The organism is Flavilitoribacter nigricans DSM 23189 = NBRC 102662, assembly GCF_002646595.1.
GTDB classification, from domain to species: Bacteria; Bacteroidota; Bacteroidia; order Chitinophagales; family Saprospiraceae; genus Flavilitoribacter; species Flavilitoribacter nigricans.
On record NZ_PDUD01000046.1, the window covers coordinates 57,672 to 105,719 of the forward strand.

Consider the following 48,048-nt stretch of genomic DNA (forward strand, 5'->3'; position numbering starts at 1 on the left):
TTTCCTCATTTTTGAAGAACGCATCACAGATTTGCGTCTCGGCCTGGACATCGATGCCAGCGGGAACGGAGAAAATGATCTGAGCTGGCTGCATTTTGAGGACCTGCATGCCGGCGACTATCTCAATGGTCGACGACCAGCTAATGAGTTGGCCAGCCGATGGGACAATGCCGCTTTTATCGGTAAGGTGATGTATCAAAAGCAGGTAAGGGTAGCTATTGAACTATCACGAATGGTACCGGAGCGCCTTTTTAAAAATTTTTAGTAATCACATAAAGTAACAAAAAATCATAGCTGATGGAATTTAGTGAACTGAAAATACCAGCCGAAAAAGAAGGACCTCTAAAGACAGCTCAATGGAATGATCTGGTGCAAAAAGTAGAGCGCTTATACTTCAACATCAGTGCTAATGATCTGAAAGTCGGGCTCGGAACTAATGATCCAAAAGAGGCACTCCAGATCGGGGATAATTGGGCTTTCCACAGTGGTGGGCATAAGGTGATCATGTACAACAGTTACTGGAACGGAACGAACCAGCTGAGGATCACGGACGGTGTTTCTTCTGAATTGCGGTTTCATTCCAACGGTCATCTGTATATCAGGACGGGACCTTCCGGTGCTGCCGGTACGGCAGTGGATTTTGAGCGAACTTTCAGTTTTGGCCCCTCCACCAATTTGATGGTTCATAACAAAAGTAATTGGATGAGAATCGGAGCTAGTGATGATGGCCTGGCACGGATTGAAACTAACCGTCCGCATTTCTATTTCAATAGAGAAATACGAGTAGATTCCGGCAAAATAGGGAGCCACACAGATCATCTCCGCCTCTGTATTGACGGAAAGCCGAGAATCACGATTGTAAGAAATAAGAAGGATATCATTTTCGATGGGGATCTCACTTGCAGTGGGGATCTCACTTTCAAGGGTAAGTCCGTCCTCACACTGGGAGCTACCTCCTCCATGCGTTTAGGCCCCTGGGAATTTCGTCAGACCGGCGGCGGAAAGGTTACTTCCTACTTCTATCTAGATCGCTATACCACCGGCGGGAAAAATACTATGGTGAAAATAGACTGGAGCGGCAATTTGAAAGCCAGGGGCTATGTCAAAGGATCTGACGAGCGCACCAAAAAGGATATCCGATCTTTTACCGATGGCTTGAACATAATTGAAAAAATGCGACCGGTTACGTATAAATACAATGGTTTAGGCGACACTATCGCTGAGCAGAGAGATCTGGGACTTATTGCCCAGGAGGTAGAAAAGGTCGCGCCCTATCTGGTATCCAGATACAAAGATAAATTACGACCTACTGATAAAGACAAGACAGAACTGCTGAATATTAAACCCCTACAACTTACTTATCTACTCATTAATGCCGTCAAAGAACTGAACCGGAAGTTGGAAACGCTTATGCAAACGGCAGCTTTAAAAGTTGATACGGAAATAAAGGAAAAAATATAATCACTATGCCCACTATAGCTGACATCGACCAATTGATCCTATGCGGCCCCATCGTACGCCGAGTTGAACCTAAGCAAGCCGCCATTTGGCTGGCACTAAAATCGGCGGCCGCCGTAGAGCTTGTCATCTGGGAAGGTCTGATCAAACACGATGACATCGATGACACACCAGTAGTGGGTAAAAGCGAGCGCAGGACCACCTCCATCGGCAAGCATCTTCATCTGGTGACGGTCAATCTCGAACTGGAAGCAGGCAAACTTTTGGAGTGGGGAAAAATCTATTCTTATAATCTCAGTATCACCCCGGACGGAGGCAGCAAACAAGATCTGAAGGACTTGAAATTATTGGATGCATTGGCGGAAAAGGAGGAGGGTAAGACAGTCACTGCACTAAGCTATGAAGTAGGTCAGCTTCCCAGTTTTGCCTTGCCGTCGGATCGCATCGAAAGCCTCCGTTTACTTCACGGCTCTTGCCGCAATAATGATGCTCCTTACGAAGACGCGCTATCCTGGGTAAACGATTTCATTAAAGCAGACCTGGAAGATATTAACAAACGCCCTCAGCAGCTGTTTCTTTCCGGAGATCAGATCTATGCCGATTCGGTGGTCGGTGAATTGCTACACGAGTTGACCCAATGGGGAAACAGTCTGCTGGACGATCAGGAAACGCTACCCACGGAATGGCGGGAAAATGCCGATACCGCCCCAATAAAACGCTGGAAGGCAGATACGATGCATTTCCCGGCCTATTTTAGGGCTAACCTCATTCTTTCCGAGGCCCGCTTCACTACCACCGATAAAAATAATCATCTCATCGCTTTCGGAGAGTTTGCCGCCATGTACATGTCGGTCTGGTCGAACGTCCTCTGGACCGTTGATCTGCAGGAAGGAGCCGAACAAAATGCGCCCCAACACTTCGAAAATATTTTTGATCAGATAACCGACCGGCCGGAGAATTACGGCGCTATTTTCCGAAGAAACCTCACCGATGAGCGCAACAATATTGTAGTAGAAGAAGCGGTGGAAGCCGGCGAGCAGCCGGTTAAAGCCCGGGAGGTGTTTAGCGATGACATTGTCAAAAAGAGCATAGATTTCCTGCTGGCAGCGAGAAAGGCCGACAAAGCAGGCTTTCGGGAAGCCATGTTGCAGAAAAAGGATAACAAGTTGAACGAGTTGCTCGCCGACTTTTTCAAGCAGGAAGTGGTGACCAGACGCGATAAGATACGCTTCAGAAAATACTTCGAATTCTTTAAAGGGTGGATGAAAGAACTACATTCGGGAGAGCAGGAAAAAGCAAATAAAGAAAGAGGCGATAAGCTCCGAACTTTACATCGAACCCTGACAAAGGTGCGGCGGGCCCTAGCCAACATTTCTACTTTCATGATCTTTGATGACCACGAGGTAACCGATGACTGGAACCTGAATCCTACCTGGCGCGATCAGGTCTATTCTTCCTATTTGGGGCGAGCTATCGTACGTAACGCACTTACTTCCTACGCACTGTTTCAGGATTGGGGCAATCGCGCAAAATCTTATAATCGGGAAAACAGCGGATTATTTGAAATAGAAGAAAACGTTGGGGAGTTGGTCCGGGAGCTCGACGGCGAGCAGTTTAGCGATACTTTGAAAGCAGCCTTTGAAAAAGCCGGGCTCACCCTGGAAGGAAGTAACACGACCGTACAGATCATCCGTAAGGAAGACTGGAAATTACTGGATGGCGCGAAGGAAGATGAATACATTGTTCGCAAATACCAGATCAAGGAAGGAACCGGGGAAGCGGCAAAGGAAAAAGAAGTAATCCGAATTATCCAGAACCCGCACGCCCTCCTGCTGAAACTGGTCAGTCAGCTATACCAGGAGAACAATACCAAACGAGAAGAACAGGAGGAACAGCTTGATTTTCTGCTGGGCCTGGATCACCACCATCGCGTTGTCAAATCAGAGAAGAGCGAACGCTACCAGCTCCGTGATAATCGAAGTCCGATCGTAAAATGGCATTACAGCTATGAGGGTATGACTCATAAGGTGCTGGTAATCGACAACCGGACCCGACGCAGCTATGTCTCCTTTGCCGGCGCTCCCGGGAATATTTCTGTAAATGGCATGCAGGATCTTATTCCCGAGGATCCGCAGCCCAAGGAAAACGAAGTATTGTTTGTAGTCGCTCCGTTGCCGGTACTCGGCCCGTCTATGCTCGATGAACTGATCGCCCCGACAGCCTATCGGGTATATGATCTCATAGCGGCGTTTGACGGGGATGAAACCATCAAAACGGGAATGAAAGGCACTAATCCCGACGCGATCGAAGCCTGGGTATTTGATCCGGTCGGCCAAGAGGAATTGTTCAAACGGCTAGCTCCCTTCCAACGGATCATATTCCTGTCCGGAGACGTTCACTACGGATCGACCCAGCGCATGCATTACTGGAAAAAAGGAGCGGATCAGCCTGCTTGTTTCGCTCAATTAACATCCAGCGGGTTGCGCAATATTATGCCGGGGTTCATTCAGTATATCAGCCAGCACTTTGGTATTGGACAGAAACTGATCCGGGGTGAGATCCGGGCGGAACGATTGGGGTGGCATGACAACGACCCCAAACCCCTCAAGTTTCCAGATGAAAAGAAGGTCAATGCATTCCTGAAATACAAACTTAAAAATAAACCTGTCCTGATCACGCCGCTCGGCTGGCCGGAAGGCACTACCTATGGTGAAGATAATGAACCTGATTGGTCCTGGCGGGTACATAACGTAATAGACGAACGCCGGGAGGAGGAACGCCCGGGTATCACCCAACTTGTTAAAATCGAAGAGACTGTAGAAAGCCGGACGGTGGATGCCTTCCGCAAAACCGCCGCTCGCCACAGTCGCCAGATTAAACAAGTCAATTTTACCCGACAGATCCTGTTCAAAGCTAATATCGGCCTGGTGACCTTTGAAAAGGAGGAGAAAAAGGATGGAGTAGAAAAGGAACCACCCATTCATCTGATCCACAATCTTTACGCTGTGCCTTTTCAAGCTGATGCCAAAGCAGCGCAGCAGCAGGAATTGTTCGCCGTTCATCGCATCGTTCTGGCAGCATCCGAAGCAGATCAACCGCCTTCCCTGAATCCAAAAAAGTAAGCATAACATGGCTGAAAATACTGACAATGGACTAGTGCAAAATGCTATGGGCGAGATGGGAGACCTTTTCTCCTGGATACAAAAAGCCCTACAGGATGAACAGGTAAGACGAACTACCCTGCTGAGTCTGGGGCTCGATCCTGATGCAGATAAGGAAGACGACGGTACAGCGGCCGAGCCGCCCAATCTCAACCTGGACAACATTCAGCGGTACCGTAAATCGGTCAATCCAGATGAAGTAGCCCACCAAAGTGCCGTAGCGGAGGCCAAGAAATTCGTGCAATTCCTGAAAGATTATCTCAAAGCTTTCAAGGCCGATCCCCTGGACCTGGATGAGCACCTTTACCGACTCTTCGAGATCATGGCCTCAAATTATATCCGATTGCGTTATCCAAAAGCCTATTATCTCTTCCAGGTGTTAGGTTTTTTAACGGAATTCAATACGGCACCCGTCAAGGTAGAATCATCTGCGGGTACTAATCTGGTGATGGGCGTAGTTAATACCGTACCGTACGGCTTGTTGAAAGTGCCCAGAATTGCGTTGCAAAACATCTGGGAATTCATTACCCATCCAATTCACTATCTGGAGAGTAAGGCCAGAGACCTGGCCGCGAACCTCCCTTTGGATACTAAAGAAGATGCAGAGGATTATTCGCTTTTATTTTTGTTACTGCCCCTGATCGTTGGAATATCAGATAATGACATCGATCTGGAATATTTGTACGGATGGGATGCTTCCGTGCGAAAGTGGTCAGATGATGAACCGGAAGCGCTCCGGGTATCCTCCCATGGGGCTCTGTTGCTGGCTGATATACGGCGGAATTACCAAGAAAAATTCCCCTTGCCGGAGGAAGATATTGCCGCTTGGGTAAAGGTGGAAAAAGCTGTAGCTGAACCTGCAGACGATATCCAGAAAGAAATAGCTGCCGCCTACCGACGGGCCACTCTGAATTGGGAAAGAGGAGAATGGGTCGATTACATTTCGGAAACTTTTTTCTCCTTCTCCATTAAATTGCCGGAAGAAGAAGGTAGTGAAGATTCCAAACAGCTGGGAGCGACTATGTTCTTTATCTCTAAGGAAGACGAGCCGGCCGAACTATTGGAATCGGAAGGTATTTTGCGGACGCCTTCCGGGGGCTTATTCGTTTCCCTGCACGGCTCCGGTAAGATGCAATACAAGATCACAGATAACTGGAAGCTGGGATTCGAACTCAGCTCCGGTAATTTACTGGATTTCTACCTCAGCAGCAACGCCGATCTAAATGTGATGGGCGACATCCGGATGGATCTTAGTATAATGCGGGAGAAAGACCCTGAGACTGGAGCGTCCTATAATCTGCCGAATGGATCAGGTACCCGTTTGGCGATCGGGGATATTGAATTGACCGGTTTCCTGAGTAAAGAAGACTTCGGTATCGAGCTGGGTTTAAAAGAAAACGCCCTAATCATTTCCAGCGGCAAAGCCGACGGTTTTTTGAAAGAGATTATGCCGGGCGGTGATACCCCCCTGAAGTTTTCTTTGGCAACGGGTGTTTCAAAAACGAAAAGCTACTATTTCAATCACAATATCGGTTTCCTCAATAAATTGCTGGGAACCGAAGAAGAAGAGAAGAAGACGGAGGCAGTGGATAATACCCGGAGCCGGAGCCGGAGCCTAGCGCGTAGCGCGGAAAAACCGGCGGTAAAGGAAGAGCAGGCCAAGCCATTGGATACCGTCATTCCCATTCACAAAGATATGGGAATTGCTAAGTTTGAAAAGATAGACTGGTCGTACGGACCCGTCGTGGACAGCGAAAAGCTGGGTGGAAAGATAGGGGTAACCTGTACTTTCTCCTCAAAAATAGGTCCTGTTTTTGTCCGGGTAGAGGGGATTGGGATGAAGCTGGAGGCAAGTATGCCGCCCGCAGGAGTGGACCTAAATAATATGGAATTGGGCTACGACTTTGTAACGCCCAGTAGAGTTGGACTTCGCATCGATGCGGAGATTATTTCCGGTGGCGGCTACCTGGACTTCGATCCGGAAAATCACCGCTATGCCGGAGTACTGGCCCTGAACTTTATGGATATCGAATTGGCAGCTATCGGCCTGATCAATACCCGACTCCCCAATAAACAGAAGGGATTCTCGATGCTACTCAGCATCAACGTCATTTTCAATCCCGCCTATCAGTTGGCCTATGGCTTTACCCTGAACGGAGTTGGTGGCCTGATCGGTATTCACCGTACCACCAAAGTGCGCATATTACAAGATCGCATCCGCAGTGGAGCGATTACTTCGATCATGTTTCCCCAAAACGTCATCGAAAATGCGCCTAAGATCATTAGTGACTTGCGGGCCGTCTTCCCGCCCAAGAAAAAGCACTATATCGTTGCGCCCTTTCTAAAGATCGGTTGGGGTACGCCCACGATCGTGGAGATCGATCTGGGAATACTGGTAGAGATCCCTTTTAAGAAACGCTTGATCCTGCTGGGCAGCGTCGGCATGTACCTCCCCAACAAGGCCATTGAAAAGCGTTTGGTGGAGCTGCACATTGACGTTTTCGGCGATTTCAATTTTGCCGAATCGTATGTCCTCATCGAAGGTCGGTTACGCAATTCGCATGTAGTAGGGATTAAGTTGACGGGGGGATTTGCCTTTGTCCTCGATTGGGGCCGCGAACCGCAGTTCCTAATGTCTGTAGGTGGATATCATCCAAGGTATAAAAAGCCGGATCGCTTCCCGGACATCCCGCGCCTAACAGCTTCCATCAAGGTGGGTAGCAGCGTTAATCTCACCTGCAAATACTACCAGGCGATCACCTCCAATTCATTCCAGTTGGGTATTCGGGCCGATCTGCTGGTACGTGTGGGCAGTGCCAGAGCAACCGGTTTACTGGACTTTAATGCCCTCCTGCAATTCGATCCTTTCCGCTTCATGGTCGATATCCGGATCAGCGTGGGCATCAGCTATCGGGGAAGAACTTTTGCCGGGGTGGATCTCTATTTTGAATTTTCCGGCCCCAAACCCTGGCGCGCCAAAGGATATGCCAAGATCAAGATTTTGTTCTTTTCCCTTAAAGTACGCTTTAACATTAGTTGGGGTGGCAAACAGGAAAAAGCCCTGGTTTCGATCAAAACCGAAAGGCTGCTTGATCAGTTGCACGAACAGGTGGCAGCTCCCAACAACTGGTCAGCTAAGTTAGCTCCTGGCTTCAGTAGCGGTGCAGCACTGAAAAAACTGGAGGCTGAAGCGCAAAAGGAACGCATATTTGTTCATCCGAGCGGATATTTGGAAGTCAGACAGATGCTCCTACCGCTGAATAAAACCCTGGAAAAATTAGGGCATAAGCAAGTTGACAAGGCCGATTTCAAGATCACAGGCTACCAGATTGGGAAACTCATGGTAAAACCTGCTAAGCCGGCCCATTTACGAGAATACTTTTCCCGGGGCCAGTTTGAGAACTTGTCCGATGAGGCCCAATTGTCGAGTGCTGATTTCGAACTGATGAACGCCGGGGTGGCCATCAAGGCGGATAAGGCGTTTGACTTTCCTCAGGAATTCGAAAAAGTTGCGAGTGATTTCGAGGACATTCTACTTTTTCCGCCGGAAAGGCCGGCACCAAGTACTACCGCCCGCTCCTTTGGGGTGGAGGAGTCAAGCGGATTCAACTGGCAACAGGATCGAAGAAAGAATATACTGGCGGCACGGCAATTCCGGCGCTCCGATCGGGCAGTGGATGTTTTCGGCCTGACCGAAGAGCTACCAGACTACGGTGCTAAACAATACCGAATAGCCCGAAGGGACACCTTAGAAACCCCACCGGAGTGGGAAAAGCAATATTTCGACACGTATTCCGCAGCTAAAGATTTTCTGGACTACGATTTTCAGGGGGATGCCTCCAAGTGGCAGATACTGGAAGCAGAGGTCGTCCTGTAATTGTGATGAATTTAAATAAGGAATAATCCGGGCAGTTTGCCTGGCGACGGCCATTAGCCTTTGAAGGTTAGTAGCAGATAATTTCCGCATAATAACAGCAGCTTTTTAGGTGTCTTCCTGATTTTTCTGTTCTTTTATTAAAAAAAGAAATGGCAGCGGAAAGCATCACCGGCATGGATGCAAAGAATTGGGATCATTTATTGGATAGCCTGGAGGAGAACAAATGCATTCTTTGTCTAGGTCCGGAAGTCTATTCTTCTACGGATAAAGGAAGACTAGAGACCCAATTGGCCAATTTTTTGCAAAAAGAGTCCGAAGCAATTCGTATCCGGGTTTATGAGGATGGATGGTTCCACTACTTGCCAAATGCCAGTGAAATTGATGCCTGGCAGCGAGTAAAGGAGTTTTACCGGCAATCTAATGATCGTTCGGAGAAAATGTTGCAGAAAATTGCTCAGATCCCTTGTCACTTTATCCTCAATTTTACGCCTGACTATAAGCTTAAAGTAGCGTTTGAGCAACAGGATTTTGCCTTCAACTTCTTAAGTTATCTGAAAAAGCAGCCCTTTGATCCCCAGGAAGAAGCTAACCGATATACACCTACCAAGCTCAAGCCGCTCATTTACAATATGGTGGGGGAGATCAGAAAACGGAACTCCCTGGTGATGACTTACAATGATTTCTACGCTTATCTCGAATCCATTTTTGAGGGAAATAGCATGGCGCCCGTCCTTAAGGAAAATATTTGGGAGGCTGATTATTTCATTTTCCTGGGAATGCCTTTCGACCGTTGGTATGTGCATATGTTCATGCGCATCCTGCAACAACACGAGCGGAACCGGGCCTCAAAAAAATACGCCGCTAATATTTATCTGAGTGACGAGATCACCACCCATTGTGCGGAGCAGTATACGATGACCTTCGTACCGAACGGGATTGAAAACTTTGTGGATACTTTTTACGAAAAATGCAAGACCCGAGGTTTTCTCCGTACTGCAGCCCAGGCGGCAAAATTACAACTCCCGATCGATCAGTTAAAATCTTGGGTAGCGGAAAACCAGTTCCAGGAGATCTTTGATCAATTGATCGTTCAGTTATCAGAGATCGGGCCTGCCGGAGAAGAATGGAAAAATCAGGTGTTTCAGCTGGAAGGGCGTTACAATGATCTGCGGCGAAATATACGAATGGGAACGATTGATGAGCGCGACCGAATGGTCGAAACTAATCGCTTAAGAGCAGTGATCATGGATTTAATCCAGGATTTGCAAAATCAGTTCAACTGATCACGGATGAACAGACAAAGATATCCGGGAGCACAACCTTTTGAAAAGGAGCAGCAAGAAGTCTTTTTCGGTCGGGAAGAAGACCTGGATCATCTGCGTCGTAAGATAAAATTGTCTCAGCTTACCGTACTGTACGGAAAATCCGGGCTTGGAAAAAGTTCGCTGATCAATGCGGGATTACTGCCCGAATTAGAAAAAGAAGGTGACTTCGTACCCGTACGGGTAAGGTTTAATGCCTGGCAGGAGCAATTGTCTAATGAACCGGTTGCAACTACCCGGGCTGCTATTTCCGGAAATCCTGAGAAAAAAACTTTTCTTCACAAAATAATTGCGGACGATCCCTCGCTGTGGCGTAATGTTAAAGATCAATTCATCACAGAAAAGGGCGAAAAAGGGCTTCTCCTGGTGTTTGACCAGTTTGAAGAATTGTTCACCTATCCGCAAGCCAGCATTCAGCTTTTTAAGCAGCAATTAGCGGAAGCGTTGTACACTCCTGCCCCTCAACGGTATTGGGATCTGCTGGAAGATAGCTATGATCGGGACGAATCAATTCTGGAACGGGAAGAGCTTCAGCTGTTCCAGATGAACATCAATCTGAAAGTAGTGATCGTTGTTCGTTCCGATAGGATGCATTTATTGGAAAAATTAAGTGATTACCTGCCGTCGATTCTACGAACCTGCCAGGAACTGGAACCGTTGAGCCGAAATCGGGCCAAACAGGCTATAACTGAACCGGCAATTCGCAAGGGCGATTTTGTTTCTCCTCGTTTTACTTACTCCTTCGAGGCAATGGAAAGGATCCTCAGTTTCCTTACCCAGGATGGGACCGATCCGATCGAAACGACTCAGTTACAGATCATCTGTCATCATTTGGAGGAAAAAATAAAACGTACGGATGCTTTGGAAGTGGAAGTATCCGATGTGGAAAACCTGGATGGGGTGATCGAGGATTATTACGATGAACGGATTAGTATAATTCTGGATGTGGAGCAGGAACTGGCTGCCCGGCGACTGGTGGAAGAGGGATTAGTTTTCGAAGAAGAGGAAAGGAGATTGAGCTTGTACGAAGGACAAATACTGCGATCCTTTGGATTAAAAGCGGAAACGCTTCGCATTCTTGTGGATAGTCATTTGTTAAGGGCCGAACCGAGCCTGCGGGGAGGTTATACCTATGAACTCAGCCATGATACCCTGGTGGGGCCGGTGCTTAAGGCAAAAAATATTCGCACCGCCGGAGAAAGGGCAGCGGCGGCCGAAAAACAGCGCCTGGAACAGGAAGCGGCGTTGGCGATCGAGCGTCGCAAGCGGAGGCGCGCCTATCTGCTTGCAATAATCATGGTACTCTTAGCAGCAGCGGCGGTGCTAACTACCATAATAGCCCTTAAACAAAAAAAGCAATTGGCCGCAGGGCAGGAGGCGCTGCTCCAATCCAACTTCAATTTGCAGAAAAGCAGAGTGATCAACTATAAAACTACCGGAGCCTATTCCAATGCGCTAAACTTATTGGATACGATCCGGCAACAATGGTCTGTCGGGCCTTATCATGCCGGAGAATTTTCGGAGAGCGTCTTGCAGGAGGTGGATAGCCTGTCGGTAAAATATTCACATATTCAGGCACTGGTTACGGGAAGTAGGGAAAATATGGAAAGCGCAGACTATAGAGCTGCGGTAGATAGCCTGGCGCTGGCAAATTCAATTAGTTCGGATAGCTACCTGTTATCATTGCAGGAAAATGCTGTGGAGAGGCTGGAAAAGGCTTTTAATGACTATGTGGTGCGCGGAGAACTGCTTAAAGGGACCTTTGATTATCAGGGGGCAATCGAGCAGTTCGAACTGGCTCTGGAATTGAGAGAAGATGCTCGGGTGCGCAAACTGCTGGAAGAGGTGCAAAGTCTGCAGTGATATTTGAATATTTGCTAATGGATTTGTAAATTGTCTGACAATAAGTATACAATATTACAAAACCCTACACCTCTAACCGTAATGTATCGATTAACCCAGTTATTATTTGCGCTTAGCATTCTGCTAACTAATGTTGGTTTGGCACAAGACCCGATAGTAGATTTTCTTTCCTATCCCAATACTATCAATGATTCCAATTTTAACAATTACAATAGTCCGGAGGAGAATGTTGAATTCGTCCTGCCGACCAGCGATGAAGGTTATTTGCTGGTTGGCCACCGTTTTTACAGTGGAGAAGATTATGATGGTAGGATCGTAAAGATCGATAAAAACGGGCAGAAGGTCTGGGAGCGGGCTTTCGGTGGACAGTATAGAGAATTTTTCTATTCAGCAATTGAATTGGATGGATCTTATTATGTAGTAGGAACTCAGGAATGGGAGCCGGGGAGGTTCGTGGCGGTTGTCTTAGAATATTCAGGAACTGGTGGACTGGAAGGTGGTATACGTTATGAAGATACCGATGAACGTATCAACGGTGCATCATCTCATGTGTTCACCACCATTGAAAAAACTTATGGTGGCAATCTTTTAGTGGGTGGAATCTTGTTTAACGGGGATCCGGACCACGAGCCTGCTTTTAATGATGCAGAAACGACCGGCTTTTTCATGGCTATTGAGCCCAGTTTTGATTCGCCATTTATATCTGGAAGCTTATCCTTATTTGGCACTGCAGTACTTAAAGTAGAAAGAGCGATCAGCGATGACGTTAATCACTACTATGTTTTTGGAGAGGAATATAAGAGTACGGATACTTACTGTTTAAACAGTCCCAAGCCTATTCCTTCCGGCAAAAAGCTTAGAGAAATTTATCAAAGCCCTCCTAGCGATATTTTTGTCCTTAGATTAAATTCAGGATTAAATGTGGTAGCTCCCTTTCCCAAATTGCTGGGAGGAACTACCGTAGATAACTATATTGATGCGGTAGCCACTCCGGATGGGGGATTTGGAATATTGGGAAGAACATTTGGCGATTGTACCACCTTGGTAGGGCCCGAAAACATTGGTAAGTCTTCCGGTGAATTTCAAACGTATTGGCTCTACAAAGGCGATGCTAATGGAAATACGGATCTGCTTGAGCTGGTAGAAGGCTATAATTATCTCGATGCAACATTAGAACCTTTTGGATTAATCAATGGCTGTGAGTACGGATCTTTTATCCTGGCACATAATTCTGGTGGCCAGGTGGGGTCATCCGTGAGGATAAGTGCTGATGGTGGCTTTTCTTTTTTCCAATTTGGAGATTTTTATTCAGGATCCGATATCAAGAGAGGGTCGGATAACGAAATCGTGATTGCCGGTAACAGTGCCGAAAATGTGCCTGATGAGTCCTTTAATTCCGATTTCGCTCTTTTCCGCTTTTCCCCCGAACAGGCATGTAATAATTGCCCGGATCCCCTATTTGCCTCCGATTGTGGTCGAACCGTTGATTATTACTACGACGGTCCAGGTTTAGCGTACACTTTTTCCGTCGAACCTTTCCCCGAGTATGCCAGCGATGCCCCATGGAATATCGATGGTAATTTAGTTAGTGCTGCCAACTATCAGAGTAGTTATACTTTCCCGAATGCTGGGACCTATAACGTATGCTACCCTTACCTGATTGATGAAGAGGGTTGTTACGACTATTGCTGCCAGACCTTTTGCATCGAGAACAAACCCGAATGCCTGGAAGGGCTGATTGATGACTGCCTGAGTTCCTGTAGCTGTGTAGAAGATAATTTTGGAGAAGATTTGCCACCGCCATTCCAATGCGAAAATTTTGAAAAATACGATGGCGGCTCCTTAGTTGCCCAGACAGATACCTGGGCATTGTGGCCGGGAACATCAGCGGAACCGCAAATAATAAGTGGTTTCAACAATAATCTGTCGCTTCATTTTTCGGAGAACGATCCCGGTAATGTACTTTACTATCTACAGAATGGCAAAAAAGATGATCTGCAATGTGGCCGCTACCGCCTGTCGTGGCGCATGAAGGTGGAAACAGGTGCCACGGGATATTACAGCGTATTGTATAGTAAAAACACAGGAGACTCCGGCGGGTCAAAAGCTTATGAATTTTCCTTCGGTTCCGATAATCAGGGAACTATAAATATCTTGGGGGGAGAATTGTCCTATTCCTTCTTCTACACATCAGGGATCTGGATGGAAATCATGCATATCGTAGATCTGGAGGCAAACCTCATCGAATTTTGGATCAATGGCAATTTTATACGATCTCTTACTTATGATCTTTCCGGTGACGGGCCGGAGTTCCCGGCGACTCTGGGGGCCGTGAATTTTGATACACCCACTGACGGTGATTTTTGGATTGATGATCTGTGTGTCAGAACAAGAAATAATTTCAGCTGTCCAACCGGTTTCGAAGTCTGTGTTGAGAACGGCGAACAATACAGTAGCGCCTGTACAGCTGCCAATAGCGGCTTGTACACGTTAAGGGAATTTGGTTCCTGTGCATCGATTTGTGATTATGGTGGTGAGCTTGTACATCGCGCTGATCAAAATGGGGCCACTTATCAACGCACTTTGAACCTGGCGGATCTCGCACCTGAATTGTTATATACGGAAGATATTATAAATGAATTTTATGAAGGCGTTTTTCCGCTATATACTGATATTTTTATTTTCGAAAATGAAGCTTTTGGAGAAATAAGCGTAGTCGGCAACTTTAACGCACTGGGTAATAGCCAGCAATTTGTTTTCCGCTGTGTTTGTGATGGTGAGGTATGTATGCAAGAATATATCCCCGAGGAGGATCTTGCAAGTCTAGAACCTGGCTTGTATTATATTGTAGTCGTTGGAACGCAGCCGGGAGATTACGATTTTCAGGTATTTCCTACCGGAAACTGTGCCGTCGAGCAGTTGTTGACTTGTAGCAATAATACGGTGAATGGCAATTTCCCGGAAGCTAACGCAGATTTTGAGCGTTTTTCGGTTACTGATACCTACGGGAACTGTTACAATGGAAACCGAACCTATGAACTGTCTGACTTAGAATACCGGTTAGAGCTAACCGAGCCCAGTATAGTTAATTTTGAATTTACTGCCTTTGGAGGCGCGGCCGGCATTTTCCTTTTCTCCAATATTTGCGGTGGAGACTGTTTTGAGTATACCGAAACGCCTTTAGCGGGAGGAACGGCCCGGCTGGATTCGGTGCGCTTGGGTGCCGGAAACTACTATTTAATCATAGATCAGGACACACCGGTATCCTCTTTTTCCTTATCCATAAACTGTGAACTGGATGCCGATAATTATGGATACGGCGGTTTTTTTGTAACCGATTTTGATGATGGTGACTGTAAGTTAGAGGAAGACTCTGCTTCTTTACATCGGGTAACGGTCGCTTTTGATCCACAAAAGCATTCACTGGGAGATGAATTCCAACTCTATCCGGGCCAGAATTTGCAAAGTTCAAATAACTCCCTGAATTTAAGTTACAATGGCCAGGATAAAATGACCTTCTGGTTACCCGAGGATCTGTCTGATCTACCCAATCAGTGCTCTTTTGAGGCCGGAGACGTGATCAAGGCCAAGTTGCGGGATAGTAACGGGTCGGCACCCGGCAACCCCGTCCTGCTAAATCTTCATTTTGCCACGCCGGACGGGGCAGAAATTAATGCAGCGGAAAAGTTTACCCAAGGTGGACGGAGTATTGTTAGTTCATTTGACCGAGTTGGTAACGCTATCAGTTTTGATATTCCCGGTAACCGGATCATGCGTTTTGCCAATACGAACCCCCAATCCGAAATATTTAAGGTAGTTGCATCGAGCGGTTTAACTTGGCAAGTGATCAATACCACTCCGTGGATTACCGTACAGAATGATTCCGGAGGAAGTGGTGTGCATCAGGTAGAAGTGTCGGTAACTGGAGATAATCCCTCATATACAGAAAGGAGCGCGCAGTTGATCGTACAAGTAGCTGATCCACCCCTTCAGCTCTTTGTAGACGTAAAGCAGGCACCCCAATGTACTACTCCTACAGTATCAATAGAAAGCTCGTCACCATCGGTTTGCGAGGGTGAACCGGTTACCCTTACCGTAACAGCCGGACCGAAGGGGGCAGATCAATATCAGTACGAATGGAAATCGGGTAAAACGGGCAACGTTATTGTGGAGCACCCGACCCAAACTACCGAATATCGGGTTAAGGTAAAGGAAACAGGTACCTGCTTCAACGAAAAAACTGAATCTGTTAAAGTCATTGTACATCCCAAACCCTTCTTTCAGTACATTACGGTTCCGGCTTGTGATGCAAGTCTCACTACTTACCACTTTACCTTTGAATCCAATTACGAACCGAGTGTTTCGGGTGGGGGGACAGTAGAAAAAATAGGGGACAATACCTATGAATATCGTGATATACCGGCCGGGCAGAGTGTAAAAGTGAACCTGGGGCCCGGAACCTGCTCCATTACGGAAGATATTGAGGCGCCAACCTGCTTGTGTCCATCCGTGCCTGTGCCAACAGCGGGAGATGATGTCTTCGTATGTTATGATAATACTGCTCCGCAAACACTGAGTGTTGAGATAGACGAGACATTGTACACCGTTAACTGGTACAACGAGGCTGGGGAATTGCTTCTGGAAGGCAACCGTGAATATACGACCAATAAGCCGGATACCTATTATGCTGAAGCCCGAAGTCTTATCGCTTCAATCTGTGCAAGTGAACGCCTCGCGGTCCGACTGATCAAACGTCCGGAGATAAGTCTAACGGTGGTGGCTGATACCATTGCCTGTTCCGGACAGACCCTTAGCCTAGCAGCATTGGCCGAAGGCGGTAGCGGCAATCTCATCTATGAATGGAGTGATAACCTGGGCATTGGACCTAATGTAAATTATTCTGCTTTGACTCCAGGAAGGCAAACCGTTAGCGTTATTGTTAAAGATCAGGAATATGGCTGTGAAGTGATGGGGGAAATAAATATTCGAACCGGAACCACACCACAACTGGAAAAGGTAACTGATCCGCAGTGTGCAGCGGATAATCAATCCTACGAGATCACTATTCGATCCGATGCAGAGACAATTTTATTTTCACCGGAAATGGTCACGGTTAATCAGCAGGGCGAAAACTATACAATATCCGGTATACCCGTGGATTCCAGTTTATTGATCCAGGCAAGGAATGCAAATGGTACCGTTTCCTGCCCGGCTGAGGAACTGACTGTTCCTGCACCGGACAACTGCAACTGTGGTAATGTCAACTTTCCTACTGCAATTGCGATCAATCAGTTCATCTCTATCTGTGAAGGAGAAGATATGCCGGAGCTATCAGTACAGTCTCTCGGCGAGGGGTTCACAGTAGAATGGTACGCCCAAAGTAATCCGGATGGCAGTACGCCTGTCCTGGCAACGGGAATTAGTATCGTACCGGAAGCTGCCGGCACTTATTATGCCTATGTACGGCATTCGGATAGCGACTGCCTCAGCTCCTCCCCCACTACGGTTGAATTGGTGATCCATCAATTGCCGACCGTTCATGCCGGGGAAGATCAGATAATCTGTGAGAATTCCGTTTATGCACTGGATGCACTAGCAGGTAGCTCAGGAGTAGGTCCGCTTTCTTTTAGCTGGACGCCGGCTAATATACTGAGCGACTTCAATAGTCCAAATCCAAGTTTTACCGTAAGCCAAGATCAAACTTTTGTATTGACATTGGAAGATGGAAACGGCTGCACTGATTCCGATGAAGTCTTTATTGAAGCGGCTCCTCTTCCTTCAGTAGCAATTAGCACGGTGCAGGAAATTAGCTGTTTCGAGGGGACCGAAGGGGAACTGATGGCTTCTGTCAGCGATGGGACTGGACCCTACAGCTTGATATGGCCGGGTCAAGAAAGTATATTACCGGCGATTAAAAATCTTCCAGCCGGTGAATATACAGTGATCGTGAGCGATGTAAATAACTGCCGGGATACAGCATCCGTCAACCTAATGACTCCCGAATTAATTAGTCTGACGAGTGTCAAAGTGGATACTGTTTTTGTGAATGAGGATGAGGTTGTTGTGCAAAATGGTGGCGTACAAATAGAAGTTTCTGGTGGTATAGGTCCATTTCAATACGAATGGACTAACAATGCCCAGATTATTGTTGGTAACGAAAGTATCCTGGTTATTGATGTACCCGGTGAATACCAACTCAGGCTGATCGATGCAAATGGATGTGTTTTCGAAGAAAGTTTCACCATTCCGGTCGAGACTACTGATGTGACAAATGTGTTGGATCCGCGATTGTTCGATGCGTATATTCAACTGTATCCTAATCCCTCTAGTGGTTTAATAAGTATAGACCTTGATCTCACTGAGCCGACTGAATTTCAGATTACCTTATTAGATGGATTAGGCAGGATGATTAGGCGGATTCCTCCTCGGGTGATCCAAAAGGAAACAATCATGATGGATCTGAAGGATTTGGCAACTGGACACTACTGGATAAAATTCCAGTTGAGTGAAGGTTATTTCCTAAAGACTGTCATTCGAAACTGATAGCAATGTATAGAAATTTATATATCGGGTTAATACTGCTATTAATTTTAGCTTGTCGGAAAATGGCTATTGAAGCATACAACTTTTTTGAAGTGGCCACGATTCCTTATGAAATTGTGGATGATGGTACGTTTAGCCGAATTCTGCTTAAAGGTAGGATAGTCAGCACTTCCACGCCGGCCGGTAATATCTCTGATCATGGCTTTTTATGGTCAACCAATCTGGATGATCTATTTGAATCCGCTATCCCGGTTGAGAAACGCATATCGTTAGGTCCGTACGCTGGTAACAGTATTGATTTTGATACGGTACGTCAGGTCTTATCCCAAGCCCAGACGTATTACTTTTGTGCATATGCAATTGGGACAGAAACAAAAAGAGTATTGAAAGGAGCGGTAGACAGCATTACTCTTAATATTCGAATGCATGTAGATTCTATTGCAAGGCTCAATGACAAGTTGAATATTGAAATTTCGGTCCAAAATTTGGATATCTGGAAGAGAAACGGCATTGCTTTGCAGGCTGGCACCTTAACCATGAGAGTTGCTACTAAACAAGACTTCATCGATGCAAAAAGTATAGAATTTTTCGAATTAAGATCTGATACCACATTTAGGGATAGTTTAGTTAATCTTAACCTCAACACCACCTACTATACCCAACTATATTTTAATACGCCGGAAGGAGAATATTCTGGTGAGGTGAATAAATTTTTCATTGGGGACGGCTGGAAGCGGATCCAGGATAACCGGGAAGAATTATTTGGTGCTACCGGCGCTATTTACGGCCAATCTGCTTATATAATGGGCGGATACGAGTCGGCGGTTAGCTTAAGTACCAACAGGGCCATCTACAGATTTACGCCTGATGCAGCTATTCAGACAAGCCAGTGGGAATATGTTGATGATCTGGCTCCATACGAAACCTTTGCATATGGGATCGCAAGTCCTTTTGCGGGAGGAATTTATTTCGGTCTGGGACTCTACGAGCATTTTAGTAACAATACTTTTTCTAAAGTGCTCCCAAGTCGGGATAATGTGTTGATCCATCCCGGCGGCAACGCAGTTCCTGCTTTAGAAAAGGCCGTAGTCTTCCGCCATGAGGATAAGCTATATTTTGGAACGGGTTGCAAATACCGGGACGATGGCACCTGTGAAACTACCGGCGAGTTTTGGGAATTAACCAAAGGAATATCCAGGGATACCATTCGGCCGATTGCCGGCTTGCCGGGTTTTTCCGGTGGAGATAACAAATTCGGTATAGGCCGGGACGGCGCAGTGGTCTTTGAGTTAGACGGTATGATCTATGTAGGCGGTGGAGATTCCGATCTGGGACCCAGAAATGATTTTTATCGTTTTATTCCTCCTCTATCTCCTACGGATACTGGTAGTTGGGAATTTGCTACGCTATTCCCTGGTCCGGCTCGTTACGATGCCGTTGCTATTTCCGCCGGCGATCGCGCCTTTTATGGTTTAGGATATTCCGATCAGATCATTGGTGGCTACCCTACTGATTGGTGGGAATTTAATCCTAATGCAGCCAACGGTGAGGAATGGACCCAGCGGGAAAGATTTCCCGGTATTGGAAGACAGGATGCCGTTGCCTATTTTTTAAATGATTTAGGTATCGTTACAACAGGACGCAGCATTGGGCCCGCCGAAACCGGTGGCGGGATCAAAACCCAATTGCTAGGTGATACTTGGCTATATTTTCCACCTGAAAAATAATCACTAAATGATCCGAAAAGGACTAATATTTCAGATTCTTTTATGCGGTGTTATACTGACCAATGCTCAGTCTTTAGAAAACCTGGCCAGTCTGCGAACGGAAAGGGACCGTATCCCTTTTTCAGTAATTGATGGAGAAATAGGTCTGGACATTCAATTAGGGGAATGGTCTTCGGAAGGTTTCGTAAAGATTTTATCGGTAGTCTTGCGGGATGCAGATCTGGTCATCAGTTTTCAGATAGATAGATCTATCAATGAGCATTATGATGTGCAAATGATATTGGAAGTGAATGATCGGGTCATTCGGCCTGGGCCTTTTGACCTATCCAATATCACGTCCTCTTTAGAAGATGAAGATATTTTTACCAGGATATGGGAAGATATAGCGGAGTATCATCTGCGCTTGGGGCAGCAATATACCCTGATCGTAGAAAAGCGATTGCTTTGTCAGGTTGATTGCTCTGTACTACCACCCGAATTCGATATAAAATACAAGTGGCCACATTATACCGGCGTGGCTGTGGGCGTCGGACTTATAGGTGCAGCGCAATTTTTCCGGCAGCGTAAAAAAGATCATTATGACTTATATATAGAACGCTGGGAGGATGGACTGGAAAATGGAGGCCAACATCTGCAAGATGCCAGGCAGGCCGAAAAAAACCAAAATTTGCTTACTTACACCGGTTTGGGAATCAGTGCCGCGAGTGCCCTATGGTATGTGCTGCGCGAAAAAAAATTTAATAAAAGAAAGCAGAATTATGAAAGATGTTGTGGAGGTAGGGAAGAAGATCTGTCGATCAATCCATGGTTGCCTTCATCCCACGGTTTTGCGGTAGTGGGTATACAATTGAGTATTCCGCTTTCTCGTCCTTTGGAATAAAAAACGATTATAACATGCGTAGTTACATATCGGTAATTTGTGTAATCATTTTGAACTTAGTGACGGTTAATCCGGTCCTGGCGCAGGAGGGATGTTATCAGGAGCGGAAAGAGCAGGGTAGGCAGTTGATGGAAAATGGCCAATATGTCTCCGCTGTAGTACAATTCAGTATCGCTCTTACCTGCCCGGATAGACAGCAAAATCAGGAAATTATCACACTTATCCAGGAAACGCAAAAGCGGCAGCAAGCCCATTACGAGCGTCTGGTTCAGGCCGCCGAAAAAGAAGCAGCATCTGCTCGAAGTGCGCGTGCAGATGAAGCAGAAGCAAGAGCGCTCGCTGAACAAAAAGCTGAAGAAGCCAGGATCAGCGGTCGGCAGGCAGAAGCACTGCGATTGTCATTATTGGCAGACATTAACCGGCAGCAAAGAAATTTTGGAGACGCGCTTTTTCTAGCTTACGCTGCTTTACAACTGAGTGACAGTATAACTTTTGCCGCCGCCCGGAAAGCTTTTGTGGAGGTTGTGAAGGATTCTTTCTCCCAAGTTGTTCCGACGGTAGGGAATATACAACATATGCATCTATCGGAAGGCCCCCTCCCCTATCTGAGTTTTTTGGATGAAGCTGGTATAAAGGTTTACGATTTGAAAAGCGGTCGGTTAGAAAAAGTTGGGCCGGTTCATAGCGAGCTACTTACAATTGGAGCATCAACTGTTGTTACAGCAAGAACTGATGGAGGAAATGAGGGACAATTAGTATCACTGCGTAACGAGACTGATCATACACTAACTGCCCACCTAGAACGACTTACTGCAGCCGCAGTTGCTTCCGATGATTCCTTTTTTGTGACTGGGGCTAGAGATCATCAAGCCATTATTTGGAATAAAGATGGTTCGATAAAGAGTCGACTGGTAGGTCATGAGGGTAATATTTACCAGATTCACATTAGTCCGGATGGGCAAATGATTGTTACCCGATCCTCGGATGGAACTGCACGCGTTTGGTCTGTGGAAGGCCGGCAGGTAGCAATAATTGGTCAAGATGAGGGCTATATTCGAAACATTCAAGTGATGAAAGGCACTCCGGTTTCAATCATTACAAATTCCGACAAAGGCGGCGTTAAGATCTGGGAACAGGGAGGGGCATTGCGGGCTGTGCTACCTTTGGATAACAGTGGTTCCATCCAGGTGGTTTTGCAAGGGGATCGCCTCATCACTTTGACGGCTAATGGATCGATGAGCGCCTGGGATATTCAGGGAAATGCCACTACCTCATTTTCATACGATGAAAAACTCCTGGGTGCGGTACCCTACGGCGATGGGCAATTGCTGAGTTGGTCGGAAGACCAGCGTATTCAGCTTTGGCAACAGAATGGGACGCTGGCACAGGTGTTTGTTGGCCACCAGGATATTTTATCCGGCCTGTCCGGTGCACCCAGTGCCGGATTGATACTATCCACAGGCCGGGATGGCTCCACCAAGCTTTGGGATAGTTCCGGACAGCTTCTGACGGAATGGGATCTCCAGACCCGAAGAGTAATGATGGGTCACATCGCCCAGCAGACCAATCAGATCGTGATCGCAGATCAGGGTAACCAACGTTTGTTGATCATGCCGTTTCCAGATATTATCCTGGAACAATTGATGAATAATCATGAACAGTTCCTATCCGTTAACCAAACTTTACTAGCAACCTATAACATTCAATTTTGGCCCTGAAACTAATCATTGTGCAGCCGGCACATATTCCCAAATATCCGTTGAATTATAGGCATTATTCGTACCTACCATATAGACTCGACCATTGATTTCGAAAACAAAATCTGCTGCCGTCGGGAATACCGGATCATTAGGTAGAGATTGTCGCTGTTCAAAACCAAAGGAATCGTTGGCAGTTGCGGGTATACTTAATTCATACCACGCATCGCTGGATAGATCTTCACTTAAGCCCAGGAATACACTAGATCCGATGGGAACGGTTACAATGCCTTGCCCTGAATCTTGCACATCAAAAGAACCACGACGGGCCCAGTTCTCCTGATTCGGGTCAAATTCCCATAAATCATTCAGGTCGAGTCCGGTATATCCGAATCCGGCAAATAAGCGGTCGTTGACCACAAAGGCCACCGCGTTGGTTCTTCCCCGGTTGATAGATTGATTGTTAGCATAAAGAGGTAACACGCCGATAGAATCCCAGGCACCCGCAATGGGGTCATAAGACCAGACATCATCCAGCCATCCATCAATGCATTCGCGGGTCAGATCCCGGCAACCGGTACCGATGTAGCCTTTCCCGTCGAGACTCACTCCGAAAGCATCCTTTCGTAAAATTCCGGGAAAGGGTTGCTCTCGCATCCACATACCGTTTCCCGGATCATAGGACCAAAAATCGGCCTGCATCTGATCTTCGATCTGACCTAAGCCGAAATAGAACTTTCCATTCAATTTAAATGATACGCTCCCCACTCTCGCTAAGGGAGCCATCATTGGTACGGATGATGGCAAGATGGTAGCTCCCTGATCTGTGCCGGGATTAAAAGTCCAGATAGTTTTAAAATCTGCGGCTTCGACAAAGCTGCAGGCCGTTAATCCGCAACCCATCAAAATAATGGCTTCCGCTCCAAAGCTCTCCCCTACCGGATCTTTGAACTCCTGATTATCGATAATGGCAAACTTTCGCCAACCACCGATCGTGGAGAAAATAATGGGCTCGCTGATGATCACCTCTCCGTTTAATACGGCATAAGCCCAAAGGTGATAATCTGTATTAAAATCGAGGCTATCCAGCGTAGCGCTGAACTCACCGTCGCGATCGGTCTGGCCTTTGGATTTGACTTTATCGGGGTCGGTCAATCCCGGAAAGGTTTCGGAAGGACAAAAAACAAAACCGTGATCCTCCAGTGTATCCTCACGATTAATGATCAAGACCGCACTTACTTCGGCCTGATCGTTAGTAATTGCCACTCGATCCGGCAAGAGCTTTATCTGAAAGTCTTCGCCAAAAGATAGGGTTCTGGTTTCACTGTAGACTTCCCGCGAACCAACTTTTACAAATGCGCGGCAGTAGTAGGAAGCAGTAATGAGTAGATCTGTCAGATCAACACTATAGTCCACACCATTTGCTAACGGCATATTTATGGTTTCCTTATTATCCGCCAGCGTCGGTTCCAGATTATCGGTCGACCAGACTAATCCAAATTCGGTCGGCAAATTTTCCGGCGCCAACACGCCATCAATACCGGTTATACCAATTTGAAAGCGTGCAGCATTAATGCCGGTTTTTTCGATAGCTAATAGCTCGGCATTAACAAAATCCAGTTCAGCGAATTCCTGTTCACAAGAAAACAGGAGTTGACCGAGTATCCATATTAACGCGACTCTGTTTATTAGAAAGCAGTTGACCAACGATTTTCTCACTATTCAATAATGATTTTGCGTGCGATGTAATGATTTTGATCCCGAATGAAAAGAACGTAAATACCGGCGGATTGGTTTTCCAAATTAATCCACGTTTTTCGGTTAGCCATTGGGATGGTGAATTCGACGATGGTTGCTCCAACAACATTGATTACCCGGGCCTCCAGCTCTTTCGGCAACACCTCCTGCCATTCCAGTTGGAATATACCTTTTCCCGGATTGGGATATACTGTCAAATTTTGCTCTAGGATATGGAGAGCAGCAGTGGGTACCGCCTGATCAATCCTGACGTCGACTACTTCCACCGTACAGCCGTTAGCATCCTCTACCCGTATAGTATAACTGCCGGCGGCCAGCGCTCCCGAATTGGGCATATTAGTTTGCCGGAAGCCTCCCGGCCAGGACCAGTAGAAGGTATAGGGCGGTACCCCTCCGGTAATTGACACGCTAATGAAACCCAGAGAATCCGTGGTTTCGTGTCGAATAGAATCAATGGCGAAATCCAGGGCGGGCGGTTCCTTCACTTCCCAGGTATCACTGATGAAGCAATTGTTTTCATCGGTGACCGTCAGGTTATATACACCCGGTCCCAGGTTGGAGGGATTCGGCAAATCACCGAGATCAGGCTCCCATTGATACGACAGTGTTCCTGTGCCTCCGCTTGCCTCAACGAGCAGTTTGCCATCAGCGGCTCCAAAACAACTAATCTCGTTCACTTCCGGCCGCAGACTGATTTGCGGGTTCACAAAAACGATTATTTCGTCTTCACCTCGGCAGCCTTTTTCGTCGGTAACGCTGACCCGATAAGTACCGCTGGTGCGGACCTCTATAGTTGATCCGGTGGTGTTATCACTCCAAAAGTAAGTGGTAAAGTCATCAGCTACGGATAAAGGAGAAGATTCCCCAAAGCACAACTCCGTATCGCCAATGATGGAAGGCAGGGGAAGTGGAGAGGCCGTAACGGAAAAGTCCGCTTTCCCGGTACAGCCTTGCTGGTCCGTTACCGTTACCCGGTATGTCCCCGAAGCAGTCACCGGGATCGTCCTGTTTATTGATCCGGTCGACCACTGGTAGCCGGCAAATGCTCCAGCATCCAGCGTAGTGACTCCACCTTCACAAATTTCCTGATCTCCGCTGATTTGGGGTTGCAGTTCTTCATTTTCAACGATGTTGACGGCAGCCGTGCCCACACAACCATCAGCATTGGTAACGGTTACTGAAACTGGTCCCGGAACAGCTCGTTGTATGAAAGGGCCAGTTTCACCCGTAGACCACTGATAGGAGCTGTACTCATCCACACTCAGTACAGTAGAACCGCCCGGACAGATACTGAGCGAGCCGGTAATCATCGGTTCCGGTTTTTCGTACATCGTCACGTGCGCCGAAGCTTCTATTTCGCATCCGTTCTGGTCGACGACAACGACAGAGTAGGTCCCGGAAGTTTTCACGGAAATAGAATTTGTAGTCGTCCCGTTATTCCAAAGGTAAGACTGAAAACCATCTAGGGACAGCTCCGTGCTGTCTCCGGCGCAAATGCTTCGGTTGCCGTCGATGGCTACCGATTGTAAGGGTAGCTGATCAACCTCGAACGTTTGAACTGTCGTACAACTTTCACTATCCGTTACAGTAAAACGATAATTCCCTGCTACGAGACTAGTCCTGATAGAACCGGTGGCACCGTCGTTCCACTTGATAACATATTCGGGTGTGCCGCCGGTAACGGTCACTAAAGCAGCCGTTACTTCATCAGCACATAGTGAAAAGTCCTGCACATCCAGATCGACTAGTAATGGTGTCGATGGTTCGGATAAAGAAAAGGTCTGGATGGATTCACAGCCTGATTGATCAGAGACCGTTACGGTGTAAATCCCGGCAGGAAGATTCGTTCTTTCAGGTCCTTGAATTCCATCACCCCAACTGAAGCTTAGCGCCTCAACATCTTCAGGAGAGAAGAATATGGCACCGGTAGCGTCTCCATTACAAGCAATATTAGTGACTTCCGGGGCAAGATCTACACCTGAAGACAAACAGAGATTGGGAACTTGTCTGATTAATACCCGACGGGCAAGTCCAAATTCCGATACGATCTCAAACACTACCTGCCGGCTCTCGGCTTCGGGATTTTCGGCAATGGTTACTAGTACTTTCCTGGGCCCTTTCCCCTGAATTAGTGGTGCCCCCCCGAGGCCTGTCTGCGCATCGAAAACCTGTAACCAGTCATTTGGTGGAAGGTTAGCGATCTCCCAGCTACCATTTACATCAATATGCGCCTCGAAGGAACCAGCGGTGTAGGGAATAGCCAGCGGATTTATGCTGAATGGTTCGAAGTCTACTTTTACCAAGCTTTCTGGGTTACTGATCTCAAACCCTTCTACCAGACTCACTCCGCCGGCGGTAAAGTTTTTTGGTGATGCAAATATTGAAGTCGTATCATAGATAGGACGAAGCGTATAAATCAAACCATTCTCCTTCAAGAGTCTGAAAGATATTGCTTCCCCTTCCTTGAAACCACATTTTTGGGGAAAGATATCAGGATTCGGGAGAATGGAATCTGGAGAGATAATCTCCTGCTCAAGCAGATCTAATGAAAGCAAATCATATTCACCGGATTGATCTCGGCTCACCGAATAGGGTTGGTACATTACTTCTCCAACATATTGCTTATCAATATAGTCAATATACAATCTATCTTCCGGCTTAATAATTTCCTGATTGAATAATATATTATTTTGGAAAGCAATAGTGTGTTTCTTGGAATCATCGGGATCGCAAAATATAAACAGGTCTTGAAATTCCCAAGATAAAGTAAAGGCCGCACTACCTTCTGATTCTGCCTTATCCAGCACCATGTAGTACGTACCTGGTTTATTGATCAATTCATCGATAAAAAGGCTGTCTTTTCCTCCGCCTGCCGGTAACTCCAAGCGCGCTAGGCAATTTTTTTGTCCACACTGGTAATTGAATAAGAACAGACCCATTGCTGATGCCGATTCCAGATGGATAATATTCGTACCATCGTTAAAAATTATTTCATCTTCTATATTTGAAGCAATTATATTTTCCGGTGAGGATGGAAAATCTAGCTGAAATAATCGATCCTCTCCATCATAGTCAAAATCGTATTTAGAGCAGTGCTGAAAAAAGTCCGATTGATTGACATCAAAATCATTTCCCGCTCCGTCTAATAACCCGTTTATCACTTGTTCTCGCTGAAACAATTCCGGCGTGTCACTACTGCAAGGACCATCCGGAACAGGGATCGTCAGAGTAAAGCTTTCATCGCCACTCGGCGGAGTGAGAATCAATAATTGAAAATATGTGTCACTATGTGCGGCGAAGGTGATTTTCTTTTCTTCTGCATTAGTACTTGCTATACAAGCTTGGTTTCGGTCATTAATACTACAATTATAGACATAGAGATTGGTTCTATTATCGTCACTGATCAACTCTATTGTAGTAGGGGATTCAGTCTCACTGTAATAGGTGAAGATATGGCCCTTGACGCCGGAGGAAAGATCATAATCATCAGCAATACAGTCAATCCCAGCCAGAGAGACTGTAGTTATTTCGGCCGTGCGTTTACTTAATACCGTATTACCGTTAGTGATGAATTCTCCGTTTAGATCACAAGGAGAGGGAAATGCTTTACAGTTCAGACCAAGTCTGAACACTCCCTCATTCGGCGGAAGAGCTCCGATCCAGAATCCCACTATGCCACCATCAATGGCAATCCAGTAAGTGCCGGCTTCCAGTTCTATGAACAACGATCGCTCACTGATGCTTTTGTATTCTCCTTTGGCCAGGCATGATCCCACAATTGGGGTATTGGGTAGAGCCGGTATGTAAGTACTTTCCAGCAATAGTAAATCCAGGCTGGAACCTTCTGAAAGTATGTCGAGCTCAATTTCTACAAATTGCGGTTCCGATAGATCCAGGCGATATAAAGCATCGTTGTATTCGTAGGCCTCGCCCAAAGAAAATTCTATGCATTCCTCATAGTCTTCAATGGTTAGATCATTGGAAAAGCCAACGGTACTCCCTTCCACCGTTTGTCCGCATTGAATAGGAATTGGACCGGTTTCGGCATTTTCCCGGCAATTCCAGTCTATCGAGAGGTCAAAAGTCCCGGAGGTCCCGTCTTTCCCCTCTACCATTACGTAGTAACGGCCTGCTTCGAGCGTTCTTTTGATTTGTTCCCCTACACCTACCGGGTTGGTACTGGCGGCTATCCCAATTGTTTCATCACAGTCCCGCAACAGAATTAACTCGAAATTCTTGGAAGCAGCGAAGTTATCCAGGGTTATCGTCACTTCCTCCGTGTAATAGATATCGAAGTAGTATAGGAGCTCCGGCCCGGTATTATCGCCCCATACCTGATCACCTATCTTAAAGGTGGTGCTATTATTACTACTGAAGGTATTATCCTGCTGGACTAATTTACTGTCACATTCGAGATACTCAACTGAAAAGCAGTCTAATAAATCGTCGGCATTATCAGAATTTGATTTAGCAATGCCAGCCACACTACGGTTTTCAATGATCGGCTGATTTCCAACGGACGAAAATACAGTGGGTAAGAGCGGGTGTGCAGTGGGTAGAAAGACGAGTAAGAATAGGACGAGGTTTAAGCTTATATGCCAGTTCATGATAGTCAGCTATTTAGGCATTAGGGTTTATGTAACTATTTCCAAGATAGTAAAAAATCCTCTGTTACAAGAAATGATTTGGCTGATGCTGTCTGGTCTTAGCTGGAGGGTAGATACAAATTCAAGTATTATTAAGGAGGAAACCCTTTAAAGGAAATCGGGAAACTAACTTCGGAAGTGAATAGTATAGATCATCAAATAATCTAGGTTGAATTTTGAAACTATTTCTTTTATTCAGCGTAATATAATTTCGTTATTAGAGCCTTAAGATTCGATTTAATTAATAAGAATCATTAAAAAACCACAGGAATTCCCAATTCCAGTAATTTAAATGGCTAAAATCCATCGCTCGCCTTCACGCTAGGTTGAATAGATAAAAAGATAAATTTTTATTATCCGGTATTATTGTTGCTAAAGGATATATTTCCCATTAGGAGTTTGAGAACACCAAATGGATATATTTCCCTCTAGTTGCCATAGCCGGATATTGCTAAGAGATGCTTGTCTAAAATTTGGTCTTTGAAGCGAAAAGCGTCAATAATTCGATTAGACGATCGGGTAGGTTAGGAGCTTAGTCTAAGCTAAGTGACCATTCTCACCGTGAAGTATAAGCGAATAAGTAGCCTTGCCCGAAACGGGACCGTACGCTTAGGCTGAATACTAAAACTTAGACAGGCTAAAACTATCCACCAGATAATTTATAGTACTATGAGTATTAAACCCCTTTTGTACTTTGCCTATGCAAATCCTGATGGTGATTTGCAAAATCTATCAATTGAAGCGGAAGCCCATCGTCGCATCGTTAATGAATGTGGAAATAACCCACCTTTTATATTTCGCTCAGAACCTACGTTCAAAAAGGGACATGCCGAAGATATAGTGCAGAAATACGGTCGCACCTTTTCCATATTTCACTTCAGTGGACACGCTGATAAAGATCGACTGAAGCTGGAAGATATCACTTCTTACGTCGAGGGATTTGCCAAGCGACTGAAAGAGGAGCTTACGCATTCTCATCGTATGGTGTGCTGTTTTTTGAATGGTTGTTGTACGGAGTATCATCAGCATGCCCTGTTAAGTGCCGGCGTTCCTATCGTCATTGGAACGCATTATCCGGTCGATGATAAAATAGCATCGGAATTCTCGCAAAAATTTTATGAGCATTTTTTATTCGAACGTACCTCTATCATGGAGGCATTCGAAGCAGCTAAAAATTATCTGTATCAGTATCAGCCCGGAATTCAGATATATCGGGGGATGAAGCCCGCCAAGGAGGATAATATGCCTTGTTGGGGCATATTTTACCAACCGGAGCACGAACCTTTTATCCATTGGAATTTAGACTACAGGCCAAGCCTGAGATCACGTATGCCAAATGATCATGAGATCAATGAATATTTAATGCGTCAGCTGTACCGCAAATTACTAAACCTGGGTATTAAGGGAGTAAAAGAAATCCATAATAGGGTACTGGAAGGTGATGACGAAGACATTGAGCAACTTAATACCGCCATCACCCAGGCCTTTCCGACCATGATTGAAAATGAATTGAGGCGATTACTGGCACCGAGTCGATACGTACGCTCGGAAGAAAGGCTTTTTGATACGATCAGTCAGGAACGCCTGTACCAGATCATGGAGATCTATCAGGTATTCAACGAATTGATGTTTTTTATTATCCTGTCACAATTATGGGAAAGTTGTGAACGGGAAGATAACGAACTGGTATTACCGATTGATAGGAAAGCATCTTCTTCTAATTTGGATTTGATCCAAAAATTTTTTCACACCAAACGAAAAGACCGAAAGTATACCGACTTTATACCGTTGATCCGGGCGGTACGGCAGATTATTGATCAAGTTAGTGTTCCCTACTTTATTCATGAATTACAAAACTTGGTTAGTTTGGTTAACACCGAAAATAACTTCTCCGCTGCATACCGGTTTTTCAGAGACCTACAGGAAAAGCTAGCACAAAGAACGATCAATCTATCGGATGCTCAGCAGGTAGAATATTGGTGTAAAGAAAGCGAAGTCCATCTGGCTCATTATTTATCGGATCTGGCTTTTTGCGCGCAATATGATCTAATCACGGTCAAAGTGATCGAACTGATCATGTACCGCCATATGGATATGCCGATCTTTGACCATAACTACTACAAGAATGCCAACAGCCGGAACAAAGGTCGACGACAGTGGGCTGATTATACCTGTTCCAAGTCAGTATTATTGGTCAATCTCGCCAACTCTCCGAATAATAAAGGCACTAAGGAAGTGATTGAGGACGACAAAAAACGAAAGGTGAACTCGGTGCTTTCGTTGAGTTTTTTCGATCACATCAACCTCAGCCCATTTATTTTGGATATGAATGCTTTTGGTGAAGAAACCAAAGAAAACCTGCTGATCTTCTCTCACTATGATAGTAGTGGGACTTTTCACTATCAGCTTGCTTTTGACCCGTCACGCATCGTATCCTTTGCTCCGGGAAATGAATTATATGATACCATAAACTGCTCTCTGAAACCTTTTCTGGGACTTTTCCTAGATGCCTAATCTTCCACAGTTATGAAAATTAGTCCATTCAAATTTCTGGAGTCCTACCGACCGGAAGATCAGCATCTCTATTTTGGCCGGGAAAAAGAAACAGAAGCGCTTTACCAGCTGGTGCTAAAATCTGATCTAGTGGTACTCTTTGGTAAATCCGGTGTTGGTAAAACCAGCCTGATCCAGTGTGGTCTGGCTAATAAATTTCGACCGGGAGATTGGCTGCCGATCAGTATTCGCAGAGGGGAGGATTACAATCAGGCATTGGATCGAAAACTAAGCGAAATACTAGAAAAGCAGGATCAAAAAGTTGCCGGATCCAGCTTAATGAAAAATATGGCTAAATGGATTCAGGAGGCTGATTTTGCTGATTCATCCACGGTTACGGCTAAAATAGATCATTCAGCTGTCTTAGAGGATGCATTTGAAAAAAATAAGGCTACCAATTTAGTGGTAAGGATCTACAATCGTTATTTGAGGCCGGTGTACCTGGTTTTTGATCAGTTTGAAGAGCTCTTTATCAAAGGAAGCGAAGCAGAGAAGCAAACGTTTATCACTACTCTTGCCGCTCTCGATCGTCTGGAGATCCCCTGTACCATGTTGTTCTCCCTGAGGGAGGAGTATCTCGCATGTTTAACTGATTGTGAAGAGCAGTTACCGCATTTTTTCGATAACCGTTTGAAGATCGAACCCTTACGTCAATCGGAAGTTGTCACTTTGGTAACAGATATGTTTCGCTCCATTCAGGATAAGTGGGCCATGGATTCCCGTAGTACTGTAAATATGGATAACGGAGCATTGCAATTTACCTACGAGTCAAAAACTCCTGAGCGCATTGTAGAAGAAATGACCGCAGATTGGTCCGATACATCGCGCGGAAGCGGCCAGATCGGTCGGACGTTGTACGTAGATCTACCCTCGCTTCAGATCTATCTGGAGAAACTTTACCGACAGGCTGCTTTGCAATTTGATTCCAAAATTGATTTTACTACGGAGCTCGTTACCCAAACATTGCCGTTTCAGAAAGCACTTTCTTTCTTCCTGGATGAAGTTTTGAGCCAAATTGCTGAACATGAAATATTTGATCAGCTACGAGCCTCGGTCGATGTCCGTAAATTGTGGGGAAAGGAAGAGCATCCACAGCGACTCATCCTACACTTTCTAAAGCATTTATTCGTCTCGCCTCGTAACACCAAGCAGCCGGTATCCCGATCGGAAATTATCCGGTTCTCCCATAAAAGCAAATTGTCCCTGGAACAACTTGAATACTGCTTGAAAGCGCTCAAGGATTCTTGGCTGATACGTCCTTTGGAAGAGGAAAGATTTGAGTTGATGCACGATATTCTGGCTGCTAAAATTGCCGGAAAGCGCGCTCGTTCACTGAATCAGACCGCTCGGATCGACGGCAACCCTTATTTGGGTTTGGTGGCTTTTCAAGAAAGAAACGCGCACTTATTTTTCGGTCGAGACCGGGTGATCTTTAGTATAATGGATGTATTGGATCAGCATCCTTTATTGGTCGTGATCGGCGCTTCCGGCAGTGGAAAATCCTCCTTGATCAAAGCTGGTCTTTTCCCCCGGCTTCGGCAAAGTGGTTTTGGGATGATTGAGATCCTGAGACCGGGTCAATACCCTATGCGAGCCCTGAGCCAGGCGGTGCAATCTATGGCAGCACAATCAGAAGATACCATCGGTATGGTTTTACTGATCGATCAGTTTGAAGAATTGGTCACCCGGGCCGTAGATCAGGAGGATATAAACAGCTTTGTGCGCACGCTGCTTGCTTTAATTGAAAACCCCGGCAACATCATCCCGAACTGGCGGGAAGACTTGACCTTCAAATTGATCATTACGGTTCGATCTGACTTTGAACCGCAGTTCCTGCGGACGGATCTGGAAAAATACTGGCAGGCCGGACGGTATGTGGTACCTACGCTTCGTCACAACGAATTATTGGAAATCATCGAAGAACCGGCTCATTTGGGTGCGTTTATTTTTGAACCCGAGGATCTGCCGGACCTCATTGCGGCTGAAGTGGCCGATCGCTCGGCTGCCCTGCCGTTATTATCTCTGGCCCTGCACGTAATGAGTGAACGGGCATTAGCTCAGTATGAGCGCGTCATCAGTAAGGAGATCTACCAGGAAGTTGGTGGCATCTTCGGTGCTTTGCATACGATGGCTGACGAGATCTATCAACAACTCCCGGATCATGCCCATCGCCGCACCATGCGTCAGGTAAGTTTACGGATGGTCTCCATGGAAGGATCCGAATTGGCCAGCCGGCGGGTGCTGCTCCAGGAATTGCATTATCCGTCTGCGGAAGAGAATGAACGGATCCAGTCCGTTTTGTCAGCTTTGGTCAGTGCCCGGCTGATCGTCAGAAACACTGATGCGGATCAGGAGCCTTACATAGAACCGGCACACGATGCTCTGCTCTGGAGTTGGACAACGCTATGGGAGTGGATCCGGAATTTTGGAAAAGAAAATATATTGTTGCGAGAGCGCCTGGCGGTCTCCCTGCTAGAGTGGGAAAACTCTAAGTCAAACGAACTGCTCTGGGAAGGTCACCGCTTACTAAGACTTCAGGAGATATTAGAGCACAAAGATAATTGGCTCAATCAACGGGAGAGTGATTTTGCAAGGACAGCAATTGAGGAGCATAAAGTAGCAGAAAAACGTATCAAGGCAAAGCGGAATTATATATTGATTGGAAGTACAACAATGAGTTTAGTGCTGCTGTTAAGTACCTTTTTTGCGATTGACCAGGCGAATAAAGCAAAAACCAGCGAAATCTCAGCTATCTATAATGCAGAACGGGCTGTCCTTGTTCAAATTCAAGCCGACTCTTTGCGTCTAATGGCTGAGTCGGCGGCTGCAGAAGCAATCCTGCAAAGGGATATAGCCAATGCTTCCAATTTATTAGCTCAGACTTTAGCGGATAGTGCACGACTATTACAAAGAATAGCTCAAATCAACGCAAAACAGGCGTACATATCCGCTGAAGAAGCACAAAAACAAGCGTTGAGAGCTGAAAGAAACGCAACAGAAGCCCTCCTACAAAAAGGAAGTGCACAAGCACAGGCAGATTCCCTAGCGAGGGTGCGGGACTCTTTATATCTCGTTTTCCAGCAACTTTCAGAATCGGAAGAATTAAATATGAATTTGGCAAATTTTGCTATGAACAGATCTGACAGTCTGATTAGTGTAGCTCGACGGATCGATAACCTCAATAGTCATTTACTCAATGTTACCGGTGCCATACTGGTACCGTACGAAACTAAAGGAAGTATTTTTTCTCATCCTCCGGCTAGACAATATCATAAGCAACTGAAACAGATGGAACCAGGGCGTACGTTCTCCGCTACCTGGCCGCCCTCCCGACAAATTACCATTGGCGCAGTTGGTAGATTTTACCAAGGTAAATTTCAACGGGATACTACTTTACAGGAACTGGGTATCCCTTTTAACGTAACCATCGATAGTGTAGAAAGTATCAGCTATACTTCCAATTGTAACGTTTTAACCAAACTGCCGGGAATTCAGGATAAAAAATTCAAAGCAGTGCCTAACGGTCAATCCGGCTTAAAATTAGAATTGAAAAGCCGCGGTATCTATATGGACTTCCAGGAAATGACCCGTTACCGCATCGAGGATCTGCATATCGTAGCTGCTTATGTCTTACAGTTGTACGATCAAGGAATATGGCGCCCCAACTGGCTGATCGTTCACGATGTATATCATACTTCCGACGGCACCATCGTGGTCGGCTATAGCTGGAATAGAGGTTTTGTCGAATTTGGAATTGAAGAAAATTACGACGTGGACTCTACTCTTACGAGATCTCTCGTGCCATTAGATTCGGCTAAAACCCACATAATCCTGTCTAACCAAACACTAACTCCCTTCTTCCAAGCAGTCGGTTTACGGCAGGATTTTAAGAAGAAATAAATATCAGTCATTTATTAACCTACAAATTATAGTACTATGACAAGTGCAATGAAAACTTACCTCCATCACATGAACAAGAAGTTCGGTTACCGCGCCACCTGGGAACCCAGTCGCCCCATGATCGTCGGCCGCTACGGAAAAATCCGTAGGGGAGTATTTGATGTTCACGGATCATTGGAAGATTTTGATATCAGACTGGAGATTTCTGAAAAGCGAACAAGCAATGATTTAGAGTACGTCAGCGAAGGTAGTACCCAGATTTCTACCAAACTGGGCGGGTCGGCTGGTGAGGCTTTCGACGCACTAACCGATGCGGAGGCCGGTATTGCTGTGGATTTCTCTGGCGAGAACGCTATTGTCTTCAAAGCGAACGGTATTACGCACCACATCGTCACGAACAAAGGAGAAATTGAGCGCCGCGTAATGGAACTATTTCAGCAGGGGAGGTGGCAAAAAGATTATGTTATTGTTTCGGAAGTATTAGCCGCAGATGCTGCAACTATTCTGATTACTAATAGCAAGGATGCCAAAATTGAATTAAAGGCAAAAAGTGATGTTAAGGCTGGAGAATTGGATATTGCTAATGCAGGCCTGAATTTGGAAGTAGTGCGCAATAGAGGGGTTGGAATGAAACTTATCGCTCAAAGTGGGATCACTCCACTGTACAAATTAGTGAAGCTGAAAAGTAAGCTTTTTGGTGGAATGGGGCTCGATACCAAGACTATTGATCTTGGGAATGGAAATGGGAATAGTATTGAATGGGCAGAAGTTCCCTACGAGGAAGAAGAACTGGTGACCGATTAATGTAACGGATCACCGCTAAACCTGAGCGTTGAAGTCGGCCGAGCTTATCTCCGTCTAGCTTCAACGCTCATATCAGAGACACTAAATCTTTTTAGCTATTCATTTTCAACATCTTATTATGGCTACGCTATACGCTCTACTGGTCAGTATCGATAAATATCCGATACCCCGGCATCGACTCAGGGGCTGCTCGAATGACCGGGCAGAAATGAATGGATTCCTGAAAAGATATGCCAAGGCTCAGGGGATGAGCTATAAAGGAAAAATGCTCAGCAACAAAACGGCAAAACGGCAGGATATTATCGACGGATTTCAGCACTTCAAAGCCGCTACATCCGGTGACTGTTGCTTGTTTTACTATTCCGGGCATGGCTCTCAGGCCAAAGCCCCTCAGGAATTTTGGAATAATCCAACCGGTTTGAATGAAAGTATTGTGTGTTATGATAGCCGGTTGGCTGACGGTAGAGACCTCATGGACAAAGAATTGGCCTATCTGATCTGGGAAGCCACCCAAAATAAGGGTATCCACTTTGTATCCATCATGGATTGCTGTCATTCCGGGTCCGCAACCCGAACCTTAGTCAAAGAACGCTACCGGTCGGTGGAAGCCAATAACAAGTCCGTTGAGCTGGAAGACTATTATGGCTATTCGACCTATTTCAAAGATCATTTGACGCCCCCTGGTGGCCGACATGTGCATTTGGCTGCATCTGCTGATTACGAACTGGCCAAAGAAAAATACCTGGACCATTCCGACCGCGGGGTATTCACTTATTGCCTGTTACAGGTATTGCAACAGGGAGGTACTTTTCAATCTTACGAGGAATTGATGCACCGAACGCGAATTAAAGTCACCGGAACTACTACCCAGCAACATCCTCAACTGGAACTGGTAGGAACGAATGGGAGTACCGGCTTCCTGGGAAGGAAAACCACAAAAGGACTCTCTTATTTGATTAGTTATGACCGACCAACGAACCGCTGGCTGTTACAAGCCGGGGCCGTCCAGAATATCGTTCCTTCTCAACCTGATTTTTCTACTACACTTGCGCTGGAAGACGGCACTGTCGTTACGGTGGTGCGCGTACATGCTCATCAGTCCGAAGTAAGCGGGATGGAAGGTAAAGATCCTGATCAACAGTATGCGGCTCAACTTCAGCGCAATGCTACTCCCCCCCTATCTATTGGGATTGATCCAAATCTACCCCAGAATTTAAAAGATGTTTTGACCCAAAATCTGGAAGACTATCCTACCATAATGGTCCACGAAGATCTACTATCACCCAAATACCTGGTGCAGTACTGGAAAGATGCATTGGTATTAGTGAGGCCGGGAGAAAAAATACCTGTTTTTAAACGGGTACCGGTCAGGAAAACTGATCAGGAAGATACAGATGTTTTTTTGCAACGTGTAGCAGCGGTAGCCCAGTGGGAAGGTTTACTGCTCCATTATAATCCAAATTCGGCCATTCATCAAGATGATATTCGTATCGAGATCAGCTTGGAGAGTTGTGATGGACAGTCCAAAGCGGAAGTTGTAACAGATCCCACTGTGCCGGTAATCCTACCCTATTGCCGCCAAACGGGTGAATGGCAAAAACCTAAATTCCGGTTGCGTATCGTCAATGAAAATCCATATGCTAACTATTGGGTAAGCGCAGTATACCTGTCCAGCACCTTCGGTATAGATAACCAGTATTTGCGGAAACAGCGCTTGCCTGCCAGACAAGAGGTTTGGATGACCTATTTGGAAAATGGACAATTTAAAATGCAATTTGAAGCCTTTGTCAATTCTGCTTACCTAAAATGGGGAATTAACCGGATTTCGGATTATATCAAAATATTCGTCAGTACAGATGAGGCGCTTGATACAGACTCCTTTTTACAAGAAGATTTAGATCTGGATTTTGGACCAGCTAGGGGGATACATAAAGCTATTGGTAAACCTTCGCAAGCAAACGATACCTCAGGCTGGATGGTCCGGGATGTCGAACTTGCAATTCAGGGACCGGATTGGGAAGTCCCCGTTACGGATCATCAATTCAATCATTTACCGGGATTATCCATTAAAGGATCTGAAAAATTAATAGCCAAAGCCAGTCTGACTGACTACCGATCCGCAGAGACGGCTTTTCAACAGGCAATCCCTAATTGCTTGACCGAGCATAAAGACCGGCCGGTACCGATCTCACCCGGTCTGATCCAATCCAATGGATTGCATGTCCTCGAGTTGTATCACTTGAATGATCGAAATCTTGTCAATACCGAAAATCCCATCCAGGTAAAACTCAATCGGGCAGATGAACAATCTGTGATATTGCCATTTGGTTATGATCGGGCAAATGGAGCGTTTTACAGAGTAGGATATTCCAACGGTAGTGGAATGGTACTACTGGAAAGTCTTCCTACAGCAACGCCTACAGAAAAAAGAAAAAGTAAGGACGGCTCCATCAAAGTGTTTTTTCAGCAAATAGATAAGGAGCTGGATTTAAGGAGTCGCACTTCGCTGGCTGATGCTAAGCTTGTTTAACTTTTCAAGTTTAAATAACTTGCAGAAGGCGTCGTTTCGGTCTTTGAAAAGGTTGTTTTCTAACAATAAAGTGTGAAGATTTGTCAGATTGGTCATTTCATCCGAAATGCCGCTCAGGTTATTGTAAGTCAAATCCAGGGTTTGGAGTTGTTCAAGCTGGTAGATGCTTTCCGGCACTTCCCTGAATTCATTGAAACCTAAAAACAAATGCTTTAGATCATCCAGTTCTTCTATCGCTCCCGGTAGCTGATCTAGGCTGTTGTCGCTCAGGTCTAAAGTTTGTAAAGCCTTCAGTTGACCAATGGCTTCCGATATGGCATTGGCTTCCAGCAGATTGTGGTGAAGGATCAAAGTTTCCAATTTTTGGAGCTTAGCGATGGCTTCCGGTAATTTTTTTAGTTCATTATTGCTCAGGTCTAATACTTCAAGTTCTTTCAATTGACTGATCGTTTCGGGAATAACAGTTAAGCCTATTCCTGACAATAACAATATTTTTAGTGATTTATAATCCAATACCTTATTGATATCTAGGTCTTTGTCCGCTCCTCTCAAATCCAAAGCTATCGTATTGGTATCTAGAGCGGCCATGTTATTGACTATTTTATAACGGCGTTCCGGATTATCCAAAAAATAGATACTGTCGGCGTTGGCTGTCAAAGCTACTCCCATGGACGGACTGAGTTCATGGGATACCTTCAACTGGTTTAATTCTGATGCTTTAGTTGCAATCGTTTTTTGCGCTTGCTCATACTTTTTTTCAGTAACGTTTAACTTTTTTTGCATCTGCTTTACTGCCTTATCCTTGCTGTTTCGTACACTATCCATAATTTCACCCGTCTCCCGGATCAATAAATCAACAGTTTCCAGTTTTTTTGTTTTCTCCTCCCTTTGAGCTTCATTTCCTGCAGTTCTATTTTCGTATACCTTCCTAGCTTTTAAATAGTTGTCTAAAGCTTTGTTGTATTTTCCATTTTTCCTGGAATCATTGGCCTCTTCTATATAATTTTTATAAGAACTACTCTGGGCCACCAGGTCAATTTGAACGAGCAGCGCAAACAAAATCAGGGGGTAAAATTTGAAAGGCATAGTTGATAGCTTAAATGGATTGTAAATTGTTGAGCAAGTGAGCCTTAACTGGACTCCTAACTGCTTCCACCTGAAGAAGCGGACTAATCTATTGTGACCGAGCTTAGACTCAGTCATTATCAAGACCTACTTTTTTATTGGAAATCAGAGGGGATGACGGGAAATTTTACAGGCAGTAATTGAGGCTAAAGCATAATTCCAACGCTCTAACTAAATAGTTTATTCAAATATAAGGAATTTTACCAATAATTTCCACCATGGGAATATGGCGTAGGAAAGATCAGTGGTTCCCAATCTAACTTTTATGGAGCAGTTATTTAGAAAGCCAATCTTATATTACCATTTTTATTTATTCTTTTCTTGCTTTAAATTTACAATCTTTAGGTAGCTGTTGGTACTCAGCCTTTTCCGGAGCCAGCGTTTTAGCTACCTTCCATCGGTCATCTATTACTACACTGTCATGAATCCCTTCCAGGCAATAATCAACGACAAATTGGTAGGCAGTCTCCGCTTCTATAGCGTTCTTGCGGGCCTGCTTCTCGTATAGTGTTTTCAAATTTATATTATCCGGAGCTTTCGCAGCAGCTTTTCCGATCAGTTTAAGTGCCTTATCCCACCCTAGCTTATCGCTTTCTTCCCAATTCCTGGCTGATAAACTATCCGCTTCTAAAATCCATTCATTAATTTCTTGGTAATCGTGCAGTAGCTCATTTAAACGCTTCTTTTGAATGGTATTCAGGTTTTTGGCAGTATTTACCTTAAGATCTTCTAACGTTTTTACCGCAGCACCAAACTCAAGGTTAAGCGCATAGCTTTCTGCCGACTTTATTTGATATTGAAAATTGGTACTGGTAAGGTCTGTATTGAGATTGAAAGCATATACCATAAAGGAAAAAGCCATAAGGCCCAATAGGCCGGCCAGAATTGATAAATTTCTTCGCCGTCGACTGGTTTTGCGTTCAATTTCCAGTTTAATATCTAATTCCCGTTGCCGCTTTCTTTCTTCCTGAATCCTGCGTTGCTCTTCTTGTTTCTTTACTTCTGCTAATTTGCTTTTCTCTACGAAATCTGCCAATTCTGGCTTCAGTTCCATTTTGGATAAATCATCTTCGTATTCTCTGAGAAACTTAGCATTTAGGAAATGATCGGTTTTATGTAGAGTTTCGATTTCCTGTCGAATAAGATTAAATCGCTTTTCTTCTTTCGAACGATTATCGTCAATAAGCTTGGCCAAACTGTCGTGCGCTAATTCAAAGCTTTGATCCCGCCTGCGTAAGATCCGGTCTTCTTCTAGTAGCAGGATACATGTTTGCAATATTTGGGGCGCAATCTCCGGATCGCTGATAAGTTTAAGGACCAACTGCTGGCCTCCCTGCTCGAAATAAACCGGTTGCTTCGTGCCTTCCTTTGTTACAAATTTATCTAATATTCGACGGACTATATCCTCTTTTAAGTTAGCTTCCGGATATTGTTGATCTAAATACTGATAAATCTCTTTTTCCTTGGCCAGTAGAAATCGCTGTAATACCCCGTCGATGTTACCCAACATTTCGATTTGTTGTTGGGTGAAAGTCAATTTTGGAAGCTCCTTGGCGGTCACGGCCACATCGTCTTTCTGTTGTTCATAAGCGTCGCTCCATAGCATATCCATATAGACCTGGAGGTAGGTCAGCTGAATGGTTTTCTGCTTTCCTTTGAGATTACCGATCATTTCTTCGATCCGATCCTCCGAAGGAGACTCTAAGGTAATTTTGAAAGTATCAAAAGAAGATTTTAGGATTTGATGGATACGCAGGTAATTCATTACCTCTACCCTAAACTTAAAATCAAAAAGGTGAGGTAGGTATTGTTCCAATTCGTAAAGCTCACCCAAAAACTCCTCCCGGATGATGAAGATAACTTTACAGGGTAAATCCTGAGTGAGTAACAGCTGTATGTCTTGGGCAAACTGTTGCTGTTCTGTCTGATCACCTAGAATAAACAACTCTTCAAACTGATCAAAGATCAAATAGATTGGACTCAAATATTCATCGTAAATCTCTTCGACTAGTGTTTCTAAGGGCAATCGAGGTTCCAGTGTAGCATCCATTACCTGCTCCAACTCTTGGCGTAGGCTGAGGTTTATATTTTCTCCCCGTCGGATATGGAAAGGAAACCACTGCGGCCCGTCAAACTGACTGGCTAATCCACATTTAATCAGACTGGTTTTACCGGTTCCGCTAAAACCGTAAACCAGCAATAAATTGGATTGATGGGCCAGCTGATAGAGTGCGCTGATCTCCTTGTCAAATCCGAAGAATACCGCTCTATCTTTTAATTCGAAGGAATCGAGAAACTTGAATGGGCTTTTCATGAGGCAGCAGATTGGATGAGGGTTCTGAATTTATTGAATTGTAAGCGCACAGCTTCTACCGCAAAGGGCTCTTCCCGCTCAAGTTCAAATTCGGTTACCGACAATAACTGTCCGTCGAGATCATAGATATGCTTGTACGTATACGTTTTTCCGCTTGACTCAAAGTGGTCGAAGCAATGCAACTTCACCCGGTCCTTCTTTGATAAGTAAGCATTTTCATCAATAACAAAAGGTGCCAGATTCAGATAATTGTCCAGGATATCGGATTTCTGCTTTCTTTCTAATAAGACGGACTCTCTGGGGAAAAAATGTTCTAGAGTTTTATCATCACTGGCTATACCTTCCCTATTCCGGAAAGTTAGTTTACTAATGTTATGTAGGTATTTCGCGGGATTGGCATGACGGTTATACAGCACACTGATATTGCGCACGTAAAACATGCTGTAGTTCGCTAAAAAACTGAGATGATTCAATACACATGCCAACATGGCTTCGGCTTCTCCACAGGATTGAGCTGTTTCCAGACTATCGAGTTCGTGTAAATCTCGTTGCCTCATTTTTTCTAAACCTTCAAAAGCATCTTGAAAGTCCGCCTGATTATAAAGGATAAATTCAGCTAACTCCGGAATGAAAAGAGGCATGTCATGCTGCTCTAATATTTCCCCGACCATCTGTAAGGTAGGAAAGTAGATATCCAGTAAACTGCTCTTATTGGGTTTGGATAGGAATCGATTTACCGTTTCATATTGTCCTTTGTGGATCTGGATCTTGGATTCAGTTTGGATAAGCAGATCAAAAAGTTGGGCCAGCATGGTGAAAGCGGGTAGCTCCATAGCCGTTTGGTAAGTCAGTAGCAACTGCCTTAAACGATTGGTAGAAGGTTTGTCGTAGAAAACCTGATGAATATCTCTGTTTTCGCTTTTACAAAATAATTTTTCTACTTGTACACTAATGGGGGCCGGAAGACATTTAATAATGATATTCCTCCGTGTTATTTTCTTCTTTTTTTCTGAATATTCAATGAAGTTACTGTTCCGAAAATCGTTAATCTTTTTTAACTTTTTGTAAGATTTATGATCAAAAGCTGCGAAAGCTTCCGGCAATTTTTCCAACAATAGTTCGTTGGGTGCAAGCTGATTTTCAATCTCTATGCGGGTACTGGGCAATTTCCATCTGGAACGACTCTTTTTTTCGGCAGGAAAAAATAGTGCCCAGAAATTTTCACTCTGGATTTCATCTTTGGCAGGTGATATGCCCCTTACCTCACCCTTATCCGATTGATTTGCTGCAATCATTCCCCATTTGAAGGCTTCTTCCAATGGACAATACTGCCGGCTCAATGCACGCCAGAATGCTATGGCGAAATCTTTGGCAGAAGAATCGTCAATGGCGACATTAGTAGCAATAACTGCCGGTTTACTGGGTAATTGCAGTAATCGGTCAACTTGCCCGGCAGTTGAACAACCATTTAAGATCACTAACTGCAGATTGGGGCATTTCCCTAATAGATCTGCAATACTCTCACCGTGAATAGTTTTCTCGTCAATTAACAGGGTATTCTGATCGGCATGGCCGCTGTAATGGAAAACCAGTAACTCTTCCCTAAAATTCGCGATGCGTTTTACTATTTTACTGTAAGCGACTGAACTGGCTAGTTGCACCTCATAGTGCTTCCTCTTTACACCTTCCGAAAGCAGATCTTCTATTTCTTCGTGCTCCTCCTTGAGGTTCGGTAATGGGCGGCTTTCATCATTGGCTGAAGCTAGTAATATAAGCGGCATGGTTCAGGGTTTATCTACGGTTATTAATAGTGGATATTAAATTGTAATATTTAACTAGCAAAAGGGGAGCACAAAGACTTAGATAGAACGTATAAAAATCAAGTCTCTGTCCGACAAATTATCAGACAGTAGTTGTCAATGCTAGATTTAGCAGGCGTAGGAATTAAGATGAGTGCTCTATCTTTTATTGAAGCGCAGCACCCAGTACAACTCCTCCAAATATTGAATGAAAAAGGAGATAAAGGAAGAAATCTGCGGGAACGGGATAGGCAGTTATCTCAAAGTATGTTAGGTGGATTATACGAAGAATAGTAGTATTTAGTTTCATGAAGAATAAAAAATTATGCAAGACTCTTATCAAGCATGAGTCATTCAACACCCACACCCCTCCCCCAACACCTCCGTCCGATAACTATAATCACTATTCGGATTCAAAAACTCCAGGCGGCGTCGGGTTTTCTGGTAGATATAGGAGCTAAAGAGATCCGTTCCGCAATGCCGTAGGATGCGCACCGCCGGGTCCTCACTTTCGGAAATATTCAGTCGGGCCCGGAAGAAAGTGCCCTGTTGACAAGAGACCTTTTCAAAACCTTCCGTGTACAGAATGTTGAAATACTCGTAAGCTTGCCCCTCAAAAGATACCGCTTGAAAGAAATGGCATTTATCCCTATCCCGGATCAATTGCAGTACACCGCTCAGGTCGTATACTTCGCTTCGACCATCGGCAAACAGCAGTCGGGCCCGTTCCTGGGTTAATGCTTCAAAATAGACCAGTTCGTTGATGTCGATGGTAGCGGTCGCCTCCCCTACCCTCTCGGCCTGCTGTAATGACGAGTCTATAGCATGGGGACTTAAACCCTGCAGGATCATCGTATCGAGCCGGTCCATGACCTGTTCCTCGTGATCTTGCAGGAGGATGGATTTTTCTTCTTCCAGGGCGATCAGCAGATTGCAAACTGTGCCTGCCTCTATGGCTTCCGGTGCCGGTTGCTGGAACTGGCTTTGGTAGCCATTGAACCAGTCCTTTAACCGGCCGTCTAAATTAAAGAGCTTTACTACTCCCAATAGGACAATCAAACCCAATAAAGTGATCCACTTCGATGACCTGCCTTTCGATGTGGTTTTGCGCTGATTGATCTGGGTGGGTACCGCTACTTCTCTTTTGCCAAATTGTAGATTGGAAATTTTACTAAAAACGCTTTTGTACTGATGTTCAGAGCTTTTTTTCCCTTCCATGTATCCTGAAATTTTACTGGTTTTAGGTGGAGCCTTCGGGCCTGTTGATCAAAAGATTTTTTGGACCTAGTGCTAAACCAAATTTGCTGGATATTGGAGGATTAGTCAAATTGACGCTCTTGCTTTTGAGTCGGTATGCGTTTTCGCGAACATTATTTGGGTTTAGGGTGGAATTGGTGTTGATTTCAGGTAATTATTTGGATTCGGTAGGTATGTCTGATACTGTTTGAAGATATCTAGGGCAGATTGAATGGTGTTCTTCATACTTCCTGCGACTTCTTTCTAAAGTTCAAATGAGCAATTTGGTCCGCTGTAATTGGTGCCACCCAATAGAAGAGCGGTACCGACCTAACTCGATACCGCTCCAGAGTTTATATCCAGCCAATTAGCTTTAGCTCAAAATTTGGAAAGCCCCATGTTGGGAAATAGCTAGATCGTCTTATAAGTTTAATGTCCGGTCCACGTAGGCCCGGACTATTTGGCTATCTATTGTTGATAATTAACTTCTTGGTCACTTGCTTGCCATCGGATGTTATGGTCACAAAGTAAACCCCACTTTTAAAGCGCTGATCTAGCAGGTCTATTCTAAAGTCAGCGGTATCTGCTGATCGTACTTTTTCAGTCCAGACTATTTGGCCCAGTTCATTTACAATTCTTATGACCATACCCGGCTGCGCTTTGAAAAGCCGAATATTGAATGTTGTACTTGCAGGATTCGGAAATACCTGTAAGTCACTTTTGCTTATTTGAGTATTTCCCGAAACTAAGCTGTTGCTTGGTGTAGGTGGTCCTTCCGGCGTACTCCCAAGGTTTGAGGTTTTCCCATTTGAATTTCTGGTGGTCTTCCCGGCCTGAACTTTTAAATTACCTCCGGCCAACGTTTGCATTACGGTTTCCACGCCGTTCCACTTACTGGAATACCATAGACTTCCTTTGTTAGAGTAAAGATCCATACCGATCAGGTCGGTATTGCCTGGTTCCCCATTATCCGTCATTTCGATTTTAAATATCAGATTACCCGCCACAGTAACCGGATTATCAGGATCAGTAACATCCTGTACATTCGCTTTTCCGTAAAACAAGGCATATCCGGTTATCGGGTCAATGGAAAGGGAGCTCATTTTGTTGCCTTTTATCTGATAAGTGTGCAAGACACCATCTTGTTCCATTCGCCTGGTCAAAACTCTTACCCGACCCTGCAGTTTGGTGCCGGCGGGATTGAATTTGATGTTAAATCCGAAATTTGATCTAGTCCCCGGACTTCCCTTCAAAATGCCTTCTGAGTCAGAGGAGAGTACGATGTAGCCCCCGCCAGTTACAAAATCGTTTTGAGGTTGGTATACCGTTATGACTACATCATCTTCGGAGTTGTTACCGGTGTAATAGTTAAGTACCTGGATGCCTACCGAAAAGTCTTCCGCATCAGCATTGCCAATGTCTACATTCCAGTTATAAAGTACCGTACCCGTAGTGGCATTGAGGGCGGAAACAGAGAGCGGAACGGGGTTGATCGGTTGTCCGTTATCCCGGTTGATAAAATTAACTTTTGCGTTTACGATCTGCCCCGGGTATCCGTCAGTGGCTGGATCTGCCGGTACCGCACTGATGTCCCGGATAGTCGCGGACAAAAGTACTGTCGCTTCGGTTGAATTATTACCTGCCGTGGATACAAATAAGGAACCGGTGAAGTCCGCTCGGGCATTTTCCTGTAATACCGTAAAATTATCGGCATCTTCATCACCCAGGTAAACGTCGTCTCCTTCGAAGCTGGCTCTTACAATGTAATTATTGCCAAGCACGGAAGGTGGCTGGGTTACGACTAGGATACTGCTGGCCTTCCCGGTTCCGTCCGTCAAAGCACTAACCGTTTGATTACCCAGCGTAAATACAATCAATTTATTGCTGATCGGCAGACCCGAGAGTTCATCTTTTAAATTGGCCTCCAGTTGAACGGGATCTGAGTATTGAACTTCCAGCTCTCCCTGGTAGGTCAGTATTGTCGGTCGCTTCAAAATTGTTACCGTAGCGGTGCAGGAAGCGCTGTTGTCATTGTTATCGATCACGGTAAGATCGATCGAATTGGGACCAAGGTCTGCGCTGGTGAAATTAAGAGGGGTAGCTCTTAGGGTAATACCACAAGCGTCAAAGCTTCCTCCATCGATCTCTGATGGTGTGATGGAAGCCGTTCCATTGGGGTCTAAGTATACGTCTATATCCTTACACACCGCTTGCGGTGCGATCTTATCTTCTACGGTTACGGTAGCCGAACAGCTTGCGGAATTATCGTTGTTGTCGGTTACAGTAAGCACAACGGGATTACTGCCTACATCGGCGCAACCGAAGCTCAGCCGGTCCAGGGCCAGTTCAGCGATTCCACAGGCGTCGCTGGACCCGTTGTCGATCTGGGCCGGAGTAATGAATGCGTTACCGGCTGCGTCGAGGGATACGGTGATATCCTGACAGACAGTTTGTGGTACGATCTTATCCTCTACGGTTACATTAGCCGAACAGCTTGCGGAATTATCGTTGTTGTCGGTTACGGTGAGCACGACGGGATTACTACCTACATCGGCACAACCGAAACTCAGTCGGTCCAGGACCAGCTCAGCGATTCCACAGGCGTCGCTGGAACCGTTGTCGATCTGGGCGGGAGTGATGGAGGCATTGCCGGCTGCGTCGAGGGAAATGGTGATATCCTGACAGACAGTTTGTGGTACGATCTTATCTTCTACGGTTACAGTAGCCGAACAGGTCGCGGAATTATCGTTATTGTCGGTTACGGTGAGCACAACGGGATTACTACCTACATCGGCACAACCGAAACTCAGTCGGTCCAGGGCCAGCTCAGCGATTCCACAGGCGTCGCTGGAACC

General features: G+C 45.4%; 21 protein-coding genes (1 of these 21 cut by a window edge). 14 read left to right on the top strand and 7 right to left on the bottom strand.

Annotated elements, in window-relative coordinates:
• The 10 genes from CRP01_RS34355 to CRP01_RS34395 form a co-directional block, all read left to right on the top strand.
• Positions 1 to 265 carry the 3' end of a hypothetical protein gene (locus CRP01_RS34355; protein ID WP_099154618.1) on the top strand. 2,639 nt of this gene lie to the left of the window's left edge, so 265 of the gene's 2,904 nt are visible here — the last part of the coding sequence; its start codon lies off the left edge, out of view; it ends in the stop codon at positions 263 to 265.
• Between the two features lie 32 nt (positions 266 to 297).
• Positions 298 to 1,461, top strand: coding sequence for a tail fiber domain-containing protein (locus CRP01_RS34360; protein ID WP_099154619.1), 1,164 nt, complete (start codon positions 298 to 300; stop codon positions 1,459 to 1,461).
• Positions 1,462 to 1,466: 5 nt separating this feature from the next.
• Positions 1,467 to 4,580 carry a metallophosphoesterase family protein gene (locus CRP01_RS34365; RefSeq protein WP_099154620.1) on the top strand — a complete coding sequence of 1,038 codons (3,114 nt, stop codon included), beginning with the start codon at positions 1,467 to 1,469 and terminating at the stop codon, positions 4,578 to 4,580.
• A gap of 7 nt (positions 4,581 to 4,587) precedes the next feature.
• Complete coding sequence (locus tag CRP01_RS34370; protein WP_099154621.1) at positions 4,588 to 8,496, top strand: DUF6603 domain-containing protein; 3,909 nt, start codon at positions 4,588 to 4,590, stop codon at positions 8,494 to 8,496.
• A 173-nt stretch (positions 8,497 to 8,669) separates the two neighbouring features.
• A complete protein-coding gene (locus tag CRP01_RS34375) occupies positions 8,670 to 9,779 on the top strand; it encodes an SIR2 family protein (RefSeq protein WP_170110664.1) in 1,110 nt (369 codons plus the stop codon).
• Positions 9,780 to 9,785: 6 nt separating this feature from the next.
• Positions 9,786 to 11,681 (top strand): nSTAND1 domain-containing NTPase, encoded by a 1,896-nt coding sequence (locus CRP01_RS34380; RefSeq protein WP_099154623.1) that lies wholly within the window; start codon positions 9,786 to 9,788, stop codon positions 11,679 to 11,681.
• 81 nt (positions 11,682 to 11,762) lie between these two features.
• Positions 11,763 to 18,224 (top strand): T9SS type A sorting domain-containing protein, encoded by a 6,462-nt coding sequence (locus tag CRP01_RS34385; protein WP_099154624.1) that lies wholly within the window; start codon positions 11,763 to 11,765, stop codon positions 18,222 to 18,224.
• Between the two features lie 5 nt (positions 18,225 to 18,229).
• On the top strand, positions 18,230 to 19,951 hold the full coding sequence (locus CRP01_RS34390; protein WP_099154625.1) for a Kelch repeat-containing protein: 1,722 nt from the start codon (positions 18,230 to 18,232) through the stop codon (positions 19,949 to 19,951).
• A 7-nt stretch (positions 19,952 to 19,958) separates the two neighbouring features.
• Positions 19,959 to 20,831: a hypothetical protein gene (locus tag CRP01_RS42030; protein ID WP_143473664.1), complete on the top strand. Its 873-nt coding sequence runs from the start codon at positions 19,959 to 19,961 to the stop codon at positions 20,829 to 20,831.
• Between the two features lie 14 nt (positions 20,832 to 20,845).
• Positions 20,846 to 22,549 (top strand): WD40 repeat domain-containing protein, encoded by a 1,704-nt coding sequence (locus CRP01_RS34395; protein WP_170110665.1) that lies wholly within the window; start codon positions 20,846 to 20,848, stop codon positions 22,547 to 22,549.
• A 6-nt stretch (positions 22,550 to 22,555) separates the two neighbouring features.
• On the opposite strand, the gene CRP01_RS34400 is transcribed toward CRP01_RS34395, so the two are convergent.
• Positions 22,556 to 24,247, bottom strand: coding sequence for a Kelch repeat-containing protein (locus tag CRP01_RS34400; protein ID WP_143473665.1), 1,692 nt, complete (start codon positions 24,245 to 24,247; stop codon positions 22,556 to 22,558).
• The gene (locus CRP01_RS34405; protein ID WP_099154628.1) at positions 24,247 to 28,893 is read right to left on the bottom strand and encodes a T9SS type A sorting domain-containing protein; all 4,647 of its coding nucleotides are present in this window, start codon (positions 28,891 to 28,893) and stop codon (positions 24,247 to 24,249) included. The genes CRP01_RS34400 and CRP01_RS34405 overlap by 1 nt, the downstream gene beginning before the upstream one ends.
• Positions 28,894 to 29,601: 708 nt before the next feature.
• Between CRP01_RS34405 and CRP01_RS34410 the strand changes: the two genes are divergently transcribed.
• From CRP01_RS34410 to CRP01_RS34425, 4 genes are all read left to right on the top strand, one after another.
• Positions 29,602 to 31,446, top strand: a complete 1,845-nt coding sequence (locus tag CRP01_RS34410) for a CHAT domain-containing protein (RefSeq protein WP_143473666.1) — start codon at positions 29,602 to 29,604, stop codon at positions 31,444 to 31,446.
• A gap of 12 nt (positions 31,447 to 31,458) precedes the next feature.
• Complete coding sequence (locus CRP01_RS34415) at positions 31,459 to 35,385, top strand: nSTAND1 domain-containing NTPase (protein ID WP_099154630.1); 3,927 nt, start codon at positions 31,459 to 31,461, stop codon at positions 35,383 to 35,385.
• Between the two features lie 36 nt (positions 35,386 to 35,421).
• Entirely contained in the window at positions 35,422 to 36,189 is a 768-nt protein-coding gene (locus CRP01_RS34420; RefSeq protein ID WP_099154631.1) for a hypothetical protein, read from the top strand.
• A gap of 118 nt (positions 36,190 to 36,307) precedes the next feature.
• Entirely contained in the window at positions 36,308 to 38,719 is a 2,412-nt protein-coding gene (locus CRP01_RS34425; protein WP_099154632.1) for a caspase family protein, read from the top strand.
• Here CRP01_RS34425 and CRP01_RS34430 read toward each other — a convergent pair.
• The 5 genes from CRP01_RS34430 to CRP01_RS34450 all read right to left on the bottom strand — a co-directional run.
• The gene (locus tag CRP01_RS34430) at positions 38,678 to 39,805 is read right to left on the bottom strand and encodes a leucine-rich repeat domain-containing protein (protein ID WP_170110666.1); all 1,128 of its coding nucleotides are present in this window, start codon (positions 39,803 to 39,805) and stop codon (positions 38,678 to 38,680) included. The two genes, CRP01_RS34425 and CRP01_RS34430, sit on opposite strands and share 42 nt — an antisense overlap.
• A 349-nt stretch (positions 39,806 to 40,154) precedes the next feature.
• Complete coding sequence (locus tag CRP01_RS34435; RefSeq protein WP_099154634.1) at positions 40,155 to 42,158, bottom strand: nSTAND1 domain-containing NTPase; 2,004 nt, start codon at positions 42,156 to 42,158, stop codon at positions 40,155 to 40,157.
• Entirely contained in the window at positions 42,155 to 43,939 is a 1,785-nt protein-coding gene (locus tag CRP01_RS34440) for a CHAT domain-containing protein (RefSeq protein WP_099154635.1), read from the bottom strand. Before CRP01_RS34440 ends, CRP01_RS34435 begins: the two co-directional genes overlap by 4 nt.
• Positions 43,940 to 44,311: 372 nt before the next feature.
• A complete protein-coding gene (locus CRP01_RS34445) occupies positions 44,312 to 45,175 on the bottom strand; it encodes a hypothetical protein (protein WP_099154636.1) in 864 nt (287 codons plus the stop codon).
• 482 nt (positions 45,176 to 45,657) lie between these two features.
• Positions 45,658 to 48,048, bottom strand: a 2,391-nt coding sequence (locus CRP01_RS34450; protein WP_143473668.1) for a T9SS type A sorting domain-containing protein, incomplete at its 5' end; no start/stop codon positions are given.

Bases quoted from the DNA above. Each gene is read 5' to 3' on its own strand.
- CRP01_RS34360 (WP_099154619.1), top strand. From the start codon at position 298: ATGGAATTTAGTGAACTGAAAATACCAGCCGAAAAAGAAGGACCTCTA.
- CRP01_RS34365 (WP_099154620.1), top strand. From the start codon at position 1,467: ATGCCCACTATAGCTGACATCGACCAATTGATCCTATGCGGCCCCATC.
- CRP01_RS34370 (WP_099154621.1), top strand. From the start codon at position 4,588: ATGGCTGAAAATACTGACAATGGACTAGTGCAAAATGCTATGGGCGAG.
- CRP01_RS34375 (WP_170110664.1), top strand. From the start codon at position 8,670: ATGGATGCAAAGAATTGGGATCATTTATTGGATAGCCTGGAGGAGAAC.
- CRP01_RS34380 (WP_099154623.1), top strand. From the start codon at position 9,786: ATGAACAGACAAAGATATCCGGGAGCACAACCTTTTGAAAAGGAGCAG.
- CRP01_RS34385 (WP_099154624.1), top strand. From the start codon at position 11,763: ATGTATCGATTAACCCAGTTATTATTTGCGCTTAGCATTCTGCTAACT.
- CRP01_RS34390 (WP_099154625.1), top strand. From the start codon at position 18,230: ATGTATAGAAATTTATATATCGGGTTAATACTGCTATTAATTTTAGCT.
- CRP01_RS42030 (WP_143473664.1), top strand. From the start codon at position 19,959: ATGATCCGAAAAGGACTAATATTTCAGATTCTTTTATGCGGTGTTATA.
- CRP01_RS34395 (WP_170110665.1), top strand. From the start codon at position 20,846: ATGCGTAGTTACATATCGGTAATTTGTGTAATCATTTTGAACTTAGTG.
- CRP01_RS34405 (WP_099154628.1), bottom strand. From the start codon at position 28,893: ATGAACTGGCATATAAGCTTAAACCTCGTCCTATTCTTACTCGTCTTT.
- CRP01_RS34410 (WP_143473666.1), top strand. From the start codon at position 29,602: ATGAGTATTAAACCCCTTTTGTACTTTGCCTATGCAAATCCTGATGGT.
- CRP01_RS34415 (WP_099154630.1), top strand. From the start codon at position 31,459: ATGAAAATTAGTCCATTCAAATTTCTGGAGTCCTACCGACCGGAAGAT.
- CRP01_RS34420 (WP_099154631.1), top strand. From the start codon at position 35,422: ATGACAAGTGCAATGAAAACTTACCTCCATCACATGAACAAGAAGTTC.
- CRP01_RS34425 (WP_099154632.1), top strand. From the start codon at position 36,308: ATGGCTACGCTATACGCTCTACTGGTCAGTATCGATAAATATCCGATA.
- CRP01_RS34430 (WP_170110666.1), bottom strand. From the start codon at position 39,805: ATGCCTTTCAAATTTTACCCCCTGATTTTGTTTGCGCTGCTCGTTCAA.
- CRP01_RS34435 (WP_099154634.1), bottom strand. From the start codon at position 42,158: ATGAAAAGCCCATTCAAGTTTCTCGATTCCTTCGAATTAAAAGATAGA.
- CRP01_RS34440 (WP_099154635.1), bottom strand. From the start codon at position 43,939: ATGCCGCTTATATTACTAGCTTCAGCCAATGATGAAAGCCGCCCATTA.
- CRP01_RS34445 (WP_099154636.1), bottom strand. From the start codon at position 45,175: ATGGAAGGGAAAAAAAGCTCTGAACATCAGTACAAAAGCGTTTTTAGT.